Origin of the sequence: Gluconobacter sp. NFX36, from assembly GCF_049887835.1 — a bacterium.
GTDB classification, from domain to species: domain Bacteria; phylum Pseudomonadota; class Alphaproteobacteria; order Acetobacterales; family Acetobacteraceae; genus Gluconobacter; species Gluconobacter japonicus_A.
Genome location: NZ_JAGEKJ010000018.1, coordinates 1 through 45,202, shown reverse-complemented (window position 1 = coordinate 45,202; position 45,202 = coordinate 1). Strand labels below are relative to the sequence as shown.

Sequence of the window (45,202 nt, the reverse complement as noted above, 5' to 3'; positions counted from 1 at the left end):
CAGCCGAGCAAGACGCTCTTCAACATCAAAGAAACCTGGTTGCTTCATAAGCCAGCCCCCCACTCTCCACATGAGGAATGGAATCACACAGAGGGCCCAAAAACCAGAGGGTTTTTCGAACCCTCCAGTTTTAAAAAATTATCCTCCTGTCGTTGATCCTGAGATTGTGATAAGTTTTTTATAATTGTGGAAAAATGACTTTGTATGCTGCGCCGCGCTATAGCGTCTTTAAGCCCGGATGGTTAGGAACTTTCTTAATTTGGCTATGATGGAGGGATCGAAAAACCCCTTGGCTCTGACCTGTTCTCTATGATTCCATTTCTCTTGCGTTGATTGGAGTATGGATCATGAAGCAGGCTGGTTTCTTTGATGTTGAAGAGCGGTTTGCCCGGTTGAGCGGGCTTGGCGATCAGCACGAAGCATTTTCCCGGACTGTGGATTTTGAAGCTTTCCGTCCTGATCTGCACAAAACCTTGGCGTATTCTGATGGAAGCAAGGGCGGACGACCGCCATTTGATCCCGTGTTAATGTTCAAGATCCTGGTGATCCAGACGCTGAACAACCTGTCTGATGAGCGGACGGAATACCTGATCAACGACCGTCTCTCCTTCATGCGCTTCCTTGGCCTGGGACTGCCGGACCGTGTGCCGGACGCCAAAACAATCTGGCTGTTCCGCGAGCGCCTGACGCAGGCTGGTGCGATTGAAAGGCTGTTTGATCGTTTTGATACCACCCTGCGCAACGCCGGATATCTGCCCATGTCAGGCCAGATCCTGGACGCGACATTGGTGGCAGCTCCAAAGCAGCGCAATACAAACGCTGAGAAGGCAGATCTCCGGGCAGGACGGATCCCCGAAGGCTGGGAAAACAAGTCGGCAAAACTGTCCCACAAGGACAGGCATGCGCGCTGGACGCTGAAGTTCACGAAAGCAAAACGGCAGGAAGATGGAACCATGCCGTCCATGGACCTCGCCATCCCGTTCTTTGGCTACAAATCGCACATCTCCATCGATCGGAAGTTTCGACTGATCCGGAAATGGAAGACGACGGATGCCGCTGCCAGTGATGGTGCCAGGCTGCGCGAGGGCCTGCTGGACAAAGCCAATACCGCCTCAGGCGTCTGGGCCGATACCGCGTATCGCTCGAAAGCCAACGAAGACTTCATGGAACAGCAGGGCTTTGTCTCAAAGGTCCGAAAAAGCCGTATCTCAAGCCTATGCCCCGCCACATCCAGCGGTCCAACGCAGGGAAGTCGGTGATCCGGTCGCGTGTCGAGCATGTCTTTGCCGATCAGAAATCGCAGACGGGTCTGTTCGTCCGAACCGTGGGTATCACCCGGGCCACCATGAGGATCGGCCTGGCTAATATCGTCTACAACATGCGGCGCTTTCTGTTCCTGGAGAGGTTGAACGCGAGCGCGTAGCTATTCAGCGGGTGCCAACCCTCGATCTGCTCAAAACGCAGATCAAAAGCTACCCCAAAAACCGTCAATCAAATCGCCAAAAGCCTGAAATCAGAACCAAGGAAAATCAACCAACGGTTCTTCGATCCCTCCACCTTTTTTCTTATCGTCAAAAACATAATAACACGAACTAAAAACTATTTACTGTTCCCGCATTATATATTATATTCAGGAAATAGATCTAATGTCTAAGGATTAGAGATGACTACCTATTTCCCGCTTGGTACAAACTGTACACTTGCTTTCAATCTAAAGCGAGCTGGTCTGCAAAAGGAAACAGGTCTTTTAGACAATTTTATAACTTCATATAGTTCTCTTCTTTATCTTTTTGAGCGTAAATTTCATTTTGTGGATGATAATTTCGGGGACTACCTAGAGTTAATACCGCTAGGCCATCATGATAGTGTGATTCATAGGCCAAGCGGCTTAATTCTACACCATGCTTTTGAACGAAATTCGGAAGGTTATATCAAGAAAAACTGGAAAGACGACATAGAAAAGGTGCGGAGTAAATATACATATTTAAGCAACAGAATGAATCAATCAATAATCAACAGCAGAGATCCCATATTTGTAATACATGGAGAGGCATTGAACGGTGAGGAGAGTAGGTCTGCTCTTTTGGAATATCAATTTAATATATCACAGTCGCAAGAAGTTATAAAAAAAATAATTTTACAAGCTCGAAAGTCTTATGAGCGTTATTTAAGGTTTTCTCTCTTGTCGGTAAGAGAAAATATGCTCGAAAGCGCAAACGAGATTAGCGGCGTATATATAGACAATATTACTTACCACGGGGATTGGTACGAAAATAACCCCATGCATTTCGGGGGCTGCGTGCGCGGGTGGGACGAGGGGATTGCTCGAATGAGCGCGTTAGACTTAGAGAAATCCGATACGATTGATTAATATTGACGTGCCCCCCTTTTTGTATCCACTCAAAAGGAGAGTTCCCGGTTTTTATGGTTTGGGGTTGGTGGGATGACAAGTGTCTCGGGGGCATGCCTCCGAGACACTTGTCTGGCGACCTGATCGGGTGTCCTGCTATCCAATTGGGAATGGGGACGCACCGTATTGTAGTCTTCCCGCCAGTCAGCCACAACCTGTCAGGCATGGCTGAGAGACGTGAACAGCGTCTCGTTGAGGCATTCATCCCTCAACCGGCCGTTGAAACTTTCGACAAAGCCGTTCTGTTGCGGTTTCCCGGGGGCGATATAGTGCCATTCAACCTTCATCTCATCCGCCCATTTCAGGATGGCATAGGATGTGAACTCCCTACCGTTGTCGCTGACAATCATGAGGGGTTTGCCATATCGTTCCACCAGGGTCGTCAGGTCCCGCGCCACACGTCCACCTGATAATGACGTGTCGGCAACCAATGCCAGGTTCTTGCGACTGAAATCGTCGACAACAGCCAGAATGCGGAACCGGCGGCCACAGATCAGGGCATCCGAGACAAAATCCAGACTCCAGCGCTGCCCGGGTTCCTGAGGGATGCTCATGGGAGAACGTGTCCCCAGTGCCCTCTTGCGGCCACCCCGATGGCGGACTTTCAGCCCTTCCTCCTGGTAAAGGCGGAACAGCTTCTTGTGATTGAGACTTAATCCTTCCCGTGCCAGAAGATACCCTAGGCGACGATAGCCAAAGCGGCGTCTCTGGCTCGCCAGATCCCGCAGGCGCTGGTGTAGGGCGGCATCATCTGCCCGGGTGGAAACATACCGCGCAACACGTCTGGCAAGACCAACAAGGGCACAGGCGCGACGCTCACTCACCTCCTGAGCCTTTTGAAGGTGTAGGACCGCCTGCCGCTTTGCGACAGGCGTCACCACTTTTTTCCAACAATTTCTTTCAGTGCCGCATTATCCAGCATGGCATCCGCCAGAAGACGTTTCAGGAGGCTGTTTCTTCAGCCGTTTGGCCTCGGATATTTCAAGACCACCATAGCGGGTCTTCCATTTGTAAAACGTCGCGTCACTGACTGATCCCGTGTCTGCGGCAAAGATCAGAGACCTTCAGCCCAGTTTCCTGTTCCTTCAGGATCCCTATGATCTGCTCTTCCGTAAAACGACTGCGCTTCATCCGTCCGTATCCTTCTCGAACGGACTCTACTTTTAAATGGTTACATTTCTGGGGGGTACGTCAGTTAAATCAACTGAATAGACCATTAATCGCACCCGTTTGAGTAAAAAATTGCGCCGTTTCGATCTATGTAAAATATCGATAATATCTACACAAAATAAGTAAAAAATATTTATTCATGGGCGAATGCGAGAAAAAGCCACATTGGCAAGGACGGCACTTAAAGCAGTTGTAAGCGTAAGTATGAAAAGAGAAAATGCAGGAGATACTATCGATTGACCTGATAATGCTCCTCTCATCCCGTCAATTCCGTAGGTGAGGGGATTACAGAACGCGAGAGCACGGATAAAGGTTGTTTGGCCTTGAAGTGGAAACACAGCGCCTGAGAGATAAAAAAGAGGTGTGACAACGAAATTGACGATTTGAGAAAAACTCTGCGCGTCGCTCATGACGGAACCAAGTATTGAGCCGAAAAAGGCGAAGATCAATGCTATCAAGAGCGCAAATAAGAGCGCGAGCCCAATCTGTCCAGCACCGGGAAAGACATTCCCTGCGACAAGACAGAGTAGACCCACGAGTACCGCCTGGAGCAAGGCCACAGTGGCAACTCCGAGCGCCCTGCCCAGTAGAATCCAGATGCGGGACACCGGGGCTACAAGCGTTTCTTTAATAAAGCCGAACTGACGGTCCCAGAGAAGATCCGAGCCTGAGTAGACGGCATTAAACAGAATGCCTGCGCCGATTACACCAGGAGCGAGAAAGGCGAAGTAATTTCCCTCTCCAGCTTTGCGAAAGACAGGCGCAAAGCCCAAGCCGAGGGCCATCAGGAACAAAAAGGGCTGGGCCAGCGCCGAGATGACACGCCCTCGGGCACGTAGAAAACCCCGGATTTGTCGCAGCCAGAGACAGTAAAGGACATCGATCATGTCAGGCTCCAGGAGTAGCAGAAAAGTCTTCTTCCGCTGCGGTCAAAAACAAGAAGCTGTCTTCAAGATTTGCTTTTTCGGAATGACGTATGATTGCATCCACCGAGCCTTGAATAATGATGCGCCCTTTCTTGATTACGGCCACATTGTGGGCAAACCGTTCTACTTCATCGAGATAATGGCTGGTCAGAAAGATAGTCGTTCCATATTCGCTCTGAAGGTGCTGTAGATGCGCCCAGAGAATACGTCTACTTTTCGGGTCAAGGCCAAGCGTAGGTTCATCCAGAAAGACCAAAGCTGGCTGGTGCAGAAGCGCGCGTGCGATTTCAACACGCCGCCTGAGGCCGCCACTCAGTGCATCGACCATACTGTCACGCCGATCGGAAACATCAAAAAGGGCCAGCACGTCTTCGATACGAGCGCGTCTCTCTGCGCGTGGAATCTGATGGAGAACGCAATGCATCCAGAGGTTCTCACGCACGGTCATAGTTTTATCCAGCGTACAATCCTGGAATACCACCCCGAAATGGCGACGTGCGGCCATCGGATCTTTCGCGAGATCTACGCCATTTAGTAGGATGCGTCCTTTGTCAGGGGGAAGAAGGGTAGTCAGCATTTTGATGGTGGTGGTCTTGCCCGCGCCATTTGGCCCCAGGAAGGCAAAGGTTTCGCCCGCCGCGACCGAAAAATTCAATTGGTCGACGACGTTTTTGCCACCATAAGACTTAAGAAGTGAGTCCACTATGATGGCAGGGGGGCGTGAGGTCTGTACGCCCATCATATAGCGTGCTCGGTAGGTATGGGGGAAGGGAGAAGTCCCCAGTGTGTAAGGATCGTAATAGCGCGCCCGATGCCTTCTTCGTCTTCGATGAGAGGTGCGAGCATTCGGGCTCTTTCCGTAACAGAAGGGGCACTGGCCTTGTTGATTGCATGGGCAAGCTTTTTGGCCGTAAGCTTTTTCCTATTAAGGATCATGGGTGTGATGCCGATCGTATTAAGGCGCCAACTCCAATAAAACTGGTCCGCCAGGAACGGGATTATGACCTGCGGCAGGCCAACACGCGAAGCCGCAGCAACTGTGCCTGCACCACCATGATGGACTGCCATTGCGACACGAGGAAACAGCCAATCATGCGGAGCATTGTCGATAAAAAAGAGGGAAGTGTCCTTCTGCTTGCGCAGGATACGAAGCGCGCCCCATCCGGTCGCAATAATGGCTCGTCTGCCTGTCTGGCGGACTGCCTCAAGGATCATACGTGTGAAGGTTTCGGGGTTGCCACACATCATACTTCCAAAGCCGATATATATAGGTTTTGGACCTGCTTCGAGAAACTGCGTGAGAGCTGGGGGAGGGACCCATTCTGCCGTCTGGTCGTAGAACCAGCTGCCTGTCACGGCAATTCGATCAGAAGGCCAGTCGTCTGGCTGTGGCTGCAGATGGCGACTAAAGGCATAAAGCAGATACTGATTGCGAGTATGTACGCTTTTCCTTGACCATGGACCGCGCCAATCTATCGGAGGCAGGTCAAGTTCGCGCCGCATGATGGAAACAGGCGCCGACAAGAGCTGCCAGATCAGTAATCGTGCCAGATGAGTCAGAATGAGGTTGACGGTTCCGGGCAGAGGCAGATTGGGGTTGGGCCAGAGTGGCGGAATATGCTTGGAAGGCGTCATCGGCATGAACTGTGCCTGCACGAAGGGAATATTGCGTTTCTCGGCAATCGAAGCGCCGAGCGCTGTAGCTGATCCCGAGCCAATTATGAGTTCTGCTCCTTCGGTTGCGGCTAGGGCTTGTTTGACCCAAAGCGGCATCCAGTCGCACAGGGCGCGTGCCATTTGTCTGCCAATACGGAGTTGGTTGCCTGCATCCATTGCTGCATGTTCTTTTGCCATAAGGTCGGCAAAGTCTGATTCAATGGGGATGAGATGCAGGCCACCATCGACAATGAGCTGGCGATGTCGCGCAGACGTCACAATGTAAATGTCATGCCCCAGGGTGCAGAGGCGCCTGCCGAGTGCCACAAACGGCCGGGCATCTCCCTGCGTTCCAATAGTAAATATTACGATTTTCATCAGGAATACCAATTTCGGTTCAGGCCGCGCTGAGCGAAGAAGGGGCCACTTGTTCAAGAGCCAGATGAGAGCAAATCAGACGGGCTACAGCTTCCACATGACCAGGTGTCAGCATGTCACCATGACGACATGGTAAATCATGAGCGAAAATTTGCCCTGTTGTAAACTCTGACCAAGCCTGCGGGCAATCTCCAACAAAGGTATCGGTTTTTTGGCTGGCACGTAGGAAAAGAATATCGACATCCGTCTTTGCGGGACGATGAGCGATCAGCATCTCCAGATTTCTATGTGTTACAAGACGTATTTTCTCAGCAAGTTCTGCTAGGTTGCCTGTCTCACTTCGTGGCAGAATTGGAAGGAGAGCAGTGTCGATTCCGGCGAGAAAAAGATCAGCCAAATCATCCAAGGTCTGCGGTTCGGATACGCCTACTTCTGGATTGATGTGCAGAAACGCGAGCGCTGCCTGGAGTGCTTCGGAGCTGTCCAGTGTTAAAACTCTGTCTCCTAGAAGGCTTGGATAAGCGTCGAGTAGCGTAAGTAGGGCAATTTCCTCTCCAGCTTCACGCAGGAAGTGGGCGATACCTTGAGCAATAACGCCTCCCATTGACCAACCGATGATGTAATAAGGGCCTTGTGGCTGTATCGTACGGATTTTCGTGATATAGCAGCGAATTAACGCTTCGAGTGTTTGAGGAGGGGCATCCTCAAGGAGGAGCCCAGCATTCTGTAGACCGTAGACAGGATGACCTTCCGGCAGGAGAGGTGCGAGAGTATTAAAGCTCCAGCTCATACCAACAACTGGATGAATACAGAAGAACGGCGGTTTGTCACCGACAGTACGTATTGGCAATGTCATGGAAAGCGGATCAACTGCGGTGGCTTTCCCTTCAAAGAGGGGGGCCAGAAGGGCAATCGTAGGTGCAGTGAAAACCTGTCCAATGGGTAATTCATAGCCTCGGATAGAGAGTGCGGCTGCCATTTCAACCACCATGATGCTGTCGCCGCCCAGATCGAAGAAACTGGTATTGATATCGATCTTCTCTACATTCAGAAGCGAGCACCAGAGGTCTGATAACATCAACTCGGCGGGTGTCGAGGCGTAAGTCAGGGACCTCACAGACGGTAGTTCCTTGAGGACCTTTAAAGCTGAACGATCGAGCTTGCCGCTTGTCAGACGGGGAAGGGCTTCAACGCTGATGAACTGTGTAGGCACCATTTGTGACGGTAAAAGAGCGAACAATGCCCGTCTTATCTGCGCCGGATCAAGTATCATATCTGGAACAGCAGGAACCAGATAGGCGGCGAGGAGAGTCTGCGTGCCTGTTGTCTCGACTACAACAGCGGCTTGCAGAATCTCCGGTAAACCTAACAGTGTACTTTCGATTTCATTGGGTTCGATCCGCATGCCGCGTATCTTGACCTGCTGGTCGGCACGTCCGAAAATTGTGAGAACACCGCGCTCGTCGAGCACCGCCAAATCACCTGTGCGATAGGCGCGGGCGGTTTCTGGTTGATCCGGATCAGGAATGAATTGGCTAATCGTTAGATCGGTACGGTTCAGATATCCCGTTGCGACGCCATCTCCTGCTATCAGCAACTCGCCAATTATACCGTCCGGCACTATATTTCCCCACCGATCGATAACAGAAAGACGTGTATTGGCCAGAGGTAAGCCCGCTGGAGGAGAATCACTTTCGTGCCGGGTCATCTGATAGGCCGTGGACCAGATGGTCGTCTCGGTAGGGCCGTAAAGATTATAGGCGCCCCGGCCAAGCTTGACCATCTGCCGTGCCATATGAGGCGGTAGGGCTTCGCCTCCGCTCAAAAAAAGAAGTCCACTGAGGACGTTCTCTGCGACAGTGCCTAGAATTGTCTGCCACAACGTTGGTGTTGCCTGCATGACGGTCACGCCATGATCAATGATTAGCGCGGCCAATCGTTTTGGATCACGGATATCCTGCTGTGTTGCGATTACGCAGCTTGCCCCGCTCACAAGTGGAAGGAGGGTTTCAAGAACGGCTATATCAAATGTCCAGGTTGTCACGGCAAGCAGGACATCAGCACTGCCGAATGCGAGACGTTCCTTGATGGAGTGCAGGAAATTGCTCAGAGCAGAGCGCGGGACGACTACGCCTTTAGGGCGCCCCGTCGTGCCAGAAGTATAAGTGACATAGGCAGTGTCATCAGGAACGCTTTCAGAGGGGGAAGGGGTTATAGCCCCTCTGTTAAGCGGGTGCGCGCAAAGTGTGTCACTATCAATGTAGCAGGCTGTGCGCTGGCAGGCCCAGTCTGCATAAGTTTGGTCTGGCAGGACAACAAGGCTGGGCCTTGCATCTTCAAGAATTAGTCTGGCGCGTGGCAATGGGGCATCGACATCAATAGGAAGCCAGGCAGCACCTGTCTTAATGATGGCTGCTATACACAGGACCATGCGTCGATCGCGCGGAAGTGCCAAAGCGACCAGATGGCCCGGACCAATTCCTGTTTCTCGGAGAACGGATGCCAACCGATCGAGATTTTCCAGAAAGCTCTCTCTGGAAAGAACCGTTGAGGCGTCGCTGATGAGTATCGAAGTGCCAGAGCGGATTCCTTCTGTCACGAGCAGGGACAGGGATGTCTCGGGCCAGTGTCGTATCGTTCGCCTGTTGCGTTCAGCCTGCTGTGCTCTTTCTGTATCCGTAAGGATTCCATATTTTTCGAGGGAAAGCTCTGGCGTGGCCAGCAACGTATCGCAAAGACGTAGAATGCGCTCCAGATGGGCATCGAGTTCGCCTTCCGTGTAGAGGGCAGGATTGGCATCACATTGGATGCACAGACCGCCTCCATCCTTACGGTCGAAGACAAAAATAGTGAGATCTTCCATTGCGCCATTGCTCAGGTTGGCATTGCGCACGGTTAGATCATCGAAAGGCAGATCGTAGTTGAATGGCTCGATATTAATTCCGATGCGACTGATCTGCTGTGATGCGCCAGACAAACCCAAATCGCGTCTAACGTCTTCGTACCGATATTGCTGATGGCGCAGAGCACCGCGCATAGCGCGCCGTGCCAGGGTGATCATCCCGATAAAGCTCGTGCCAGGCTCGATACGAAAGCGAAGCGCCACAGCATTGGCGACCATCCCGGGCGTCTGTCTGACTGCCCGCGTCGCACGAGCGCTCACCGGCATGCCTATTACGAGGTCATCCTGCCCTGTCACACGATAGAGATAACTGACGAGAAGTGCTGTCAGGATCTGAGGTAAGGTCGATCCGTTGGCGCGTCCCATCGTCGTGAGTGCTTCCGCCCTGACGCTATCTATCATTTTAGAGCGTGTGATGGCACCACCATGGTCTCCGCTTGGGGGACGATGAGGTCTGAGCGAGAGAGAAACAGGCCCCGGCGCATCACGCAATTGCTCAAGCCAGTAAGCCTTGTCTAGAAAGTAACGCTCGGAAGCGCGATAGACTTGTTCTTGCTCGTATAGTGTTGCAAGAGGTAAAAACCCTGAGCAGGGTATCTCTACACCCTTAAGACGTGCCGTATAAAGTGCTGCTACACGCGCTGCGATCAGACCGCCGGCGAAACCGTCAAGCACAGCATGGTGACAGCAATGGAACCAGATCCAATGTGTTTCACCTACTCTTAGAAGGGCATTCTGCCAGAGTTCGTCTTTTGCCAGATTGAGCGGTGCTCGAAGACGACTTTGCATCCAGTTAAGCGCCAAACTCTCTGGATCTTTTGCGTCTAGATAATCAATGACTGGACAAGATACTATAATGTTAGGAAGGATTTTATAAAATAGTCCTTTTCGAGTTTGTATAATTCTGGTTCTAAGCGTTTCGGCTTCTACCTGCGTTTGCTGCAGGGCAGAAATAAAGGTTTGTATGTGTAATAAACCATGCAAGTGAATAGCTTCGGCAATATTCAGGTTAGACCCAGAGGGCGCTATGAACTGCGTCATCCAAAGACCTCTCTGTGCCTGAGTTAACGGCAGTGTCTTGTGATAAATCGCGGGTTTCATAGCTGGGTCGAAAGTCCGTTAAAAAAAGATGATAAAATCTGTGATATAGCGTTAAAAACACGGTATAGAATGATTGTCCTTCCTTCAATCCGTGTGATGTAAGCATGTTAGAAATTTGTTTGTCTGAAGTTTGTATCCGGGAAGTTGGGCCGTTTATGAAGCACGAAGTGGAGTATCCATCGCGATGTTTTCGGCTTCTGAAAAAAAATCGACTGTTCAGTGCCTATGCTGAACGAGTGAATCAGAGAGATTATAATCAAAGCGGCATCGTTAAGATACCTGGACAAAAGATCTAACGGTTTGAGGAAAAATCTGATTTACTTCCTGCCTGTGGGGTAACCGAGCATAGAGAATAGCTATGGCACAAGGTGTTCTGACGGATCATGAATGGGCGGTGATTGGTCCGTGCGTTCCCTCTGAGCGTGGACGTTAGGCTTGTCCATCCGTAGATAACTACCTATTGTTCAATTGCATACTGCATATTCTGTACGCGGGCTGTTCTTAGCGAGACATGCATGGGCGTCATGGCTAGTGAAACTCGATTTGTCTTCGGTTCTAACGGTGGGCTGAATAGAGTGTCCGGAATGCTCTTTTTTAGACTCTGGTAAATCTGGGACTGACTGATGACTGGCAGCATATGCTCGAGAGCGCCGTCGCCCAAGCCTAACTCAAAGGCTACTTAAGCAAAAGGGGATTCATTCGGAGGCTTTTAGTCGGTCACGCGGAGCTTTGCGAGCAAGGTCCACGCCCGCTATGACAGTCTTGGAGATCCTTTCGGCTTTGACCTCACCGGAGACCAGGTCTCGGATTACAAACCCATAGACACCCTAATAATGTTGCCGGTTCCTAACCTAGAGGTCATATTGGCTAATCGGGGCTATGACAGCAACTGTGTCCATCAGGAGCTTCTGATCAATGGTATCCTGCAGATTATTCCATCATTACGAATACGGTGAAGCTCCTTAGCAGACAGATTGGCGACATTAATCAGGGCCGTAATCGTATCAAGCAGATGTTCAACAGGCTCAAGCAAATGCGCCGCATCGAAACCCGCTGCGATAATTATGCCTTGCCCTTGATGAATTTTCTCAACTTTGCTGCAACAAGGCTATAGATTGGATATTTTGTGGAAATGGCCTGAAAGTCAATTTTGTGTCTACCAAATACTATTTATAGGAAATGCAATGAGGCTTCGTTTTGTGATAATTTCGTTCGTATTTTTTTTCGCAATGTAGAATAGGTTCCGCTCAAGTACTATTCATGCTTTCGCTCTATGGAAATGAGAGCGTGGCGCGTGCAGAAAATAATACGCAGAAGATTTTACCCAAAAAGGTTGATACCAAGTCTCTGCCAGATTTTGGTATCAAACTGGACGATAGTCGTATTAGCGCAGACTTCTCGGATATCGACAGTCTGTGGTCTAAAAATCCCAAGATGGTTTACATCCCTACCGGAGCCATATGGCCTCATAATGGGAGCAGTGCGCTTATTCCTTCAGGCAATACCAGAAACATCATCGTTCAGGCTCAGGGTGAAATCAACCTGTGGCCATCATATCCAGTGACCGATTATGGAATCGGGTTTCCTGTCCCATATTTTGGGAATGGCGTGTCTTCTATCCTATACGGAGCTAATGCAGCGATTGCTTTCAGCCGGGTAGATGCGAATGGTATCAACTTTAACGCAAGCCTACCGAACGTAGCGTACAACTATGTTGCTGATACCACCAAGGAACCTGGGAACGCTGGCTCTCCCGGCATGTTGAATATCAACATTCACACAGTTGCAGGACGCAACAAGAAAGGAATGGAAAGTGGCGTAAACGATATTTTCGACAGCCTATCTCTCGGCGGATTTGGCGACGATGATGTGCAAGACTGGCACCATATGGGGATTTATGGAACCGACTGGACGTGGAGTAATATCCAAGAAGTAAACCAGTATGTTCCGTTTTATTTTTCGACTGGAGTTGATGGAAAATACAATCAGGCTACTTATATAAACGAAGAAGATTTTGCGACGGGCGGACCGGAAAATAGCAAAAGCAGCTATGATCCGACGCAGTTTAACCGCAAGATGTTTTGGCTGGCCCATGGGTACGGCACAATGGGTTACGGGACCGTGGAAGCCTCTGGAAACAAGACCGCGCATATTGCAGATGCTGTAACATGGAAAGCTTCAACGTCTTACCATCGTTATCAGGAAATCATCGTCGCGGACCAGAGCGGACAACCCTTCACGTTTTACGTGCTTTCCAAATCATATGATTCCAGTAGTGGTAACCCTGCTTCCGACACTTCCGGTTCCAGTGCCCCAGCATGGAAATTCATAAAAGGGGCTACTACAACCGATGGCAGTCTGGTGTGGACCTGTGTGGGCCAATTTACGGCTGATCTTGGTGAAGTTTTCGGTATCGGTGGTGACAACTCCCCCAATACCGGGTGGGTTGCTCGGATCGGGACACTAATGTCTGAAGACACGGATTATATTTATGACGCGCTGTTTGACTTCTCCAAAGCCGCATTCGATCCAAGTGTGACACACGTCTTTACCCGGATGCAGAAAGACATGTTTTTGGACCTGACTGCGGACGGCACACAGGCGGGACAAAACAACAGGCTACTCGGATATAAGTCCGGGGTCGGGCTAGCATACACATTAAACGGAGCGGCAAATGGGACCGGAACTGCAAGCACGCCTTTTTATGTTTCGGATAGTGGGGCCACAAAAATGTCTGCGTTTTCTGTAGGATCGGATACCGGCTCCATCACTAATGGAAGGGAGATCTTAAGGTCGTTAAATATAGATGGTTCTGTACCAAGTAAACAGATTTCTCTTCGGTACTCATACCCAGACTTACATATGTATATCGACAGTATTGACTTAGGTAATATTGTACGTCGTGTGGATGTTCCAGGATCCAGTTCATCTTCATGTAGTAAAGGTGATATTTCTCAAGACCATAGTTACTTATACATATGTGTCACATCAAACTCGTGGAAGCGTTCAGCGCTAGAAAGCTGGTAATGGGGGTTAATTTGAATGGGATATGAGTTTAACTTTTACATCTGCGCAGAGCGGGGACATTACACTCAAGATCACTATGTGGCTACACCCACCCTTTATACGAAGAAAAAGCGGCATACATAGTAGCTAATATTGACCAGCCCGCCGATCGTTATGGTCCCTCGCGTGATCTCAATGGAGCGGATGATACAGCCCCATCGAGAACTCTGATCGGTATAGACACGGGATTTGTTGTAGTCAAAGAGCGGCATGGCGAGATCGCTGACTGGCATGGTTCCATCCTCTTACCGCCTCGGTTTATTAAATTTCAGCGTCCAGCGCACATGAGAATGTTTATGGCACAGCTTTGAGGGCTTGTCCTTCCAGTCTAGCGAGATCCGTGCCTCCCGAAGATCCGCCTTCTCTGCGTTCGTATTGCTGCGCTACTTAGGAGCTGCGACCAGGGTAGCAGCCAGGATCTGGAACATTAGCCTCGGATTAAACGGCGGGAACCCGCCTTTATCCCCCCCCTTCCGGAAACTGCCAGAGCCTTGCCCAGATCCGAGCAGGAGACTTCAAAATCCACAGTCTGGAAAAACGCGTCGAGTTGGTCGCCAGTCTCCTCAGCAGAGCAAGCAGCTATTCAACATCAAAGAAACCCAGCTGTTTCATCTTCAATCTCCGTGCATCGGTGACGAAATGAAATTACAGGGGGGGGGGCATCAAAACCAAGAAGTTTTTCGAACCCTTTCGCTCTATTGGTTTCAAAAAATAAATATTTATTACGGAATAAATTAGTTTTTATTTTCTATATATTTCACATAATTACGCATAAGTTCTAGTCTTGACTCAAAATTGCCTAGTCCACCATTAAAATGAGCAAATCCTAATGTAGGTATATCCGAGAAACACCCCCCAGATCCGTGGAATACATATGAAGTAAGTTTTTCTGTATCAAAACAACTTGGAAAATGAGCCATTAGAACATAGTTTAGATTTGGTTGATCTAGAGTTTCGAGTATTATTTTACTTCGGCTATGTTTTGTTTTTTGAGAATTAATCATTGATTGCACAACAGAAATTAGAATTTCTTTGGCCGCATCTATAGAGTTGAAAACAAAAATTCCTGAATTTATGCCTGATTGCATTAATTTATAATCTTTTCCCACTTCTTTCCAATGCTCTCCACCAAACCAAGGAGATGATTCCGATAACCTATACTCTTCACTGAAGAGAATTTTATCTATTTTCATACTATCATGAAAAACCTCATTAATGTTTGAATTAATAATTATGTCACAATCCATATACATTATTGGAGAATAATTTATCATTTCTGATATATTAGAAATCATATATCTCGATAATGTAAAATCAAAAAAATCATATGCGTTAGATTTTTGAAAATGTATTCTTCCCATAAATGGAAGTAATTTTTCAGAAAAACTTATATTTTCATTATCAGTTATAATAAGAACTTCCCCAATGAAATCTCCAAAATGAAATAATGAGTAAATAGATTCTTCTGCAGAAGAAATTATGTCTGAACCACCAAAGCAAGTTAAATATACAAGAGGATTAAAAGGTTTTATTATAATAATTCCTAAATTATCTCTAAAGAAAATAATCCTATTAGATTCGGTTTTTATGGATTTTATTATATTTTCTATTTTAATATTATATTTACCAAATTTAATTCCATTTTTATTTTGAATTATTTCTTCTGGAGGAAGATATACATTACTCCCCTGTATATAGCATCCTTTTGCAAAGCAATTACGTATTATCTGCAGTTTTTTCTCATCTAACAGGTAAAACTTTTCCCAATCGCCACAGAAAGGCTGAATAAAAATTGAACTTGTGTCCGATGATAGAAATCCTCCATTAAGGGAAAAGTAAATTTGTTCCTCCCCGCAAAATCCCGTAGTTATTGGAAAATAATCTTGACGGGTAGAGACTATTACTTCGCCGCTTCGGCAACAAAAAAAACACTCCCTACCAGAAACAAAAAAATTATTATTATCAAATAAAATATAATTTCCATACTCGTTTATATTTAATAATTTTATTTTATTCTCGTTATCCACGCTTAGTACTTGTAAGTGGTGATTTATTATTACTTTCATTTTACGTCCTCCATTAAATAAAAGAAATTATCGTTTAGAAAAAAAATATTGTCTAGATATTTTTTTGGTTGTTAAAGATAAAATACCAGGTTTCGAATAATTCTGTTAGGCTGCTTTAGGCTCAGGGCTCATAGCCAGAAGAAGACGGGGGCAGCCGTCATAGCGTGTAGCAACACGCCGCCAGTCCTTGAGCCTTCCGACCGTAATCTCGATGAAATTTCGGCGTTTATATTTTCTCTATATAGTATTCTACCGATTTTCCGCGAGGTTTCCGTCCTGGAATGCAGGGCTTTATAGAGGTGGACCCGTCTGTTCGGACAGTTTTTGGGTTTGAATAAGCTATACCCGGTTATTGTTATGCCGCCATTCTGACAGCGTCGGCGCGCCATGATACGCCTCATCGGGCGTGCGTCCAGCTCGGGCCGTATGGGGACGTTGGCCGTTATAATGGGTGAGCCATTTCGTGAGCCCCACTCGAAGTTCTGCTCCGGTCTCGAATGCGTGCAGGTAGACGCATTCGTATTTCAGCGACCGCCACAGACGCTCAATGAACACGTTGTCCAGCCAGCGTCCACGTCTATCCATGCTGATGCGAATCTGACGCTCTTCCAGGAGTCTGGTAAAACGGGGCGTCGTGAATTGTGAGCCCTGGTCCGTATTGAAAATTTCCGGGGCGCCATAGCGCGTAAGGGCATCCTGTAGCGCCTCGATACAGAACTCCGCGTCCATCGTGTTCGACAGACGCTAGGACAGGACCTTGCGCGTGAACCAGTCCATGATCGCCACGAGATAGAGAAATTCCCGTTTCATGGGGATATACGTGATATCGGCACACCAGACCTGGTTGGGCCTGTCGATGACCAGATCCCGCAGCAGATACGGATATTTCCGATGCTCCGGATGGGGCACACTCGTGCGCGGCTTCTGGTAGATCGCCCGCAGACCCATGATCGCCATGAGCCGCCGGACTCGCTTGCAACCGACTTCATGTCCCAGGCGGCGCAGATGTCATGTCATCTGCCGGGAGCCATAATACGGCGTTTCCAGGAACTGGGCGTCGATCAGCCGCATCAACGCCAGATTGGCCTCGCTCTGCGGCACAGGCCGATAGTACACACCCGACCGGCTGAGGTGCAGTAGTGTGCATTGCCGGATGATCGGCAGGCGCGCTCGCTTCGGGTCAATCATCTGCCGCCTCCGATCACGCCCAACCGAGCAGAGGCTTCGCGTAAAAAATCCCATTCCACGAGCAGCTCGCCTATCTTCGCGTGCAGTTTCTCCACATCAGCAGGGCTAACCGGGGGCTCAGACACCGTCTTCCCGGAAAAGGTCACTGCCATCCCCTCGATCGCCTGCCGTTTCCACTGGACGATCATCGTCTGATGCACACCATGTTTCGAAGCCGGTTCCGCCAGCGTCAGCTCCCCACGGATCGCCTCCAGGGCAACCCGTGATTTGAACTCCGCCCCATACCTCTTGCGCGTAACCTTGCCCATAAAACCCGTCCTCTTCCAGTGTGCACCTGAAGCAGTCGGTATCTACCCGCGATCTCCCAGCATCCATTGTGCTGCGGGAAGACGGTCTAGCAGGGCTAGAGGTATCGGCATAATCGCTGATCTGTGCGGCCGTCCATCATTCGCATGAAAATGCCCCTGTCGCCCCAACGCGTCCAGCGGTTGTAGAGCGTCTTGTGTGGACCGTACTCCCGGGGCGCATCACGCCAGCGCAGACCATTGCGGTTCACAAAAATGATGCCGCTCAGCACGCAGCGGTCATCAACACGAGGTTTGCCGTGGCTCTTGGGAAAAAACGGTCGCAGGCGCTCCATCTGATCGTCCGTCAGCCAAAACAGGTCGCTCATCTTCAGTCTCCTCCCAGAGCCTGAATCAGATTTCCATAATCAAATCAATGGGTTCTGAGCCTAACACTACAGTTGTGTTTTGATGTGATATCTGATTCTTTGTCCTGTAATTGAACAGGATATGATGACAGGCGGGGCGTCTGTTGAAGAGACGCTTTCTCTGCGTGGTTGATGGGCTACGGGCTGTCAAGGACAAGATGCGTCCGCTGTTTGGTCATGCTCGGGTTCCAGTTTCAGCGGAGGATTATCTTGAAACGCTTTTGTGCAACCTGCCGCGCAAGACGGGTTGGCAGCGTGCAGAAGCCGCAGGCGACGAAGGGCCCTGGCGTCAGTAGGCTTTGCTGGGACGGACGCAGTGGGACTACCGACGGTCTCCGCGACATTGTCCGCAATCATGTCCAGGAAACCCTGAGTGATAAAGACGCGGTTCTCGTGGTTGATGAGACCGCCTTTCTCAAGAAAGGTAAGGCGTCCTGCGGTGTGGGCCGCCAGTATACGGGGTCGGCGGGTAAAATTACGAACTGCCAGATCGGTGTGTTCGCAGTCTATGTCTCATCGCGCGGTCATGCTTTTGTGGATCGTGCCCTGTATCTCCCCAAAGCCTGGAGCGCAGACCCGACACGATTAACTTCAGCCTCTGTTCCAGAAAGCAGGATGTTTGCGACCAAGCCTATTCTTGCCCGGGAAATGATCGAACGTGGGGGTTCGATAAATTTCCTTGGCTCTGACCTGTTTTCTATGATTCCCTTCCTACGATTCTGATTGGGGTATGGATCATGAAGCAGTCTGGTTTCTTTGATGTTGGAGAGCGGCTTGCCCGGTTGAGCGGACTTGGTGATCAACTCGAAGCGTTTTCCGGACTGTAGATTTTGAAGTGTTCCGCCCTGGGCTTGAGAAGGCTCTGGCCTATTCAGATGGAAGCAAGGGCGGACGACCGCCGTTCGATCCAGTGTTGATGTTCGAGATCCTGGATGTAACGCTGGTGGCTGCTCCAAAGCAGCGGAACACCAACGCAGAGAAATCCGATCTTCGGGAAGGACGGATCCCACAGGAGTGGCAGAACAAACCCGCAAAGCTGTCGCACAAGGATCGCCATGCGCGTTGGACACTGAAGTTCACGAAAGCAAAACGGCAGGATGATGGAACCATGCCATCCAGTGATCTCGCCATCCCGTTCTTTGGCTATAAATCGCATGTTTCCATCGATCGGAAATACCGGTTCATCCAGAAATGGAAAACAACGCATGCCGCCGCAAGTGATGGTGCGCGATTGAGAGAAGGGCTGCTGGATAAAACCAATACGGCCTCAGGCGTCTGGGCTGAAACGGCGTATCGTTCAAAAGCCAATGAGGACTTGGAGGGATCGAAGAACCGTTGATTGATGTGCTTGGCGGGTAATTTCTGGTTTTGGCGATTTGATTGACGGTTTTTGCGATGGCATCCGGTCTGCGTTTTGAGCAGATTGGGAGCTGTTACCCGCTTGATAGCTACGCTGTGGTGCTGATCCGCTGCAGGAAGAGGAAGCGGCGCATGTTGTAGACGATATTGGCCAGGCCGATCCTCATGGTGGCTCGGGTGATACCGACAGTCCGGACAAACAGCCCCGTCTGTGACTTCTGATCGGCAAAGACATGCTCGACACGCGAGCGGATGACCGACTTTCCAGCATTTGATTTCTGGGTATGCCGGGGCATAGGCTTGAGATGCGGATTTTTGCGATGAACCTTGGAAACAAATCCCTGCTTTTCCATGAAGTCTTCGTTGGCTTTTGAGCGATAGGCCGTGTCAGCCCAGACACTTGAGGCTGTATTGGTTTTATCCAGCAGCCCATCGATCGCACCCGCCTGGGTCAGACGCTCGCGAAACAGCAAAACCGTTTTGGCATCCGGCACCCGATCTGAAAGTCCCAGCCCAAGGAAACGCATAAAGGAGAGGCGATCGTTGATCAGATATTCCGTCCGCTCATCAGACAAATTGTTGAGCGTCTGGATCACCAGAATTTTGAACATCAGCACCGGATCAAATGGCGGTCGTCCGCCTTTGCTTCCGTCAGAATACGCCAGAGCCTTCTCCAGGTTAGGGCGGAAGACTTCAAAATCCACAGTCCGGGAAAACGCTTCGAGCTGATCGCCAAGCCCGCTCAGCCGGGCAAGCCGCTCTTCAACGTCAAAAAATCCCGCCTGCTTCATGATCCATACTCCAATCAACGCAAGGAAAATGGAATCACAGAGCAGACCTCAATACCAGAGGGTTTTTCGAACCCTCCACTTCATGGAAAAGCAGGGCTTTATCTCAAAGGTACACAGGAAAAAGCCGCATCTCAAACTTATGCCCCGACATATTCAGAGATCCAACGCCGGAAAGTCCGTGGTCCGATCACGCGTTGGGCTTGTCTTTGCTGACCAGAAATCACAGACGGGATTGTTGATCCGAACTGTCGGCATCACCCGGGCCACCATGAGGATCGGGCTGGCCAATATCGTCTATAATATGCGCCGCTTTCTCTTCCTCGAAAGATTGAGCGCGAGCGTGTAGCCATCCAGCGAGGGACAACACTCGATCCGTTCAAAACGCAGATTGAAAGCCACCTCAAAAACCATCAATCAAATCGCCAAAACCCAGAAATTACTGGCCAATCGCATCAAACAAGGGTTCTTCGATCCCTCCGGCTGCTTCATTCTCCATACCCCAAATCAACGCAGGAAAAATGGAATTACATAGAGAGCCCCAAAACCAGAAAGTTTTTCGAACCCTCCGTACCTTAAAGAACGTTAAGATAAATTATCAAATATGCTTTCAGAGAAAAATTATATATTTATTTAGCAATGTAGATGTATTATTATTTTATTATGCAATAATACCTCTTATTAATTGGGAATACAAATCCAAGTTATTATGGTTTTTAATATTATTAATCCCATTCTCTCGTATTTCTTCCCACTTATTTTTATTACTGTACAATTCTTTTATGGTATTGCATATTTCATCAATATCATGGATTTCAGTTTTTATAATATCACTTCCAATGCTCCATCCTATTTGTTTGCATAGCACGTCTGAAGCAATAACAGGCAATCCATGAGCTGCTGCTTCGTATATTTTATACGGGATACCGGCAGCGTAACGTGTAGGAGCTATAAAGAAGCGCGCATCATTATAAAGTTCAGTAAGATCGTCTACCTCACCGAGATATATTATGTGTTGTCCCTGAGGAAATACCGATAAGGACACTCCCGACCCTAAATGTCCCGCCATTATAAGCCGTGAATTTTCCGGAAGAAATTGTACCAGTTTTGGCCACAAAACCGTCGTTAGCCACAGGACCGAGTCATAATTGGGAGAATTATATTCATGAATCGCTCCGACGAAAAGAAAGTCAAATCTTTCTTCCCATGGCTTAGGAGTCGGTTTTGGCGTTTGAACATGACCAAGTACCGATACATTGGTGTAACCGTTCTTTTTTAGAAGACTGGCATCATAATCGTTTACAGCTACAATTTTTGTAGCAATTAACAGACATTCAAATTCAGAGCGAAGGCGTTCTGCAAGAGAAAAATGTTGATCTGACGGTATGCTCATAAGGCAGTCGTACTGCTCTTCGCGAACAGAGCTTACCGCTTCTGTATCTGCAATAATTTCGGCCAAAGGCATAAGGTGGGCTATCTGCTCGATAATCGGCACCAGACGTCGAACATTTTGCGTTCGACATATCCAGATCGTATCATACAATCCGGCACGTTGAGCAAAAAAATACTCAAGGTCATTAATATCACGATCCCATATGATCTCAACAGAGTCCGGAAACGCATTATAGAGCAGGTTCGCAGAGACAACAGGTTTGAATATAGGGAAAACAGTAACCTCATGTCCCATATGAGACATGGTAGTTATGATGTCATGTGATCGCGAAAATCCTGATCCATAAGACTTTAATGGAATTCTGTCTTCAATAAACAGAATTCTTTTTGAATCCTGCTTCCGAATAGAGCGCGCTAAATTCGTGTTTTGTTTTGACTTTACAGTTTTTTTTGAAAGAAAATCTCCGTGTTTTGAATTAAATATAATTCTGTTACGGTTAATGTATCCAGCCCCGTCTTTTGCGCTGGATGATCCATATTCATAATGTATAGCCGTTATTGACGGATCATAAACAACGTCATAACCGGATTTCCAGACATTTATACAATAATCGGTTTCTTCATAATAAGCTGGAATATAATCTTCATTAAAACCACCGATCTTTCCGAACAACTCTACTCTTGTAAAAAGAGCTGCTCCACAACAGAAATCCACATGACGCACAAAGTTCGCTTCTGGGGTATCTGGACTAGCGCCTCTCATATAACCTGTGACACTTCCATCGCGATAGATGATTGCGCCAGCCTCCTGTAACAAACCGTTCGTCCGGATCAATTTGCCGCCAATCACTCCCACTCCTGGATCGCGACGGAATCGATTGATTGCAGTCTCAATACTCCCCAACAGGATTTCTGTATCATTGTTCAAAAAAAGAACATACGGCGCACGCGCCTGCTGAACCGCTACATTGCAGGCACGGATAAAAGCAACGTTACCTTCAAATCGTAGAAGTGTTGCCCCGCGAACATAGCGCTCTATATGACGGGTTTCATCGTCTGATCCGCTATCAGCAAGGATAAGTTGGATTTCGTATCTGTAGGCGGCTCTTAAAGCTGTCAACGCATTCAACGTCATATCAAAATTATTATGCAAAACCATAATGACACTGATGTCGGGGTGCGTGAACGAAAAATTCAGTGGCGAGCGTGCGGCATTAATCGCCAAGGAAGCACTCTTCTTTTCAAAGGCAAATTTAGTTTGTACTTCAGTTCGTTCCAACGCGTCACCAATTTCAAGAACCTTCCCTTCAAGCTGGCACCATCCAACAAACACATTTGGAATACGGCCATTGAAAAGAAGCTTCTGGATATAGGGCGTATGATAAAATCGTTCTAAGTCGATGCCCAAATTTGGGCATCGACGTTCCTGAATGCCGTAAAGCAGAAAATGTTCATACGCATTAAAAAAACGTCCTGATCCCACAGGATCAGCAAGGTCTGGATTTTCTTCAATATAAAATTTTTCCGAGAAATATTGGGATGGGTTGTATTTTTTTTTATCATCATTTGTTAAATAATGATGAAGAAAAGAATTCCACGTACCTTTTTTTAATTCGTAAATAATTTCTGGGTAAGTTTCAGCATACCAAGTTGTATCAAAATAAATACTCTCGAAATCCCTTTTTGGATTTTGAATATAATGGTAAAATGGCCTTCTAATATTTCCATTTGGTAAGGATTTGAGATATTTTATCGGGTCAAAAAACCAAGATCCACACCTAAATTCTTGGTCGCCACTCTGGATGTAATGATCGTACCCATTCGAAAAAGTAGTTTCATTAACGAGTGTTTGAGCCACATCTTCATATCTGTTGAGATAATATTCTTCACAGAATAACCAATGAGGGTCCCTATCTTTATATCCAATTTTTCGGTAATGATCGAAACCGGAAATAAACTTTCCTTGGCTAATCGCAAGACGAACGTCCCCATAACGTTGGACGTAATAAGATTCATCAAAATACGGATTAGGCTGATAGCCACACGTCCCCGCCAGAAGTAAAATTTCTTCAGGAATAAAATTAACCTGATCCCTAAAAACCTCTTCGACTTCAGGATAGTTTTTTTTCATCCAGAGAAAATCAATATGGTCCCAAGAACTATTTTTTTCACTTGAATTTTTCAGTAAAATTATACTCATTTGTACTCTTCGACTTTCGGCTGTCCTGGGTGACGATATTTCATGATAATCTCAAGATCATAGTGAGATTTATGCGCCTCGGTGGAGGTCCGGGATACGCCATGGACTCGATAACGACAAAGAATTTCCGGCAAAAATACCATATCGATACCTTGATCGATGAACTTCAGCCAAAAGTCATAATCTTCCCATCCTTCTTCAATATGAGAGAATCCGCCCACCCGAGCCCAAGCAGTTTTTTTCATCATTGCCATGATGTCGACATAGTTATTACGATACATCCGCTCAACGTCCCATAAATCGGCACTTCCGAGTTGGTTACGGTCACCGAATTCGACGATCTGGCAATAAACACCTTGCGCGTCAGACCTTCGCAAACAATCATATAATTTGGCAATGGCTGTAGCCATGATTGTGTTATCAGCATCCATGATGAAGATCGTTTCAGAAGGACAGTGCTCGATTGCAGTATTTCGTGACGCGGAAGGACCCTGATTGCTGATATTTTTCAGTAATTTTATGGATAAAAATCTATTTTTATTTTTATCCATCCATTCCAAAATCTTTTCTACAGAAAGGTCCTTGCGAGAATCGTCATCGATTACCACAAGACTCAATCTCTGATGGGATTGATTTGAAATAGAATTAAGACACTCAATAACATATTTTTCATAGTTATAGTTTGTAACTATAACGGAAACATGACTAGGGTTATCTCTCAAGTCATCTGCACTGTAACTAAAAAGGATTTCCGGTTTTGGATTCCAGGCTTTATCAAGCATTTTCGAGACTTTCTTTCCAGACACGCCCAATAAAATTGAAAATATCATTAAACTTTGATTTTTGTAACTTTTTATCCTTAAAAAGACTTAGGCATGAAGTCTGTACTTCCTGCATTTTCGTCTGTCCTTCTGTCGTATCAAGAAGCCAGGAAATAAGATGTGGCATATGTCGAGGAGTTTCTGTGAGAAAATGGACCCCTTCCTGATAAAGAGGGGTAGGCAGGCACTCTTCCGTGACAACGACGGCACCTCGCGAAGCACCGTGTTTTATAATGCGATGCCACTCAAAATAAGGATCATCATTACGATGAATATTCAGACATATTTTGCTATTTTCAGCGACATAGAACGGCATACGCCCTAATATTTCGTTCACGCCCTCCATCCGAATGGGGCCATGGGGTTTGCGGTAATATAAAAAGCACTCACGCAGAGCAAAAAATTCAGCATTGCGTGAAAAGAATTTCTCCCGCTTCGCTGATGCATTTCCAAAAAAACTCATGTCGATTGAGCGCTCCGAAATTGGGCGCAGCGCTGATTTATGGGCCTCAATTTTTGCACTATCAGGCAGCACACGAAAAAGCGCGTGCGCGCGATCCTTATCTAAAATTCTTGTCGTGGTACAGCCAGGAATCGGATCAAAATGAAACGCTGGCAGCCCAATAGACTCAAACAATTCGATATTCTGATATAGGAAATCTATAACCCCTGCAGACATAAGAAGATATATTAGGCCTCGGGTAAACCATGCGGTTTGCGATTGCTCAGTGTTGAGCATAAGAGAGGACTTTAGAATATCCTCGCGTTCCCAATGCTTGCTTCCATCAAGAAAGAAAAACTCATGAGGAGCACAGAAAATACACAGGTCAGGCTTGGCACTTAAAGGTGTATTTTCTGTCTCTAATGAAATCTGAAAACCACCTCCCTTTAAGCAATCAAACAGATCTTCTGCAATCTCCTTGATGAAACAGTTTCCTTCAGTATGATAAAAAATACCCACTGACTTCGGCAAAGGAAGGTCTTTTTCCCTATGTGATGTCAGAAAGTATTTTATAGAATCCTTCGATTTTTCACCCAAAACATTTGCAATGCGCAGTTTGGAAAGAAGTGTACGTCCTTCCGGAATGCCATAAAGAACGGCATGCTGATGTGGCAAAAGATCCGAACTTGAAACATCTCCATTCAAAGAAATATAATCTTTTCCCGAAAACAATGAGAACTTTTCTAATCGACGTGTGGCACGGAACAAACTTTCATAACCAAACCTTTTCAAAAGGCCCTTATCAAAAAATTCCATTTGTCGATTATTTTTTAAATAATGAATAAATGGAGCTTCTCCGGGTTTAATTTCATCTTTAAATGCATTAATATATTTTTTATTATTGTATCTTTTGTTAGGATTTCTATTTAATTCATTTATTCCATATTTAATATAATGTACAAGAAGTGGAATTTCTATATTTTCTAGATCAGGATTGCTTTCTATATAATATTTTTCATCAAAAAGATCGTAGTGAATAATAAGATTATATAAATAAACCTCTTGCGGCGTCAAAAGGCACTTTGAAAGTTCTGACCTGTAGGAGTTCCGCGAAAGAAGATCGAGGAATGGATGCCCTTCTATTTCTCCGAGAGAAAAATCCGAAATATATAGTTTTGCATCAAATTCAGGATATGGCTTTCGCTGCTCTTCGTTCAATCCATAATAGACATAATGAGCAATGGGATCAATTCCATCTTTCGCAACATCCTCATTATCTGAAAGATAGGCCTCTTCATCAAATAAACCTGATTCTCTTATTTCAGCAATTAGCTTATCCGGATCCGAGAGCAAAGGAGAACCTTTCATAAAATTTTTAGCACAAAGAAGTGAAACTTAATCATAAAAAAACGATGAAGTCGATCTTAATTCTAAAGGAGAAAAGCCTTTGAACGGTCCGGGACACCCCGTTCTCCAATAATTATATTAGGTGTTTAGTCCCGGGATTTGATGGGTTGGATTGATGATGAATCTTTCTGGCTCTGAAGTCCAGATTTTGCAGACGTATTCGTAAGGGGTAAGGCCGTTTAGGGTCTTGAGTCTTCGCCCGAAATTATAGGCTGCCATACAGTCATTGAGGTGTGTCCTCAACTGCTCATGACTGTCGTAATGGAAGCGTTTGACGGTTGCTTCCTTGATTGTCCGGTTCATCCGCTCGACCTGACCGTTCGTCCAGGGATGATTGGGTTTCGTCAGACGATGTTCGATCCCGTGGGCTTCGCAGATCATGTCGAAGCGCATGGGGCGAGACCAGGCCGTATTGCGGTTACGGGGCTGATCAGCGAACTGGATGCCGTTATCGGTCAGAATGGTGTGGATCCGGTAAGGGATCATACTCAGGAGATGTTCGAGGAATTCCCAGGCTGTCTTCCGATCAGCTTTCCCGACGAGTTGTGTGACAGCGAATTTGCTTGTCCGGTCGATAGCAACGAAGAGGTGCAGCTTGCCCTCAGCAGTCTGTACTTCCGCTGTGTCGAGATGAAAGAACCCGATCGGATAGCGTTTGAAGCGCTGGCGTCTGGGCTTGTCTCCTTCGATGTCCGGCAACCGGGATATCCCGTGGCGCTGAAGGCAGCGATGCAGAGCCGAGCGTGTCAGATGAGGGATGCTGGCCTGCAGGGCATAAAGACAGTCATCCAGCGGCAGTAAAGTATGCCGGCGAAACGCCACAATCATCGCTTCGTCCGTCTCGGACAGGACCGTTGAGCGCGGCTCTTTAGGACCTGTCTTCTGATCCTCAACCGTTTGACGCTTTCGCCATTTTGCAACTGTTTTCGGGTTGATTCCGAACTCCTCGCTCAGCGTCGCGAGCGAAGCCTGCGATCGCCGTATTGCTGCTCGCACGGCGTGCGTGGTCGTGGCGCTGCCATGACGTATCTGTCCCATAAGGCTTCCTTCCACTCGCGTGAAAATAATACCCCATCAAATCCCGGGACTAAACACGATCTTTTGGCTAGGTTTCGTGGACAAAGGTTGACAGTGGACCCATGCCTTGATTCGAGGCTGTCTTTTGGAGGCCGCGTTGGGCGAGCGGATTGGACTGGCGGACGACGAGTGGGCGATCATCGGTGCACTTCTGCCGTCTGAACATGGTCGAGGTTGCCGGCCGGCGCAGGATAACCGCCTCTATTTCGAAGGCATGATGTGGATTGCGCGGACAGGCTCGCAGTGGCGACACCTGCCAGACGAATACGGCAAGTGGAACAGCGTGTTCCGCCGCTATCGGCGCTGGGTTACAACTGGCGTGTTCGACGCGATGCTGGAAACGCTGGCTGAAATGGTGGAGCGCGACGCCACCGCCGACATGATCGACAGCACCGTGGTCCGGGCACATCATTGTGCCGTCGGCATAAAAAAGGGGATCAGGAGACCGAGGCGCTTGGCCGATCGCGCGGTGGCTTCAGCACCAAACTCCACGCCCGATGCGATGCCAAAGGCCGCCCGCTCGGATTTGTCCTGACACCAGGGCAGACCCACGACATCCAGGGCTTCGGTCCGCTGTTCCGCATGATCGCAGACAAGATTGAGGCGTTGCTGGCCGACAAGGGCTATGACGCCGACGCCATCCGTGAGGAACTGACGAAAGCCGACGTCGAAGCGGTCATCCCCGCCAAGAGCAACCGGCGCGAGCCTATCGTGCACGACCGCGAAAAATACCGCTGGCGCAACCTCGTCGAGCGTCTGTTCAACAAGCTCAAGAACTGGCGGCGCATCGCAACCCGATACGACAAAACCAAGGAATCTTACCTCGGCTTTGTCAATCTAGTGTCAGTCCTCCAGTGGATACCCTTTGTCCACGAAACCTAGTCAGCGGACACAGGCAGAAGGCGCTATGGCTGCATGCCTGCAACAGGGTGGAGGTAGGAGATTTGCCGACAGGTACCGATATTGAGGCTCTAGCAGCGTTCTACGGATCCCTCCTACGCGGCATGGCCGTCCAAGCTCGTGACGGAGCATCACAGGAGCGGCTGATGGAAATTGCGCGGTTTGGAATGAACGCCTGGCCAAAGGCATGACCGAAATTTTTAAGAGGCTTCATCAAACCGATTGGTTATGAACTCCAGCATGCAAATGCATTATAGTTGGCATAACAAATATTATGCGACATAGCTTTTAGCGCCCAGAAGTCAAAATACAAGCGTCTCGTTTTCTCGCCGACCACAATCAAAGAAACAGCATTAAAGTTGGGTACCCGTGCCTGGAACGATAGGATCTTCCGCAAAGGGTCGGTTCAGGATGCCAAGCACGTCGTCTGCAACGTAAATCCGATTGCGGGCGTAGCCAGTTCGTTCTCTTAGGATCCCCACCTGGCAAAGCTGGCCAATTGCCGTGTGAGCAGCGGGTGGCGTAATCGACAGCAAAGCTCCCAGCCGTGGCGCCGTTAGAACCGGATAATCCGTAAGGATATCAAGCGCTCGTAGCGCTGCTGATCCCTTTCGAAATGAACGACGGGTCAACCATGCAGCATGCAGGGTTCTGAGCGCTCCACGGGTGATGCGTAACTCCTGAACCGTTTGAACAATGGCATTCGATACAAAGCCGATCAGAGGAAGCCAGTTTAGTTTCTGCTGTGCTTGTTTGAGTGCTGCATAATAAGCCTGTTTGTGGAACTCTATATACGGTGAAAGATAGAGCGGAACTTGTTTCTCAGCTGCCATCATCAAGGGCAGCATGAGCCGGCCCACGCGACCATTCCCGTCTCGGAACGGATGAACAGCCTCAAAATGAGCGTGGGCTAACGCCATCCGGGTAATCAAGGATTGGGTCATCATCTGCATCCCATCTTCCCGCATGTAATCCAGGGTATCTTTCAGAAAATGAGGGACTTCAGCCGGCGGTGGAGGATTATAGACGGAATAGGCAATATGCCCATTGCCGCCGATCCATACGACCTCCTGTCGGAAGTCTCCCGGAGTATCCCGGTAGGACGCATCATGGCCGAGTACACTCCGATGCAGGTTCTGGATCAGATCGACCTGAAAGATTTGACGGCCCGCAATAAGAGCCGATGGCACGAACCGCTCCAGAGCCAGCGCGTAATCCCGAACCTGTCGAACCACCTGCCCCCCCTGATCGTCATCTTCGTCAGCAATAAGAAGTTCATCCAGGGTGCTATGGGTTCCTTCCATCGCCGAACTGCTGACAGCTTCACGGCGGCTGAGAATACGACTGATCTGATAAGGGTCTGGAAGAGAGCGTGCAATCTCATCAGCCTGTCCCAATGCCAGCTGGGCTTCGGAATGCACCGCTGTGATTTCTTCAAGAGGAATTCCTTCCTCCGGAAGAGGGAGAGGAAGCACCCCGTAGTGATGCTCATAAGGGGCTGGAAGACGCACCAGACGCTCACGGACACCACCGGATAGTTCAGTTCGCTTCATGCCCCAAACCTTTATCAGAGAACTTGAAAAGACAATCTTATTAAAGGTTATTAAAGAAAGATTTCAATAATTTTCTCTTTTCGGGGCTGTGTGAAAGGTTCGCGGATATGGATGCAATCAACATTTTGTCCTGACGATAGACAGACGACTGCTACGCAACTAGGGCGTTGTGGCCCTGACTGACTCAGAGAGCTAATCCCCCCTTGTTGGGACACTGGTTGGACTAAAATGTCGTACCGCGTGAAAGTCTAGTGAGCAGCTTATCTACGCCCTGGGAACAAGGGTTCGCACGTCCAATTAACGATCAAATCAACCGATTGTAATCCTGTTCAGTCTAGATGAAAGATGCTAATTATCCTGCTAAAGGCGAGAGACATAGCGCGCCTTCCGGCCTGTGAAACAACGGAAAAGTCTCTCAGACGCATTGTCATAACGTCCCGTTCGGAGTGTGACGCAAATTAGGCCCTGTGACTCAGTTTTCCGGTCGAGGATTTCAGATGACGATTTCTCTTGAAGTACTCAAAAGACAGGCCCGACAGGAAAGCCAGTCTGGCGCATTGTCTTACACGCAAGCTCTCGAACGCCTCTCCAAACAGCACGGGTTCCGGACGTTTGCGGCCCTGAAGGCCAGCCTCTCCAAGTCAGTGCCCGTGGAACTCCAGCGTGCAAACACCGAAAAGACGGGCACGACTACTTCCGGCCTGAAGTGGACACTGGTCGAGCCGGTTTTCGTCGGAGAGGTAGAGGATGCTCCTCCATTTTCCATGGATCAGATCGAGCCGATAGGCGACCGGCTGATTAAGACCACTCATTCCATTCCCCTGCCGAAAGAGCTTATCGAGTATCTGGAGCCCGTATGGAACTCTTATGCTGCGGACGTTTCCAAGAGCGACGCCTCGTAGATTAAGTGGCTGCTCCTCCGTTCGCTGAAAGATTGACCCGCCTCAGTCTCGAACTGGGACGTCTGGACCAGGCGCTGAGAGGGGCGTCAGTGACGCCTGCTGTTGTGTTCCGACAACGCCTGGCTGCCATCCAGCGTCACTGCGCTGTCGATGGCTGGATGATTGATCCCTGGTATCTCGTCGCTGAACTGCATGGTCTTGCTCCGAAAGTGGTCGGGCAGGACAGTTTCGAGCGCGGCACGTCCGTGGATGCTGCCTCTCATGCCTTTACGCTCTGGCGTTGGCATGCTCACCCGGATGAGATGCAGACAAATGCCATTGCCGAAGCTGAAGCGTTCCTGAACGATCAGTCGTCAGGCTGGGGACCGATCCTCGATGCAGGCAGTGCTTTTCATCGTTGGCTGGCGTCCGGGCGTCACCGTGCTCCCTTCTGTGCAGCGTTAGGGCGGTACTGGCATTCCCATGATATTCTCCGGACGCCTTTGATCCTGACAGGCATTGAGTCACTCACGCCAGGAACCCCTTGGGAAATTGAGTCCTGGCTGTGCTGGTGGCTTGATGCTCTTCTGGCCGAAGTCCGCGAGGCGCACGATCTCCTCCGTCAGCTGGAGCGAGCCAGGAGGCAGGCGCTTGAGAGATGCGGCGCGCAACGTCGGCATTCGCGCGCACCCCAGGCGATCAATGTGCTGGCGATCCAGCCGCTCATGTCCGCGTCCATGCTGGCGGATCGTCTCGGCATGTCGCTGAAAAGCGCGCTACAGCTTCTCAGCGTGTTCCAGGACCGAGGCATTGTTGTGGAAGTCACCCATCGGGCCGCTCATCGCCTGTTCAGCCTTGCCGGACTGACCCCCCTTCGCGATGTTGTGACACCACCCAACCGACCCGTGCCTGGCCGAAAACGCGGGCGTCCGCGTAAGAATGATTCTTTCACGGCACAGTCTGTGCTGGCGGAAGAGAGTGCACAGCTCCCGCCTCCAACCCGATTGGATCCGGTTCAGTTCGACTATGAGGATCTGGCTTCTGCCATGAATCAGGCAGATGAAGCCATGATGCGAAGTTCCCGGCTAATCGCCCGCCTCAAGGGAAAGATGGCCAGTTAGACCTGTCATCTGTTCAAAGAACCTGAAGGGATGACTCTTGCAACGGTCTCTGCAGTTTCAGGGCGTCCAGTGTGGGGGCCGTCAGCCAAGTCTCGATCTCTTCCCGGTCTTCCAGAATGACGGGCATGGCTTTGGGATGGTAGGGCGCGACCTCGCCTTCCTTGAGCTTGCGCACCGAGGTCCAGGACGTCCAGATCCCAGCAAAGAAGCGGAGCGGCTTCGTGGCATCAGCTGCAAACCATACCGGATGAAACGAACCGTCATCCTGTCGCGCCTGTTCCGAGAAAGCCGTAAATGGCACGACGCAGCGATGAGAAAGGCCCAGCCAACGTCGCCAGTGCGGAGATGCCGTATTGCGGATGTTCGTCACTCCCCGGTCGACCTTGCGCCCTTTGAGGGCAAACGCCGGAGATGGCATGCCCCACCGGGCCAGAACCATCTCCCGTCCGTTCTGCCCGTTGCGCACAATTGGCGCCGCGTAGTCCGGATAGATGTCCGGCATGAGCGGCAGGTTGCCCGTGTGGTCATTGAGTATCTCCGCAATGGCGCGGATCTCGTCCTGTGAGGACGTCTGGGCATACAGATTACACATGATCGCTTTCTTGCTCTGAAGCAGGGTGTCCTATTCGGAATTGGCTCTCAGAAGAAAAACACCGATCGGTCCGCCTGTGTTTCCTTTTCAGAAGGAATAAAAGCTGTTGTTGTTTGTGCGGTGGACTTGTGGGCAGAGCCACGCCCTGTGGTCAGCTCGCCAGAGCTGTCTCCGGGGCGTGAGTGACCGCCTTCAGGCGGCTGTCCACAAATCCACGGTTAGGAACCGCCTGTCTGGCTAATTATTCCTATGCCCCGTTGCTGGCTGAATACGGTTAGTTCGATTTGGTCTTTTGCACTCGGCAGCCTTTAGCCTCATGCCGCACTCACATAGGTCATCGGTAAAGTGCTCCTTGAAGCGGCTCAGCAACTGAGGCGCGCTAAAGGAGACGACCATGACCACACCGACAAGCACCGCACGTTCCGAAGCCTTTCACCTTCTGTCCCGGGCTCTTCTGAACATCCGTTCCGAAGCTCAGAGCGTGCTTGGATCCAGCGAAACGCTCTCCCCTGAGCATCAACGTGTACTCTCGGCCATTGAGGCCGCTGCCGACGCTGTGCACAACCTTCCGCATCTGCTGGCCGAGCAGACAGAATCAAACGAGGTCGCCCTTATCGGCGAAGTGACGACCGCAAAGGAGGCCCTGACAACGCTCAAAATGGGCAGATAAACAGCTCTTTTGAGCCTGCTGGGCGGAGTGATAACGCTGTCTTCCGCAGGGATCCGTCTTAAAAATTAACTTGCGTCCCGCGCTCGTTTGTTCTCTTTATGTTCTTATCAAGGAGAACAGTCATGACTTCGAACGCGCTGGCGCGTCTGCGCGAGCAGGTCCGATGCCTCGAGCGTCGGAGCCTGCCTCACTCTATTTTCCGGGTGCTGCCAACAGGCCTGCAGCCGGTCGATAACCATCTGGGCGGCGGCCTCAAAACCGCCAGCCTGCATGACATTCTGGTGCCCGATCCGCTTGAAATTGGTTCCAGCCTCGCCCTGCTTCTGCCTCTGCTCGCGCGCAGTGGCCAGCCTGTTTTCTGGCTGGGTACGGTCCCCCCTCAGCTCCATGCCTGGGGACTGCACCAGACCGGGATCTCGCTCCGACACCTGATCTGCGTTGAGAGCGATGACGCCAGTGTTCTGGCTGTGGCCGAGGATATCCTGCGCGGTCCCGAGCGAGCCCTTGTCGTGATAGCTGGTCCGCATATCCCCTCCCTGACAGAAGTGCGTCGCCTGAATCTGGCCGCCGAAAGCAGTGGAAATACTGGCTTCTTCCTGCGCCCTGTCAGCACCTCCCGCTCCTCCGGAAAAGATCCCTGTGCCTGCGCCACACGCTGGCAGATCACCTCTCATCCTTCAGCCCCTCTCTGTTTGCCGGGACTGGTTCTGCCGCTTCCCGGCCCCCGCCGTCTTTCCGTCTCGCTGCTGCGGGTGCGTGGAGGACGTCCTGCTCACTGGCTCCTCGACTGTCCTGACCATGCGCCGCTTCCTCGCCCTGTGGCTTCCTTTCTGGCACACCGAGCGCCTTCAGCTCTGCCAGCAGGATCATTACCCCCCCGATCGCCCGCTTGTCGTGCACGCGCCTGAGCACAACCGCCAGACGCTCACGGCCGTCAATCCGGTGGCGCTGGCAGCGGGCCTGAGACCCGGCCAACCGCTTGCCCAGGCAAGGAGTGTCCTGCCGGACCTCCTGTGCGTTGAGCAGGACACTGACGCCGATGATGCGGCTCTCCTGGAGCTCTGTAGCTGGCTACTGTGGCTGTCGCCCCTGCCCGCTCTCGATGCGCCGGATGGCCTGTACAGTGACACAACTGGCTGTGCCCATCTTTATGGTGGTGAAGAGGCCATGCTGTCTCTTGTCCGGACGCGCCTTTCCGAGAAAGGTCATACCTGTTCTCTGGTCCTGAGCGACAGCGCGGCGGCCTCGCGCGCGCTGGCACGCTCGCGCCTCGACGGCGCCTGCGTCATTCCGCCTGGTCAGCAGAAACAGGCTTTGGACAAACTATCCTGCTCGGCTCTGCCGATTGCCCCGGAGACAGCATCCCGTCTCAATCGTCTGGGACTGACAACCATTGGTGCGCTTGCAGCCCTTCCCCGCGCGCCTCTGGCCAAGCGGTTCGGCGCGGAGCTTCTCACCTGTCTGGATGAAGCCGTTGGCTTTCAGGCAAGACCGCTGAGCGTGGTTCAGGTGCGGGACCGGATCTCCCTGTCGCGCTCGCTTGTCGAGCCTATCGGCACAGCCGAGGCGATTGCGACCGTCATTGAAGCTCTCGTGCCGAAAGCCTGCGTCCTGCTGTCCCGTCGCGGTGAAGGCGCACGGCAGATCGATTTTCTCTGTGTCCGTGTGGACAGCACGGTCCAGGCCATCCGTGTGGGCACGTCCGATCGGACCTCAGACAAGACGCGCATCCTGCGCCTCCTCAAAGATCAGATTTCCCGGATTGAACCCGGTTTTGGCATTGAGGCTGTCACCCTCACGATCAGCGCCAGCGAGCCGATAGAGGCCGGCCCCGCTCGCCCGGTACTTTCAGACCCAGAAGATCGTCAGGTCGACACGGTGCCCGCGACCCTCATCGACCGGCTGATCAACCGTCCTGGTGTTGCAGCCGTCTATCAGTTTGCGCCCCGGTTTTCCGCCTGGCCAGAGGACGGACAGTCTCGCGTTTCTCCAGGCAACATGGCAAAACCCCCTTTCGCGAGCCAGATGCTCTGGGCGCGGCCGAACATTCTGTTCGATCTGCCCGTCCGGGTGCAGGTGACTGCCCTGCTTCCGGACGGTGCGCCCCGCCAGTTCATCCTCAAGCGACAGACGCATCGCATTGCGGCGGCCGATGGCCCCGAACGTCTGCTTGGCGAGTGGTGGCAGACGTCCGAAAGTTACGGCGCGATCCGCGACTACTGGCAGGTCGAGACCACGACCGGCCTGCGCCTGTGGCTGTTTCGCAAAGGCGACGGAGCCCATGACTGGTCTGGGTCGGGCGCGTGGTTTCTTCAGGGAATATTCTGATGGAGCCCCGCGCTGACCTGATCCCGGCCAGCACTTCGGACGTGGCCGAAGTCCTGATGCACGCGTTGTGCTATGACGGACGCATGACGCCGCCGAGCTGATGGCGCGTCTCGTAGCCGAGCGTCTGGTCGCTTATCTCGAACGCTCCGGCTTCGTGGTCATGCGCGCGCCCACCAGCAAAGCGCCTGATAGCAGCCGGCACCCCCATCCCCACCGCCGCTAGGCCATGAGCACGCCTTACGTCGAATTGCAGGTGACGTCCTCGTTTTCGTTCCTGCGCTCGGGCAGTCAGCCGGATGAACTGATGTTTCAGGCGAAAGCCCTGGGCTATGACACGATCGCTCTGACCGACTGGAACACTGTAGCCGGAGTGATCCGCGCCCATCTGGCAGCGCGCGAGGCCGGTCTGCGCCTTTTGCCCGGATGCCGTCTGGCTCTACGTGATGGCAGCGCGCTCCTGGCCTACCCCCGCAATCGCGCGGGTTGGGCAGGCCTCTGCCAGCTCCTGACGCTTGGTCATCACCGAGGCGAGCGGGACGTGTTTCTTCTGGGCTGGGAGGATCTCGTAGCAGCGGCACCAGACCTCCTCCTGATCCTGTTACCGCCCGAGGATCTGGCAGCGCTTTCCGGGCACGTTCAGAGCCTGATGGATCTGCCAGGACACAGGGCAGGCGAAGAAGAGATCCGGTTTCTCGCGCTGTCGATGCTCCGGCAGCCGGGAGATCTCGCGCGGCTTCACGCACTCGCGGCGTTCAGTGCGGCACAAGGTCTGGCCTGCGTTGTGACGGGAGACGTTCTTTATCACGATGCGCGCCGGCACGTTCTTCAGGATGTGGTCACAGCCATCCGGGAAGGCTGCACCGTCGATGCTCTTGGCAACCGCCGTCACGTCCACGCCGATCGCCATCTGAAAGCCCCTGAAGAACAGGCACGCTTGTTCGCCGCCTTTCCGGATGCTCTGGTTAACACGCGGCGGATTGCCGAGGCCTGCGCCTTCAGTCTGGATGATCTCACCTATCAGTATCCGACCGAAACCGAGCGCACAGGCGAAAGTGCGCAGGACACCCTGACACGTTTGGTCCAGGCCGCACTGCCGCGTCGCTATCCGGCCGGGGTGCCCCCAGAAGTCGAGGCGCAGATCGCCCACGAACTGAGACTGATCGGCTCTCTGTCCTACGCGCCATATTTCCTGACTGTGAATACGATCGTGCGTCATGCCCGCTCACTCGGGATTGTCTGTCAGGGGCGCGGATCTGCTGCGAACTCGGCCGTCTGCCATGCTTTGGGCATCACGAGTATTGATCCGGTTCGCTCGGGTCTTCTGTTCGAGCGCTTCATCTCGGCCGAACGGCAGGAACCACCCGACATCGACGTCGATTTCGAAAGCGACCGCCGAGAGGAAGTGATCCAGTGGATCTACCGGCATTACGGCCGTCACCGCGCGGCGCTGTGTGCCACCGTGCAGCGCTATCAGCCCAAAGGGGCGTTGCGCGAGGTCGGCAAGGTGCTCGGGCTGCCAGAGGATCTGACCGGCCAGCTTTCCAAACATATTGCCTCGTCCCTGCCGGATCCGGACCTGTGCAAGGCGCGCGCTGCCGACCTTGGCCTGAACCTGAAAGACAGACGCCTCAGCCTGACGTTTCATCTCGCCCGTCAGCTTCTCGGCTTCCCGCGCCAGCTTGGCACGCATCCGGGCGGATTTGTGCTGACCGAGGATCGGCTGGACGAACTTGTTCCCCTGCTGCCGACCGCCATGGACGGACGTCAGATTATTGTCTGGGACAAGGACGATATTGACGTGCTGCGCTTCATGAAGGTGGACGTTCTGGGTCTCGGAATGCTCGGCTGTCTGCGGCGAGGGTTCGAGCTGCTGCACACTGTGTACCAGACCCGCATAGACCTGGCTTCGATCCCGGCCGAGGATCCGCAGACCTATCGCATGATCCAGAAAGCCGACACGCTCGGGACATTCCAGATTGAAAGCCGGGCGCAGATGTCGATGCTGCCGCGCATGAAGCCCAGGACTTTCTATGATCTGGTGATACAGGTCGCGATTGTCCGGCCCGGGCCAATCCAAGGAGATATGGTTCATCCCTATCTCCGCAGGAGAGAGAAACTGGAGCCTGTCACCTATCCGTCCGAGACCCTGCGCGGAATCCTTGGGAAAACTTTGGGCGTGCCGCTGTTCCAGGAACAGGCAATGCAGGTGGCCATCCATTGCGCGGCCTTTACGCCAGGCGAGGCGGACCAGCTCCGCCGTGCGATGGCGACGTTCAAAGCGACAGGCGGGGTCTCGCCGTTCCGCGACAAGCTGGTGAACGGGATGCTGGCCAACGGGTATGAGCAGGGGTTTGCCGAACAGACGTTCAGCCAGCTCGAAGGGTTTGGCAGCTACGGCTTCCCCGAAAGCCATGCCGCCTCGTTTGCCCTGATTGCTTACGCCTCGGCCTGGATGAAATGTCATCATCCGGATGTGTTCTGTGCCGCCCTGCTGAACAGTCAGCCCATGGGGTTTTATGCGCCCTCGCAGATTGTTCAGGACGCACAACGCCATGGCGTCGAGGTCCGGCCGATCTGTATCAATGCTTCACGATGGGATTGCACCCTGGAGCGCGGCCGAAACGGACGGTACGCGGCGGTCCGGCTGGGGTTCAGGATGGTGCGCGAGCTGGCGAACGGACACGGGGCGGCCCTGATCGCGGCCCGAATGCCGGATTATGAGAGTATTGATGACGTCTGGCGGCGTGCGGATGTGCCGGTCTCGGCCCTGGAATGTCTCGCGGAAGCGGATGCGTTTCGAGTGTTCGGGCAGATGCGCCGTACTGCGCTCTGGTCGATCAAGGGGTTAGCGGACACGGCGCTGCCGTTGTTCGAAGCGGCGGATCGAGGGCGGAACTTTCCGCTGCCGGAAGTGGTCGAGCCGGAAATTGTTCTGCCGCAAATGTCAGAGCGATCCTGGGTGCATGAAGATTATCGGGCGACCGGACTCAGTCTGAACGGGCATCCCGTCGCGTTTCTGAGGGAGGGACTGCGAAAAGAAGGGATCGTTCGTTGCGGGGATCTTCCTTATCTACGGGATGGGCGCCGGATCCAGCTTACGGGTCTTGTGCTGATGCGGCAGCGGCCAGGCACGGCGAACGGCACAATGTTCGTGACCATCGAGGACGAAACGGGCACGGCCAATCTGATTGTCTGGAAGGATGTACAGGAGAAATACCGACTTCCTCTTCTCGCCTCCCGTCTTCTGGCCTGTAAGGGCAGGCTTCAGAAAGAAGGCGAGGTGATCCATGTCGTTGTGCTCAGTCTGGAAGACCGCACGCCATTGCTTCAGGGATCGAAGCTGCTGAAGGCACGAGACTTTCGATAAGGAAGAACACTGCCTCGACCGTTTTGTTTTTATGAAGGAAGACATTGGTGTTGAACCAATAAGGTTGTGGGAAGAGCCGCGCCTGTAATCAGCTATGGGGGGACAACGGTATGTCGCTTTACGGGCGAAAAGTCGTAAAAGCGGACCGTCGCCCAACCGAAAGATGTGATGCCTCACACGACACTCATAATATTTCAGAGATTACACTTTGAATATAAGTCATTTTCGCATAAGTGTCAGAAAATTTCCCTTCGGATGACACCCCTCTTAATTCAGGTTAATCCAAATATAGAGTAATTTATATATTATTTTTTAATATACAATTATTAATGCTTTAACTTAATAATATTACTCTTAATAAATAAGGCCCAAATAAATATAATAATGAATAAAATAATTACATAAATTGGTATTTTTCTATTTTTTGTAATTTCCTTGTCAATTTTTTTTGGATCCATTTTTAATATTTTCAGTATATCTTCTTCCTCTTGAGAGCCTTCCAGGCTGTAGTCAATGGCTATTAATTGGTTTTCACTTAGACAAGCATGAGGTCCATAGTCTTTATTGTTTTGACATATAATAAATCTCCATCCAAGCATCAAGAACTCATGATTGCATTCACCAACCGAAACTGGATCCAAGACAAGAAGTGGTAATTTATCATTATATTCATCGCTTTTTATCCTTCCCACGTATATCGGGAAATCCGCCTCCGTCCCAGGGTCACCATTTTGCAACATGGTTTTGATTTTATTGGCGCTAGCCCCGGTTAACTGAACATTTGCAAAATGTTCGTCGTTTGTTTCGTGTGCGCGCCAAAGTGTTGCAAGAATAGCCAATTTAAATTCTTTGTAATTATAGTTTTTATCAATTAATGCAGTCGTATTTCCAAATCTCTCTCCATTAGTATTATATTGAGATTTAATGTAGTTAACAAGATAATTCTCATAACTCGAAAAACTATTATCACATTCTCCACAGGTAAGATTATGATCTACAAATCCCTTTGATTTCTCAGAAGGCGTTTCTTCCCACGTGGTATATAATTTTAAAGGACCATCTTGACCACGAATACTCTTGAATATTGCATGAGGGATAATGTGCGCACCTATTAATTTACGTCTATTCCCACAAAATCGACATTTACCAATTTTCATTTATAATATACCTAAAATTAACAACAATTATATCAGAGATGTAGCGACACGCAATGACAAACTGAGATCAGCATTCTTCTCAGCAGTACAAATCGTCTTCGCTATCATCGGAATTGACTGATGACACGCGCTCAACTCTTATCCCTAACAGCTTTCATATTGCTGTAAAGAATACAGGAAAATGATGCAGTTTACTCGAATTCTCCTGTTTTCAAGAAGCTTTTAAGGGTAATTGCGAATTCCTCTGATTTAATTTTCGCGAATGAATGTGCGTCAGCTTTTACCTGACTATCTTCTTTTTTGATGTCGGCGAATAGGCAATACGCGGTTCCATAAGCGCTAAATATCGCTCTTTTATCCTCGTAATCCGTAGTAATTATACCCCGCATAATGGTCATGATCTCCCATGCAAGAAAGAATGCATGTTTGAGATCCCCCTGTGTCGCCTTATCTATATTGAAACCGCGGTCAAGATCCGCATGTGCAACCATTTTATTGCGTGTGTGATGCAGTCGTTGCACCATATCATATGTATCTTTGCTCCTCAAAATATTAAATAAGCTCTGAAGACGCTCCTTAAGTGGATCGAATTCTTCTTTTTTTCTTCGTTCTACCCCCTGATCTGACTGGGCTTTAAGCTCTTCAGGTGAGGTATCAGTGAGCGCACTCATAAACTCTAGGTATTCAGGAGAGTCTGTTCGGCCGATCTGTAAATGCGGATCAATAAAAAGATCGAAAACAGCATCGTTTAGGAGATTACTCACGCAGAAAGAAAGGCTGGCTGACTGTTTTGCTTTTGTATCGGGCTCGAACATTCGAACGACCGCACTCAAGAGAGAATCGGATGCCATCGAACGTAACGTAACAAATCCAGCCCCTGCCGAGGAATCATTTAGCTTTTCTGCCAAAGATTCGTCGCGCCACGCTATTTCCCACATCGCAAAGTATTTAATGCAGAGGCTCATATTATCCTGAAGCAGGTTGAAGTGCTTTTCAAGCTGATCGGTAAGTTGTTGTGGGGACACTCTTTTAGCCCTTAACAATGCGGTTTCTGTCTACCAAATGATGAGAGACGTATGTCTCCCTTCTTGTCAATTTAATCATTACGTCTCTTTAAGTTAAATCTATATACTTAAGAGACGCCCTTCTGCAGTATCACGGCGTGCATAGCTTATTTCCATATCAAAGAAAGTCACTGTGCCTTTGCCCGCATCAGTCAGGTAGGCATATTGGCCATTAAAACGGATAAATCTGTGCGTCGTAAGCCGTCTGCTTTGCGGAAAGAAAATTGATGCATGGAAAGTCGGACATGAAGGCGTAAGCGGACATTACCGGTTTCCCTTGACGTCAGGCCCGGAAGTGTCCAGCGGTGGCGGCATGGATACCATCAGCCTTCTTGCTCTACTCCTGACCCTCTCGGCAGGCTTCAGCATTCTCAATCATCACACACTGCGTATTCCGGTCACGATTGGTGTTCTGATTTTCTCGTTGCTGACGTCGCTTGTGGTCATGATCCTGAATCCGCTGCTTCCGGCCTGCGACCTTCAGGCTTTTCCACGATCAGTGCTTGGAGCCATCAATCTCCCTGCGGCACTTCTGAATGGCGCGTTGTCGCTTCTCCTGTTTGCCGGTGCCATGCAGGTCAATGTCGGACATCTGAGGGAAAAGCTGATGTCTGTGACAGCCCTCTCCATTCTGGGAACCATTCTGGCCGTCGCGTTTCTTGCGGTCGCAGCGTGGTCCGTTTTTCCTCTGCTGGGACACGCGGTTCCCTTTACATGGTGCATTGTGCTCGGTGCCATTCTCGCGCCTACGGATCCTGTTTCAGTCGTGGGAATGCTAAAACGTCTGGGTCTGCCGGGACCGCTTCAGGCTGTTTTTGCAGGTGAAAGTCTGTTCAACGATGGCGTGGGTGTTGTCATTTTCGGTGTCACGATCGGGCTGGCAACCGGAGGAAGTCACGAAGTGACCGCCTCCGAGATTGTGCTGAGTTTCTGTCGGGAGGCAATCGGTGGTGGTCTGTTGGGCGCATTGACCGGGTGGATTGCTTTGCGAGTGCTTAAAGGGCAGCGGGATCCGCATATTGACCTGCTGACATCGCTGGCCCTGGCCACTGGAACCTTCAGCATCGCCAACCAGCTCGGAATGTCCGGAGCGATTGCCGTCGTGGTGGCCGGTCTCTGCTTCGGGACAGGCTATAGCCATTCCATTTTCGACGAAGCGTCCCGCAAGGATCTCGACGTTGCGTGGACCCTCATTGACGAGGTGCTGAACGTCATGCTGTTCATGCTGATCGGCTTTGAAATCCTTGAGATCAAGCCGCATGTGTTTGTAGCTCTGGCGACGCTTACCATTATCCCGCTGTCCATTGCTGTGCGCGCCTTGAGTGTGCTCTTTTCAACGCTCCCAACCCACCTCAGGCAATGGGAGCGGGGCCGCGTCTTGGGTATCCTGACATGGGGTGGCCTCCGTGGAGGCATCTCGGTCTCTCTGGCGCTTGGACTGCCAGCCGGAGACTTACGCGAATTGCTGTTGCCGGTTTGTTACGGCGTGGTGGTATTCACGATTATCGCACAAGGACTCACGATGGAATGGGTCGTCCGAAGACTGTTCCCCTCAACCCGCGTCTTAAGCTCAGATCGGTAACTTCTCCTCAGGGGCAGAGTCCTGTTTCGTAGGCATGTGCTCTGGTTGTGACGAGGGTTTGTCTATCGTTTCCAGAAATCTGTCGGCCAAGGCGGTATAGAGAGGCTGAGGGCAGACAATCCGGGAGACACCAAACGCCAGAAAAGCTGTGGCCAGAAGTGCAAGCGTCACCTGCTGGTTATCGCAGATTTCCATGACGATAATCGTTGCTGTTAACGGCGATTGAGCAACACCACAGAAATAGGCGACCGTCCCCAACAGCACGACTGCACCGGGGGTCGTATGCGGAAGAAACTGTTCGATCCATCCGCCGATGCCCGCTCCGATTGCAAGAGAGGGTGCGAACATTCCGCCTGGAATTCCCGAACAGTACGAGACCAACATGGAGAGATACTTCAGGATAAAGAACGAGGCGGGGTAGTGGTCTGTCCCTGCAAAAATTGCTTGAGCCTGCACATAGCCCGTTCCGTAAGTGTTGCCTTTGGAGATCAGGCCGATCACGGCGGTCAGCAGGCCGCACAATGCTGAGAACATGATCGGACGCTGTTTAGCCAGTCGGCCGACAGAGCCAGGTAAGCCTCTGGACGCCCTGATGACGAGTGCGGCAAAGCTTCCCCCAGCCAGCCCTCCGACGATGCCGCAAACGAGAACGGCGATCCATGCCGTTCCAACCGGGATGTTGACGTCGGCATGGCCAAAATAGGTATAATTTCCCATGAGGGTAATAGCGGTGACACCTGAGATCACAACGATCGTCAATGTGCGGCCGGAGGCTTTCTGCTCGAAAGAGTGCGAAAGCTCCTCAATAGCAAAGACAATGCCAGCCAGCGGCGTGTTGAAAGCCGCTGCCATTCCAGCAGCGCCTCCCGCCAGAATCATGCTGCGCTTGGACGCGATATTGGACTGCCCAAGCAGTCTGGAAAAGCCATGCATGATTGAGGCTCCGATCTGCACGCTGGGACCTTCACGTCCGATGGATGCACCGCAGACAAGGCCAAGGCAGGTCAGAATGATTTTCCCGGCAGCAATCCGCAGCGTGAGAATACGGTCAACAACGGTGTAGTTTCCCATGTGAAGGGTGGCGATCGTCTGGGGAATTCCAGACCCCTGTGCCCCTTTGAAAAGCGTTCGTGTCATCCAGGTAATAAAGGCAAAGCCCGCGGGCGCGAGAACAAGCATGGCCCAGGGATGCCATGTCACGAAGCGCGTCCGCAGGTCGGCGCACTGATCACCCAGCCGGGCGAATAAAACGGCAGTCAGACCCACAAGGACAGCGCCGATCCAGTAAAGACTCATCCTGCGCCAACGTGTTGTCCTGGCGCGCGCTGTTCGTCTGAGATGGTGGATCCTGTCCTTGTGATGAACAGATGGTTTCACAGGAGCAGAAGGCATATCAGACACAGAAAACGTCCATAGCAGTACAAGCCGTTTCCTCGGCCCTCATGACGACGACTGGAAAACTAGAATAAGAATGTCGTGCCAGATTTATCTGAACCGGGTCAAATATCGGAATTCATGATGTCGCCTTCCCTCATGCCAATTGCTGTCTCCGCGCGCCGCATTTTCATCCTGGGCCTTGTCGCAGGATATGTAGATGCTCTGAGCTTCGTGGACCTGGGAGGTGTCTTTGCAGGTGCGATGACTGGAAACACCACGCATATGGGCGCCTCATTCGTACAGGGAAATTGGGCCCATGGTTTCCTGCTTGTCGGTGCGCTGGCGATTTTCTTTGCCAGTGCGATTCTGACCAGCCTGGCGCGCCTTCTCTGGCTTCCGGCTTACGGCATTGTGTTCATGACGATCCTGATGGTGCTGGCACAGGCGGCTCATTCATCTCCATACCGATACTGGGGTGAGTTCCTGATTCTTCCAACTCTGCTGGCTGTACAGGGAGAAACCATTGCGAAATTTTCCGGCACATCAATGCCGACGATTGTCATTACAACCAATCTTCTGAAAGCCGCATCTGGCATTGCAACCTGGGTGGCGGCAAAACTGGCACCATCCCGAGTGGGTAATCCGCTCTCCGGAAGTATTCTCCTGCCGGGGCTGTCCTTCTTGTCTTTTTTTGTGGGGGCAGTGATGGCAGCACTCGGGCTGGCAATGCACGGCAGTTTTCCGTTTCTCTGGCCCCTGCCATTTCTGGCTCTGCTTTACTGGGACGTCTGGAGAACAGAGCGTGACGGGCGTTACGAGGACTGAAAAGAGCCAAAGTTGAATATCACAGAACAATCTGGCCTCTGATGCTTTAAACCCTCTTGTACAGTTACGTTTGCAAGAGGCCCTCGTAGAAAACGACGCAATTATAATTTCTTCATGTCAACAATTTCGCTGGCAGAAAAATAATAATCAGAGTCAGCTCTCTGGAGAAGGTATGAATTCGATTTGGGTGCAAAAATAATCTTCATGGGAAGTGTCACGTGATATCCCTGCACACGTGCGTCATATTGGACCTCGGGTCCGTGTATTTCATAGAGAGCACCGAGTTCTTGGACAGTCATGTCAAAAACCTCCCCTTGCATCTGGGATAGATAGATTTCCATATTGGGAAATACTTATTCTATTATAATATCCCAGATGTGGTCTATGCGCGAGCATAAAGCCCAATCAAATTTATAAAAAAATTATTAATATTGAAACATTCTTTGAAAAATAAAGAAGCCATTTCGTGTGTATGAATTTTGGAAAGATCTTGCATCTTCGAGAGACCCATATTCGTGAAAATGCCTCTGTCGATATATTATCTGAGTTTTTCTCTCCTTTTACTAAGTGGTCTTTCGCAGGCTGGAGCAGAAACACTTGGAGGGATCGAAGAACTGTTTGTTGATGCGCTTGTCTGATGATTTTAGTTTTTTGGCGCTTTGATTGAGGGTTTCCGGGGTGACTTTCGCTCTGCGTTTTGAGCAGATCACGGTCCATCGCCGGT

General features: G+C 50.5%; 26 protein-coding genes and 10 pseudogenes. 16 read left to right on the top strand and 20 right to left on the bottom strand.

Annotated elements, in window-relative coordinates:
- The first annotated feature begins 344 nt into the window (after positions 1 to 344).
- Positions 345 to 1,423: pseudogene (locus J4P41_RS13880) on the top strand (IS5 family transposase).
- A gap of 240 nt (positions 1,424 to 1,663) precedes the next feature.
- A complete protein-coding gene (locus J4P41_RS13875; RefSeq protein ID WP_346006597.1) occupies positions 1,664 to 2,371 on the top strand; it encodes a hypothetical protein in 708 nt (235 codons plus the stop codon).
- 29 nt (positions 2,372 to 2,400) lie between these two features.
- On the opposite strand, the pseudogene J4P41_RS13870 reads toward J4P41_RS13875, so the two are convergent.
- The 5 genes and pseudogenes from J4P41_RS13870 to J4P41_RS13850 all read right to left on the bottom strand — a co-directional run bounded on the left by J4P41_RS13870 (position 2,401) and on the right by J4P41_RS13850 (position 10,543).
- Positions 2,401 to 3,541, bottom strand: a pseudogene (locus J4P41_RS13870) (IS3 family transposase).
- Positions 3,542 to 3,717: 176 nt separating this feature from the next.
- Entirely contained in the window at positions 3,718 to 4,467 is a 750-nt protein-coding gene (locus J4P41_RS13865; RefSeq protein ID WP_426067601.1) for an ABC transporter permease, read from the bottom strand.
- Between the two features lies 1 nt (position 4,468).
- Positions 4,469 to 5,248: an ABC transporter ATP-binding protein gene (locus J4P41_RS13860; RefSeq protein ID WP_426067600.1), complete on the bottom strand. Its 780-nt coding sequence runs from the start codon at positions 5,246 to 5,248 to the stop codon at positions 4,469 to 4,471.
- Complete coding sequence (locus J4P41_RS13855) at positions 5,245 to 6,540, bottom strand: glycosyltransferase (RefSeq protein WP_426067598.1); 1,296 nt, start codon at positions 6,538 to 6,540, stop codon at positions 5,245 to 5,247. The genes J4P41_RS13860 and J4P41_RS13855 overlap by 4 nt, the downstream gene beginning before the upstream one ends.
- Positions 6,541 to 6,559: 19 nt before the next feature.
- Positions 6,560 to 10,543: an amino acid adenylation domain-containing protein gene (locus J4P41_RS13850; RefSeq protein WP_426067597.1), complete on the bottom strand. Its 3,984-nt coding sequence runs from the start codon at positions 10,541 to 10,543 to the stop codon at positions 6,560 to 6,562.
- A gap of 1,287 nt (positions 10,544 to 11,830) precedes the next feature.
- Here J4P41_RS13850 and J4P41_RS13845 point away from each other — a divergent pair.
- On the top strand, positions 11,831 to 13,570 hold the full coding sequence (locus J4P41_RS13845) for a hypothetical protein (RefSeq protein ID WP_426067596.1): 1,740 nt from the start codon (positions 11,831 to 11,833) through the stop codon (positions 13,568 to 13,570).
- A 194-nt stretch (positions 13,571 to 13,764) separates the two neighbouring features.
- Here J4P41_RS13845 and J4P41_RS13840 read toward each other — a convergent pair.
- The 5 genes and pseudogenes from J4P41_RS13840 to J4P41_RS13820 form a co-directional block, all read right to left on the bottom strand.
- Positions 13,765 to 14,221 (bottom strand): annotated as a pseudogene (locus tag J4P41_RS13840) (IS5/IS1182 family transposase); the annotation flags it as partial.
- Positions 14,222 to 14,343: 122 nt separating this feature from the next.
- A complete protein-coding gene (locus J4P41_RS13835) occupies positions 14,344 to 15,675 on the bottom strand; it encodes a glycosyltransferase (RefSeq protein ID WP_426067595.1) in 1,332 nt (443 codons plus the stop codon).
- A gap of 105 nt (positions 15,676 to 15,780) precedes the next feature.
- Positions 15,781 to 15,970: pseudogene (locus J4P41_RS13830) on the bottom strand (hypothetical protein); the annotation flags it as partial.
- Between the two features lie 44 nt (positions 15,971 to 16,014).
- Positions 16,015 to 17,171: pseudogene (locus J4P41_RS13825) on the bottom strand (IS3 family transposase).
- A 128-nt stretch (positions 17,172 to 17,299) separates the two neighbouring features.
- A pseudogene (locus J4P41_RS13820) lies at positions 17,300 to 17,536 on the bottom strand (transposase); the annotation flags it as partial.
- Between the two features lie 121 nt (positions 17,537 to 17,657).
- Here J4P41_RS13820 and J4P41_RS13815 point away from each other — a divergent pair.
- Both J4P41_RS13815 and J4P41_RS13810 read left to right on the top strand, forming a co-directional pair.
- Positions 17,658 to 18,235: pseudogene (locus J4P41_RS13815) on the top strand (IS701 family transposase); the annotation flags it as partial.
- 77 nt (positions 18,236 to 18,312) lie between these two features.
- Positions 18,313 to 18,887 (top strand): annotated as a pseudogene (locus J4P41_RS13810) (IS5/IS1182 family transposase); the annotation flags it as partial.
- A 136-nt stretch (positions 18,888 to 19,023) separates the two neighbouring features.
- On the opposite strand, the gene J4P41_RS13805 reads toward J4P41_RS13810, so the two are convergent.
- Positions 19,024 to 19,728 (bottom strand): transposase, encoded by a 705-nt coding sequence (locus J4P41_RS13805; protein WP_426067604.1) that lies wholly within the window; start codon positions 19,726 to 19,728, stop codon positions 19,024 to 19,026.
- 76 nt (positions 19,729 to 19,804) lie between these two features.
- Between J4P41_RS13805 and J4P41_RS13800 the strand changes: the two are divergent.
- A pseudogene (locus tag J4P41_RS13800) lies at positions 19,805 to 20,071 on the top strand (IS5/IS1182 family transposase); the annotation flags it as partial.
- Between the two features lie 312 nt (positions 20,072 to 20,383).
- On the opposite strand, the gene J4P41_RS13795 reads toward J4P41_RS13800, so the two are convergent.
- From J4P41_RS13795 to J4P41_RS13780, 4 genes are all read right to left on the bottom strand, one after another.
- Complete coding sequence (locus J4P41_RS13795) at positions 20,384 to 23,314, bottom strand: glycosyltransferase (RefSeq protein WP_426067594.1); 2,931 nt, start codon at positions 23,312 to 23,314, stop codon at positions 20,384 to 20,386.
- Entirely contained in the window at positions 23,311 to 24,096 is a 786-nt protein-coding gene (locus tag J4P41_RS13790; protein WP_426067593.1) for a glycosyltransferase family 2 protein, read from the bottom strand. Before J4P41_RS13790 ends, J4P41_RS13795 begins: the two co-directional genes overlap by 4 nt.
- Positions 24,089 to 25,945 carry a hypothetical protein gene (locus tag J4P41_RS13785; RefSeq protein ID WP_426067592.1) on the bottom strand — a complete coding sequence of 619 codons (1,857 nt, stop codon included), beginning with the start codon at positions 25,943 to 25,945 and terminating at the stop codon, positions 24,089 to 24,091. The genes J4P41_RS13790 and J4P41_RS13785 overlap by 8 nt, the downstream gene beginning before the upstream one ends.
- Positions 25,946 to 26,062: 117 nt before the next feature.
- Positions 26,063 to 27,022, bottom strand: coding sequence for an IS481 family transposase (locus tag J4P41_RS13780; protein WP_426067591.1), 960 nt, complete (start codon positions 27,020 to 27,022; stop codon positions 26,063 to 26,065).
- A 166-nt stretch (positions 27,023 to 27,188) separates the two neighbouring features.
- Between J4P41_RS13780 and J4P41_RS13775 the strand changes: the two are divergent.
- Positions 27,189 to 27,943 (top strand): annotated as a pseudogene (locus J4P41_RS13775) (IS5 family transposase); the annotation flags it as partial.
- Between the two features lie 62 nt (positions 27,944 to 28,005).
- On the top strand, positions 28,006 to 28,152 hold the full coding sequence (locus J4P41_RS13770; protein WP_426067590.1) for a hypothetical protein: 147 nt from the start codon (positions 28,006 to 28,008) through the stop codon (positions 28,150 to 28,152).
- A gap of 162 nt (positions 28,153 to 28,314) precedes the next feature.
- Here the strand turns inward: J4P41_RS13770 and J4P41_RS13765 are convergent, their stop codons facing one another.
- A complete protein-coding gene (locus tag J4P41_RS13765; protein WP_426067589.1) occupies positions 28,315 to 29,514 on the bottom strand; it encodes a Fic family protein in 1,200 nt (399 codons plus the stop codon).
- 497 nt (positions 29,515 to 30,011) lie between these two features.
- On the opposite strand from J4P41_RS13765, the gene J4P41_RS13760 reads away from it, so the two are divergent.
- Together J4P41_RS13760 and J4P41_RS13755 are read left to right on the top strand one after the other, a co-directional pair.
- Positions 30,012 to 30,416, top strand: coding sequence for a glyoxalase superfamily protein (locus J4P41_RS13760; RefSeq protein ID WP_426067588.1), 405 nt, complete (start codon positions 30,012 to 30,014; stop codon positions 30,414 to 30,416).
- Positions 30,417 to 30,448: 32 nt separating this feature from the next.
- On the top strand, positions 30,449 to 31,516 hold the full coding sequence (locus J4P41_RS13755) for a hypothetical protein (RefSeq protein WP_426067587.1): 1,068 nt from the start codon (positions 30,449 to 30,451) through the stop codon (positions 31,514 to 31,516).
- A gap of 13 nt (positions 31,517 to 31,529) precedes the next feature.
- On the opposite strand, the gene J4P41_RS13750 is transcribed toward J4P41_RS13755, so the two are convergent.
- Entirely contained in the window at positions 31,530 to 32,108 is a 579-nt protein-coding gene (locus J4P41_RS13750) for an SOS response-associated peptidase (protein WP_426067586.1), read from the bottom strand.
- Positions 32,109 to 32,502: 394 nt separating this feature from the next.
- Between J4P41_RS13750 and J4P41_RS13745 the strand changes: the two genes are divergently transcribed.
- The 4 genes from J4P41_RS13745 to J4P41_RS13730 all read left to right on the top strand — a co-directional run bounded on the left by J4P41_RS13745 (position 32,503) and on the right by J4P41_RS13730 (position 38,473).
- On the top strand, positions 32,503 to 32,778 hold the full coding sequence (locus J4P41_RS13745) for a hypothetical protein (protein WP_426067585.1): 276 nt from the start codon (positions 32,503 to 32,505) through the stop codon (positions 32,776 to 32,778).
- Between the two features lie 122 nt (positions 32,779 to 32,900).
- Entirely contained in the window at positions 32,901 to 33,686 is a 786-nt protein-coding gene (locus J4P41_RS13740; protein WP_426067584.1) for an ImuA family protein, read from the top strand.
- Positions 33,577 to 35,106, top strand: a complete 1,530-nt coding sequence (locus J4P41_RS13735) for a Y-family DNA polymerase (RefSeq protein WP_426067583.1) — start codon at positions 33,577 to 33,579, stop codon at positions 35,104 to 35,106. Before J4P41_RS13740 ends, J4P41_RS13735 begins: the two co-directional genes overlap by 110 nt.
- A 226-nt stretch (positions 35,107 to 35,332) precedes the next feature.
- A complete protein-coding gene (locus tag J4P41_RS13730; RefSeq protein ID WP_426067582.1) occupies positions 35,333 to 38,473 on the top strand; it encodes an error-prone DNA polymerase in 3,141 nt (1,046 codons plus the stop codon).
- Positions 38,474 to 38,799: 326 nt separating this feature from the next.
- Here J4P41_RS13730 and J4P41_RS13725 read toward each other — a convergent pair whose 3' ends face one another.
- Both J4P41_RS13725 and J4P41_RS13720 read right to left on the bottom strand, forming a co-directional pair.
- Positions 38,800 to 39,630, bottom strand: a complete 831-nt coding sequence (locus J4P41_RS13725) for a hypothetical protein (RefSeq protein WP_426067581.1) — start codon at positions 39,628 to 39,630, stop codon at positions 38,800 to 38,802.
- Between the two features lie 191 nt (positions 39,631 to 39,821).
- Positions 39,822 to 40,655 carry a hypothetical protein gene (locus J4P41_RS13720; RefSeq protein WP_426067580.1) on the bottom strand — a complete coding sequence of 278 codons (834 nt, stop codon included), beginning with the start codon at positions 40,653 to 40,655 and terminating at the stop codon, positions 39,822 to 39,824.
- Between the two features lie 352 nt (positions 40,656 to 41,007).
- Here J4P41_RS13720 and J4P41_RS13715 point away from each other — a divergent pair, with 352 nt between their 5' ends.
- The gene (locus tag J4P41_RS13715; protein WP_426067603.1) at positions 41,008 to 42,276 is read left to right on the top strand and encodes a cation:proton antiporter; all 1,269 of its coding nucleotides are present in this window, start codon (positions 41,008 to 41,010) and stop codon (positions 42,274 to 42,276) included.
- Here J4P41_RS13715 and J4P41_RS13710 read toward each other — a convergent pair.
- Positions 42,265 to 43,572, bottom strand: a complete 1,308-nt coding sequence (locus J4P41_RS13710; protein WP_426067578.1) for a chloride channel protein — start codon at positions 43,570 to 43,572, stop codon at positions 42,265 to 42,267. The genes J4P41_RS13715 and J4P41_RS13710 overlap by 12 nt on opposite strands.
- A 222-nt stretch (positions 43,573 to 43,794) precedes the next feature.
- Here J4P41_RS13710 and J4P41_RS13705 point away from each other — a divergent pair, with 222 nt between their 5' ends.
- Entirely contained in the window at positions 43,795 to 44,478 is a 684-nt protein-coding gene (locus J4P41_RS13705; RefSeq protein ID WP_426067602.1) for a YoaK family protein, read from the top strand.
- Positions 44,479 to 45,202: the final 724 nt, after the last annotated feature.

What these genes read in the sequence shown, in the direction of transcription:
- J4P41_RS13875 (WP_346006597.1), top strand. Translation starts at nt 1,664, where the DNA reads ATGACTACCTATTTCCCGCTTGGTACAAACTGTACACTTGCTTTCAAT.
- J4P41_RS13865 (WP_426067601.1), bottom strand. Translation starts at nt 4,467, where the DNA reads ATGATCGATGTCCTTTACTGTCTCTGGCTGCGACAAATCCGGGGTTTT.
- J4P41_RS13860 (WP_426067600.1), bottom strand. Translation starts at nt 5,248, where the DNA reads ATGATGGGCGTACAGACCTCACGCCCCCCTGCCATCATAGTGGACTCA.
- J4P41_RS13855 (WP_426067598.1), bottom strand. Translation starts at nt 6,540, where the DNA reads ATGAAAATCGTAATATTTACTATTGGAACGCAGGGAGATGCCCGGCCG.
- J4P41_RS13850 (WP_426067597.1), bottom strand. Translation starts at nt 10,543, where the DNA reads ATGAAACCCGCGATTTATCACAAGACACTGCCGTTAACTCAGGCACAG.
- J4P41_RS13835 (WP_426067595.1), bottom strand. Translation starts at nt 15,675, where the DNA reads ATGAAAGTAATAATAAATCACCACTTACAAGTACTAAGCGTGGATAAC.
- J4P41_RS13795 (WP_426067594.1), bottom strand. Translation starts at nt 23,314, where the DNA reads ATGAGTATAATTTTACTGAAAAATTCAAGTGAAAAAAATAGTTCTTGG.
- J4P41_RS13790 (WP_426067593.1), bottom strand. Translation starts at nt 24,096, where the DNA reads ATGCTTGATAAAGCCTGGAATCCAAAACCGGAAATCCTTTTTAGTTAC.
- J4P41_RS13785 (WP_426067592.1), bottom strand. Translation starts at nt 25,945, where the DNA reads ATGAAAGGTTCTCCTTTGCTCTCGGATCCGGATAAGCTAATTGCTGAA.
- J4P41_RS13780 (WP_426067591.1), bottom strand. Translation starts at nt 27,022, where the DNA reads ATGGGACAGATACGTCATGGCAGCGCCACGACCACGCACGCCGTGCGA.
- J4P41_RS13765 (WP_426067589.1), bottom strand. Translation starts at nt 29,514, where the DNA reads ATGAAGCGAACTGAACTATCCGGTGGTGTCCGTGAGCGTCTGGTGCGT.
- J4P41_RS13760 (WP_426067588.1), top strand. Translation starts at nt 30,012, where the DNA reads ATGACGATTTCTCTTGAAGTACTCAAAAGACAGGCCCGACAGGAAAGC.
- J4P41_RS13750 (WP_426067586.1), bottom strand. Translation starts at nt 32,108, where the DNA reads ATGTGTAATCTGTATGCCCAGACGTCCTCACAGGACGAGATCCGCGCC.
- J4P41_RS13745 (WP_426067585.1), top strand. Translation starts at nt 32,503, where the DNA reads ATGACCACACCGACAAGCACCGCACGTTCCGAAGCCTTTCACCTTCTG.
- J4P41_RS13740 (WP_426067584.1), top strand. Translation starts at nt 32,901, where the DNA reads ATGACTTCGAACGCGCTGGCGCGTCTGCGCGAGCAGGTCCGATGCCTC.
- J4P41_RS13735 (WP_426067583.1), top strand. Translation starts at nt 33,577, where the DNA reads ATGCGCCGCTTCCTCGCCCTGTGGCTTCCTTTCTGGCACACCGAGCGC.
- J4P41_RS13730 (WP_426067582.1), top strand. Translation starts at nt 35,333, where the DNA reads ATGAGCACGCCTTACGTCGAATTGCAGGTGACGTCCTCGTTTTCGTTC.
- J4P41_RS13725 (WP_426067581.1), bottom strand. Translation starts at nt 39,630, where the DNA reads ATGAAAATTGGTAAATGTCGATTTTGTGGGAATAGACGTAAATTAATA.
- J4P41_RS13715 (WP_426067603.1), top strand. Translation starts at nt 41,008, where the DNA reads ATGGATACCATCAGCCTTCTTGCTCTACTCCTGACCCTCTCGGCAGGC.
- J4P41_RS13710 (WP_426067578.1), bottom strand. Translation starts at nt 43,572, where the DNA reads ATGAGTCTTTACTGGATCGGCGCTGTCCTTGTGGGTCTGACTGCCGTT.
- J4P41_RS13705 (WP_426067602.1), top strand. Translation starts at nt 43,795, where the DNA reads ATGTCGCCTTCCCTCATGCCAATTGCTGTCTCCGCGCGCCGCATTTTC.